This window comes from Providencia sp. PROV268 (assembly GCF_028477805.1).
Lineage (GTDB): Bacteria > Pseudomonadota > Gammaproteobacteria > Enterobacterales > Enterobacteriaceae > Providencia > Providencia stuartii.
Window position 1 is genome coordinate 1 of sequence record NZ_JAMPLW010000015.1, and the last position, 57,671, is coordinate 57,671.

46 protein-coding genes (1 of these 46 running past the window's edge) are annotated in these 57,671 nt (G+C 40.2%); 28 read left to right on the top strand and 18 right to left on the bottom strand.

Annotated features, from left to right (window positions below; genetic code table 11):
* Positions 1–450: 450 nt before the first annotated feature.
* The 4 genes from metA (at position 451) to aceK (ending at position 6,551) form a co-directional block, all read left to right on the top strand.
* On the top strand, positions 451–1,380 hold the full coding sequence (gene metA, locus PR699_RS11940) for a homoserine O-succinyltransferase (RefSeq protein WP_014656942.1): 930 nt from the start codon (positions 451–453) through the stop codon (positions 1,378–1,380).
* Positions 1,381–1,734: 354 nt separating this feature from the next.
* Positions 1,735–3,333, top strand: a complete 1,599-nt coding sequence (aceB, locus tag PR699_RS11945) for a malate synthase A (RefSeq protein ID WP_014656941.1) — start codon at positions 1,735–1,737, stop codon at positions 3,331–3,333.
* 53 nt (positions 3,334–3,386) lie between these two features.
* A complete protein-coding gene (aceA, locus tag PR699_RS11950; RefSeq protein ID WP_004925881.1) occupies positions 3,387–4,694 on the top strand; it encodes an isocitrate lyase in 1,308 nt (435 codons plus the stop codon).
* 105 nt (positions 4,695–4,799) lie between these two features.
* A complete protein-coding gene (gene aceK / locus PR699_RS11955) occupies positions 4,800–6,551 on the top strand; it encodes a bifunctional isocitrate dehydrogenase kinase/phosphatase (protein WP_004925884.1) in 1,752 nt (583 codons plus the stop codon).
* Positions 6,552–6,612: 61 nt separating this feature from the next.
* Here the strand turns inward: aceK and PR699_RS11960 are convergent, their stop codons facing one another.
* Positions 6,613–7,254: a bifunctional 4-hydroxy-2-oxoglutarate aldolase/2-dehydro-3-deoxy-phosphogluconate aldolase gene (locus PR699_RS11960; RefSeq protein WP_004925885.1), complete on the bottom strand. Its 642-nt coding sequence runs from the start codon at positions 7,252–7,254 to the stop codon at positions 6,613–6,615.
* Positions 7,255–7,279: 25 nt separating this feature from the next.
* Positions 7,280–9,130, bottom strand: coding sequence for a phosphogluconate dehydratase (gene edd, locus PR699_RS11965; protein WP_272572903.1), 1,851 nt, complete (start codon positions 9,128–9,130; stop codon positions 7,280–7,282).
* A 303-nt stretch (positions 9,131–9,433) separates the two neighbouring features.
* On the opposite strand from edd, the gene PR699_RS11970 reads away from it, so the two are divergent.
* The 3 genes from PR699_RS11970 to PR699_RS11980 all read left to right on the top strand — a co-directional run bounded on the left by PR699_RS11970 (position 9,434) and on the right by PR699_RS11980 (position 12,771).
* The gene (locus PR699_RS11970; protein ID WP_004925887.1) at positions 9,434–10,222 is read left to right on the top strand and encodes an N-acetylmuramoyl-L-alanine amidase-like domain-containing protein; all 789 of its coding nucleotides are present in this window, start codon (positions 9,434–9,436) and stop codon (positions 10,220–10,222) included.
* Between the two features lie 471 nt (positions 10,223–10,693).
* Positions 10,694–10,969 carry a helix-turn-helix domain-containing protein gene (locus PR699_RS11975; RefSeq protein WP_004925889.1) on the top strand — a complete coding sequence of 92 codons (276 nt, stop codon included), beginning with the start codon at positions 10,694–10,696 and terminating at the stop codon, positions 10,967–10,969.
* A gap of 917 nt (positions 10,970–11,886) precedes the next feature.
* A complete protein-coding gene (locus tag PR699_RS11980) occupies positions 11,887–12,771 on the top strand; it encodes an N-acetylmuramoyl-L-alanine amidase (protein ID WP_014656937.1) in 885 nt (294 codons plus the stop codon).
* An 18-nt stretch (positions 12,772–12,789) separates the two neighbouring features.
* Here PR699_RS11980 and iclR read toward each other — a convergent pair whose 3' ends face one another.
* Entirely contained in the window at positions 12,790–13,620 is an 831-nt protein-coding gene (iclR, locus tag PR699_RS11985; RefSeq protein WP_004925895.1) for a glyoxylate bypass operon transcriptional repressor IclR, read from the bottom strand.
* A 227-nt stretch (positions 13,621–13,847) separates the two neighbouring features.
* Here iclR and metH point away from each other — a divergent pair, with 227 nt between their 5' ends.
* The 4 genes from metH to PR699_RS12005 all read left to right on the top strand — a co-directional run bounded on the left by metH (position 13,848) and on the right by PR699_RS12005 (position 20,398).
* The gene (gene metH, locus PR699_RS11990) at positions 13,848–17,513 is read left to right on the top strand and encodes a methionine synthase (RefSeq protein WP_040133413.1); all 3,666 of its coding nucleotides are present in this window, start codon (positions 13,848–13,850) and stop codon (positions 17,511–17,513) included.
* A 51-nt stretch (positions 17,514–17,564) separates the two neighbouring features.
* Positions 17,565–18,155: a hypothetical protein gene (locus tag PR699_RS11995; protein WP_227698366.1), complete on the top strand. Its 591-nt coding sequence runs from the start codon at positions 17,565–17,567 to the stop codon at positions 18,153–18,155.
* 147 nt (positions 18,156–18,302) lie between these two features.
* Positions 18,303–19,784, top strand: a complete 1,482-nt coding sequence (locus tag PR699_RS12000; RefSeq protein WP_014656934.1) for a tetratricopeptide repeat protein — start codon at positions 18,303–18,305, stop codon at positions 19,782–19,784.
* Positions 19,781–20,398, top strand: a complete 618-nt coding sequence (locus tag PR699_RS12005) for a LysE family translocator (protein ID WP_014656933.1) — start codon at positions 19,781–19,783, stop codon at positions 20,396–20,398. Before PR699_RS12000 ends, PR699_RS12005 begins: the two co-directional genes overlap by 4 nt.
* Positions 20,399–20,451: 53 nt before the next feature.
* Here PR699_RS12005 and lysC read toward each other — a convergent pair whose 3' ends face one another.
* Positions 20,452–21,828: a lysine-sensitive aspartokinase 3 gene (gene lysC, locus PR699_RS12010; RefSeq protein ID WP_004925907.1), complete on the bottom strand. Its 1,377-nt coding sequence runs from the start codon at positions 21,826–21,828 to the stop codon at positions 20,452–20,454.
* 264 nt (positions 21,829–22,092) lie between these two features.
* Here lysC and pgi point away from each other — a divergent pair, with 264 nt between their 5' ends.
* The 3 genes from pgi (at position 22,093) to ubiA (ending at position 25,393) form a co-directional block, all read left to right on the top strand.
* Positions 22,093–23,739 carry a glucose-6-phosphate isomerase gene (gene pgi, locus PR699_RS12015; RefSeq protein WP_014656932.1) on the top strand — a complete coding sequence of 549 codons (1,647 nt, stop codon included), beginning with the start codon at positions 22,093–22,095 and terminating at the stop codon, positions 23,737–23,739.
* A gap of 259 nt (positions 23,740–23,998) precedes the next feature.
* The gene (gene ubiC, locus PR699_RS12020; RefSeq protein WP_004925912.1) at positions 23,999–24,505 is read left to right on the top strand and encodes a chorismate lyase; all 507 of its coding nucleotides are present in this window, start codon (positions 23,999–24,001) and stop codon (positions 24,503–24,505) included.
* A gap of 33 nt (positions 24,506–24,538) precedes the next feature.
* Complete coding sequence (ubiA, locus tag PR699_RS12025) at positions 24,539–25,393, top strand: 4-hydroxybenzoate octaprenyltransferase (RefSeq protein WP_169342289.1); 855 nt, start codon at positions 24,539–24,541, stop codon at positions 25,391–25,393.
* Between the two features lie 143 nt (positions 25,394–25,536).
* On the opposite strand, the gene plsB is transcribed toward ubiA, so the two are convergent.
* On the bottom strand, positions 25,537–28,005 hold the full coding sequence (gene plsB / locus PR699_RS12030; protein WP_014656931.1) for a glycerol-3-phosphate 1-O-acyltransferase PlsB: 2,469 nt from the start codon (positions 28,003–28,005) through the stop codon (positions 25,537–25,539).
* A 126-nt stretch (positions 28,006–28,131) separates the two neighbouring features.
* On the opposite strand from plsB, the gene PR699_RS12035 reads away from it, so the two are divergent.
* Together PR699_RS12035 and lexA are read left to right on the top strand one after the other, a co-directional pair.
* Complete coding sequence (locus PR699_RS12035) at positions 28,132–28,506, top strand: diacylglycerol kinase (RefSeq protein WP_004925918.1); 375 nt, start codon at positions 28,132–28,134, stop codon at positions 28,504–28,506.
* Between the two features lie 136 nt (positions 28,507–28,642).
* A complete protein-coding gene (gene lexA, locus PR699_RS12040; protein WP_004925920.1) occupies positions 28,643–29,266 on the top strand; it encodes a transcriptional repressor LexA in 624 nt (207 codons plus the stop codon).
* 166 nt (positions 29,267–29,432) lie between these two features.
* Here the strand turns inward: lexA and zur are convergent, their stop codons facing one another.
* Complete coding sequence (gene zur / locus PR699_RS12045; RefSeq protein ID WP_004925923.1) at positions 29,433–29,948, bottom strand: zinc uptake transcriptional repressor Zur; 516 nt, start codon at positions 29,946–29,948, stop codon at positions 29,433–29,435.
* A gap of 2,136 nt (positions 29,949–32,084) precedes the next feature.
* Between zur and PR699_RS12050 the strand changes: the two genes are divergently transcribed.
* From PR699_RS12050 to PR699_RS12090, 9 genes are all read left to right on the top strand, one after another.
* The gene (locus tag PR699_RS12050) at positions 32,085–32,642 is read left to right on the top strand and encodes a fimbrial protein (protein ID WP_014656930.1); all 558 of its coding nucleotides are present in this window, start codon (positions 32,085–32,087) and stop codon (positions 32,640–32,642) included.
* 80 nt (positions 32,643–32,722) lie between these two features.
* Positions 32,723–33,469: a molecular chaperone gene (locus PR699_RS12055; protein ID WP_004925930.1), complete on the top strand. Its 747-nt coding sequence runs from the start codon at positions 32,723–32,725 to the stop codon at positions 33,467–33,469.
* Complete coding sequence (locus PR699_RS12060; protein WP_041705099.1) at positions 33,450–34,022, top strand: fimbrial protein; 573 nt, start codon at positions 33,450–33,452, stop codon at positions 34,020–34,022. The genes PR699_RS12055 and PR699_RS12060 overlap by 20 nt, the downstream gene beginning before the upstream one ends.
* 15 nt (positions 34,023–34,037) lie before the next feature.
* Complete coding sequence (locus tag PR699_RS12065) at positions 34,038–34,607, top strand: fimbrial protein (protein ID WP_004925932.1); 570 nt, start codon at positions 34,038–34,040, stop codon at positions 34,605–34,607.
* Positions 34,608–34,660: 53 nt separating this feature from the next.
* Positions 34,661–35,329 (top strand): molecular chaperone, encoded by a 669-nt coding sequence (locus PR699_RS12070; RefSeq protein ID WP_272577845.1) that lies wholly within the window; start codon positions 34,661–34,663, stop codon positions 35,327–35,329.
* Positions 35,330–35,424: 95 nt separating this feature from the next.
* Positions 35,425–37,965, top strand: a complete 2,541-nt coding sequence (locus PR699_RS12075) for a fimbria/pilus outer membrane usher protein (protein ID WP_014656926.1) — start codon at positions 35,425–35,427, stop codon at positions 37,963–37,965.
* A 120-nt stretch (positions 37,966–38,085) separates the two neighbouring features.
* Complete coding sequence (locus tag PR699_RS12080; protein ID WP_014656925.1) at positions 38,086–39,348, top strand: hypothetical protein; 1,263 nt, start codon at positions 38,086–38,088, stop codon at positions 39,346–39,348.
* A 34-nt stretch (positions 39,349–39,382) separates the two neighbouring features.
* Positions 39,383–40,150: a molecular chaperone gene (locus PR699_RS12085; protein ID WP_004926106.1), complete on the top strand. Its 768-nt coding sequence runs from the start codon at positions 39,383–39,385 to the stop codon at positions 40,148–40,150.
* A gap of 75 nt (positions 40,151–40,225) precedes the next feature.
* A complete protein-coding gene (locus tag PR699_RS12090; protein WP_004925938.1) occupies positions 40,226–41,278 on the top strand; it encodes an isoaspartyl peptidase/L-asparaginase family protein in 1,053 nt (350 codons plus the stop codon).
* 69 nt (positions 41,279–41,347) lie between these two features.
* On the opposite strand, the gene PR699_RS12095 is transcribed toward PR699_RS12090, so the two are convergent.
* From PR699_RS12095 to PR699_RS12130, 8 genes are all read right to left on the bottom strand, one after another.
* Positions 41,348–41,827 carry a FidL-like protein gene (locus tag PR699_RS12095; RefSeq protein WP_004925940.1) on the bottom strand — a complete coding sequence of 160 codons (480 nt, stop codon included), beginning with the start codon at positions 41,825–41,827 and terminating at the stop codon, positions 41,348–41,350.
* Entirely contained in the window at positions 41,828–42,817 is a 990-nt protein-coding gene (locus tag PR699_RS12100) for a winged helix-turn-helix domain-containing protein (RefSeq protein WP_014656923.1), read from the bottom strand.
* A 475-nt stretch (positions 42,818–43,292) separates the two neighbouring features.
* Entirely contained in the window at positions 43,293–45,302 is a 2,010-nt protein-coding gene (locus PR699_RS12105; protein ID WP_272572904.1) for a TonB-dependent siderophore receptor, read from the bottom strand.
* A gap of 108 nt (positions 45,303–45,410) precedes the next feature.
* On the bottom strand, positions 45,411–46,256 hold the full coding sequence (gene modD / locus PR699_RS12110) for a ModD protein (protein WP_014656921.1): 846 nt from the start codon (positions 46,254–46,256) through the stop codon (positions 45,411–45,413).
* Positions 46,253–47,071, bottom strand: a complete 819-nt coding sequence (locus tag PR699_RS12115; RefSeq protein ID WP_014656920.1) for a class I SAM-dependent methyltransferase — start codon at positions 47,069–47,071, stop codon at positions 46,253–46,255. The genes modD and PR699_RS12115 overlap by 4 nt, the downstream gene beginning before the upstream one ends.
* Before the next feature lie 10 nt (positions 47,072–47,081).
* A complete protein-coding gene (locus PR699_RS12120; RefSeq protein WP_004925950.1) occupies positions 47,082–47,849 on the bottom strand; it encodes an ABC transporter ATP-binding protein in 768 nt (255 codons plus the stop codon).
* The gene (locus PR699_RS12125; protein ID WP_014656919.1) at positions 47,846–48,850 is read right to left on the bottom strand and encodes an iron ABC transporter permease; all 1,005 of its coding nucleotides are present in this window, start codon (positions 48,848–48,850) and stop codon (positions 47,846–47,848) included. Before PR699_RS12125 ends, PR699_RS12120 begins: the two co-directional genes overlap by 4 nt.
* Positions 48,847–49,872, bottom strand: a complete 1,026-nt coding sequence (locus tag PR699_RS12130; protein ID WP_014656918.1) for an ABC transporter substrate-binding protein — start codon at positions 49,870–49,872, stop codon at positions 48,847–48,849. The genes PR699_RS12125 and PR699_RS12130 overlap by 4 nt, the downstream gene beginning before the upstream one ends.
* Positions 49,873–50,074: 202 nt before the next feature.
* On the opposite strand from PR699_RS12130, the gene gntR reads away from it, so the two are divergent.
* The 3 genes from gntR to gntU all read left to right on the top strand — a co-directional run bounded on the left by gntR (position 50,075) and on the right by gntU (position 53,161).
* The gene (gntR, locus tag PR699_RS12135) at positions 50,075–51,070 is read left to right on the top strand and encodes a gluconate operon transcriptional repressor GntR (protein ID WP_004926113.1); all 996 of its coding nucleotides are present in this window, start codon (positions 50,075–50,077) and stop codon (positions 51,068–51,070) included.
* 193 nt (positions 51,071–51,263) lie between these two features.
* A complete protein-coding gene (gntK, locus tag PR699_RS12140; protein ID WP_004925965.1) occupies positions 51,264–51,806 on the top strand; it encodes a gluconokinase in 543 nt (180 codons plus the stop codon).
* Entirely contained in the window at positions 51,803–53,161 is a 1,359-nt protein-coding gene (gene gntU / locus PR699_RS12145; protein ID WP_004925967.1) for a gluconate transporter, read from the top strand. Before gntK ends, gntU begins: the two co-directional genes overlap by 4 nt.
* A gap of 228 nt (positions 53,162–53,389) precedes the next feature.
* Here the strand turns inward: gntU and PR699_RS12150 are convergent, their stop codons facing one another.
* From PR699_RS12150 to PR699_RS12165, 4 genes are all read right to left on the bottom strand, one after another.
* Positions 53,390–54,622, bottom strand: a complete 1,233-nt coding sequence (locus tag PR699_RS12150) for an SGNH/GDSL hydrolase family protein (protein ID WP_014656917.1) — start codon at positions 54,620–54,622, stop codon at positions 53,390–53,392.
* Positions 54,573–55,760 carry an SGNH family hydrolase gene (locus PR699_RS12155; RefSeq protein ID WP_041705094.1) on the bottom strand — a complete coding sequence of 396 codons (1,188 nt, stop codon included), beginning with the start codon at positions 55,758–55,760 and terminating at the stop codon, positions 54,573–54,575. Before PR699_RS12155 ends, PR699_RS12150 begins: the two co-directional genes overlap by 50 nt.
* Complete coding sequence (locus tag PR699_RS12160) at positions 55,747–57,165, bottom strand: MBOAT family protein (protein ID WP_004925973.1); 1,419 nt, start codon at positions 57,163–57,165, stop codon at positions 55,747–55,749. Before PR699_RS12160 ends, PR699_RS12155 begins: the two co-directional genes overlap by 14 nt.
* Before the next feature lie 260 nt (positions 57,166–57,425).
* A protein-coding gene (locus PR699_RS12165) for a protein bax (RefSeq protein WP_014656915.1) crosses the window boundary here: on the bottom strand, positions 57,426–57,671 show its 3' end. 561 nt of this gene lie beyond the right edge of the window; 246 of the gene's 807 nt are visible here — the last part of the coding sequence; the start codon falls outside the window, past its right edge; the stop codon is at positions 57,426–57,428.

Here is a 57,671-nt window from a genome sequence, read left to right on the forward strand (position 1 = left end):
AGAGATAAAGTTTAATCCCTTATTTAGGGCGGCTTATTTTTTCAAATATGGGTTATTCCAATAGATAGATTAAAGAATTATTAGTAAGAAATTTATCAAAGCCCTTATCTATTTCATACCTTACCTTCCATCACTCCCCTTCTTTTCCCATTTTCTCTATTTTTGGCGGATTCCAGCCAGCATTACTAGTACTTAGTATCTTTATCTCTGTATAGGATATAAATAAAAATTCTAATAAATATTGATGTTTATAATTGAATAGTTTTTATCATAATATAAATAGAATCATATAGTTATAACCATGCTATATATAGCAATCAAATTGTACCAAATCTAATCACTTGAAATAATTTCAATTAGTGTTGAAAGACTCGACAATGATGGCAACTTTGGTTAGATTATTTAGCATTCTAGAAGTCTAAACGTATAAATGTATAAAAGGGGAAGATGATGCCAATTCGTTTACCTGATGAGTTGCCAGCGGTAAATTTCTTACGAGAGGAGAATGTTTTTGTCATGACAACGACAAGAGCAAGCCTTCAGGAGATCCGTCCCTTGAAAGTGTTACTACTCAATTTGATGCCTAAGAAAATTGAAACTGAAAATCAATTTTTACGTTTACTGTCGAACACACCGCTACAAGTTGATATTCAGTTACTGCGAATTGATCAGCGTGAATCTAAAAATACGCCTGCGGAACATCTGAATACCTTTTATTGTGACTTTGAGGATATCCAAGACCAGAATTTTGATGGATTGATTGTGACTGGTGCTCCTTTAGGTTTAGTGGAGTTTTGTGATGTTGCTTATTGGCAGCAAATAGAAAAAGTGATTCATTGGGCGAAAGATCATGTGACCTCGACTCTATTTGTTTGCTGGGCGGTGCAGGCTGCATTGAAAGTGCTTTATGATTTACCTAAATGGACACGGGAAGAAAAGCTATCTGGTATTTATCAGCATGATACGCTTGAGCCTTTTGCCCTATTAACCCGAGGATTTGATGGATCTTTTTATGCGCCTCATTCACGCTATGCTGACTTCCCTGAATCATTGATCCGCAAACATACGGATTTGGATATATTAGCTAGTTCACAAGAAGCGGGGGCTTATCTATTTGCATCTAAAGATAAGCGATTAGTTTTTGTTACAGGTCATCCAGAATACGATGCGGATACCCTCGCTCAAGAATATTGGCGCGATGTTGATGCTGGAATTTCGCCAAATATCCCCTGTAATTATTTTAGGGAAAATAATCCGGAAAAGGATCCCATTATTACTTGGCGTAGTCATGGGCACCTACTTTTCTCAAATTGGTTAAATTATTATGTGTATCAGATCACACCTTTCGATCTTAGTCATATGCAGCCGACGTTAGATTAAAAAACCACCTATCTACTGCCAGATACGCTTATAACAACGTATTCGCCTAGTGTAATGATAAATTACAGCGATTTTATTTAAGTTGAATCCTAATTAAAGAATTTAAGCAGCCCTGATGAGGCTGCTTTTTTTGTTTTTTATTAAATGATTGTTATTTTTACAACACATTGATTTAACTTAACTTTAACATCTTTTGTTGTGAAAAGGGAACCTGCAATCATAATTAGAATCTTGTTAATTTTATTATATATCAATATGTTGTGTTTAAATTAAAATAAAATGGAAACTGTTTTTGATTTATTTTTATTTTGAGTTAGTCTTAATTTATCGGCAGATATGAGAGAGGATCGACCAATGGATCAGCAATTATCAGCATCAACATTAACATTTACTAAGAGTTTTAATCAGCAAGATAGCAAGGTGCTAACGACTGAAGCTATCGCGTTTCTTTCTGATCTGGCAGAAAAGTTTTCCGCTAAAAGAGATGTGCTATTGAAAGAAAGGCAAGTTAGACAACAGAAAATAGATTCTGGCATGTTGCCTGATTTCATTTCAGAAAGTGATTCCATTAAAAAGGCTGATTGGAAAATTCAAAATATCCCTGAGGATTTGCGTGATCGCCGAGTTGAGATCACTGGCCCTGTAGAGCGTAAGATGGTGATCAATGCGCTTAATGCCAATGTTAAAGTTTTTATGGCTGATTTTGAAGATTCACTCTCCCCTTCATGGGATAAATTGATCGATGGGCAAATTAATTTAAGAGATGCGGTTCGAGGCGATATTTCGTATACCAACGAAAATGGAAAGGTTTACCAATTAAAATCTAACCCTGCTGTATTAATCGCGCGTGTTCGTGGTCTGCATTTAGATGAAAAGCATGTTTTGCTCGATGGTAAGCCAATCCCCGGAGGGTTATTCGATTTTGCGCTCTACTTTTTTCATAACTATGAAGCGCTACTAGCAAAAGGAAGTGGCCCTTACTTCTATATACCCAAACTTGAGTCTTGGCAGGAAGCTCAATGGTGGAGTGATGTATTTAGTATGGCCGAAGACTCTGTTGGTTTACCACGAGGAACGATTAAGGCCACTGTACTTATCGAAACACTGCCAGCTGTTTTTCAGATGGATGAAATCTTGTATCACATGCGCCAGCATATCGTTGGTCTAAATTGTGGCCGTTGGGATTATATTTTCAGTTATATCAAAACATTAAAAGAGCACGCAGATAGGGTATTACCTGATCGCCAAGTCGTGACCATGACACAACCTTTTTTAAGTGCTTATTCTCGGTTGCTGATTAAAACTTGCCACCGTCGAGGGGCTTTTGCAATGGGGGGGATGTCTGCCTTTATCCCAAGTAAAGATGCACAAGAGAATAAAGCTATTTTAGAGAAGGTTAAAGCTGATAAGGAATTAGAAGCCCGTAATGGTCATGATGGCTCATGGGTTGCACACCCTGGGTTAGCAGACACCGTCATGGCGGTTTTTAACCAAGCACTGGGCGAACACCAAAACCAATTACACGTATCGCGCGATTCAGACGAAGAAATTACCGCTCAGCAGCTATTGCAGCCTTGTGATGGCGAAAGGACGGAAGCAGGTATGCGAGCGAATATCCGAGTTGCAGTTCAATATATTGAAGCATGGATATCTGGAAATGGTTGTGTACCGATATATGGCTTAATGGAGGATGCTGCAACGGCAGAAATTTCTCGTACCTCTATTTGGCAATGGATCCGCCATGGTAAGTCGCTTTCAAATGGTGAAAAAGTCACAAAAGCCCTCTTTGAAGAAATGTTAGATGAAGAATTACAAGTCATTCAAAAAGAGCTTGGTGATCAGAAGTTCCAAAGTGGTCGTTTCCGTGAGGCCGCTGACTTGATGCGAAGAATAACAACGCAAGATGAACTCATTGAGTTTTTAACAATACCTGGTTACCAATTTATTAATTAAACACGATTAAAGCCGTTCCGATAGGCCCTACTTAAATTATAAGGAATACGAACATGACGATATCACGCGCAGAGCAGATTGCCCAATTAGAGAATGAGTGGAAAAAAGCACGTTGGGAAGGGATCACTCGCCCTTATAGTGCTGAAGAAGTGGTGAAGCTGCGTGGTTCAGTTAACCCAGAACATACTCTAGCGACCAGAGGGGCACAAAGGTTATGGGATCAACTCCATGGCCATTCTAAAAAAGGTTATGTGAATGCCTTAGGTGCCTTAACGGGGGGACAAGCATTACAGCAAGCCAAAGCGGGAATTGAAGCTATTTATCTTTCTGGCTGGCAAGTGGCAGCGGATGCGAACACGGCATCAAGTATGTACCCTGACCAATCGTTATACCCGGTCGATTCGGTTCCTTCGGTCGTGAAAAAGATAAACAACACGTTCCGTCGGGCGGATCAAATTCAATGGGCTAATGGGATTGGGCCAGAAAATAAGGAATACATTGATTTCTTCCTCCCTATCGTTGCTGATGCTGAAGCGGGATTTGGTGGGGTGCTAAATGCCTTTGAACTAATGAAAGGTATGATTGAAGCGGGAGCTGCTGCGGTACATTTTGAAGATCAGCTCGCGGCGGTTAAAAAATGTGGTCATATGGGTGGAAAGGTACTAGTACCAACCCAAGAGGCGATACAAAAGTTAGTTGCGGCTCGTTTAGCAGCAGATGTGTCGGGAGTACCAACGATTTTAATCGCGAGAACGGATGCAGACGCCGCCGATCTTTTAACGTCGGATTGCGACCCGTATGATGCCGAATTTATTACAGGGGAAAGAACCAACGAAGGCTTTTTCCGTACTAAAGCGGGCATTGAGCAAGCCATTAGCCGTGGGCTCGCTTACGCGCCATATGCTGATTTGGTCTGGTGTGAAACATCAAAACCTGATTTAGAGGCGGCTCGCCAATTTGCCGAGGCGATCCACGCGAAATACCCGGGTAAATTACTGGCTTATAATTGCTCACCTTCCTTTAACTGGAAGAGAAATTTGGACGATGCGACGATTGCTCGCTTCCAAGATGAGCTTTCAGCGATGGGTTACCGCTTCCAGTTTATCACATTGGCGGGTATTCATAGCATGTGGTTTAACATGTTTGATTTAGCTCATGCGTATGCACAAGGTGAAGGTATGAAGCACTACGTAGAGAAAGTTCAGGAGCGTGAGTTTGCTGCGATTGATAAGGGTTATACCTTCTCTTCGCATCAGCAGGAGGTGGGAACGGGTTATTTTGATAAGGTAACGACTGTGATCCAAGGTGGAACATCGTCAGTCACTGCGCTGACAGGTTCGACGGAAGAAGAGCAGTTTTAACCAGAAACTTCTTTCATTAAGCCGCGCATATTTTTCTTTTGTTCATATGTATCTGTTTTTTGTTTTACCGGCACTTTCGAGTGCCGTTTTTTGTCAGGAGCTACTATGACACTATCGACTGAACAGATAATTTCTCAAACCATTTTACAAGGTTTTGATGCTCAGTATGGTCGTTTTTTAGAGATTACATCAGGTGCACAGGAACGATTTGAACGGGCAGATTGGCATGCTATTCAAGATGCGATGAAACAAAGAATACAGTTGTATGACCACCATGTAGGGTTAGTCGTGGCTCAGTTACAATTTATGGGTTTGGTTCAGTCATTAACGCCAGAAATGCTTTCGAATATTAAACGGGTATACACGGCATTGTTACCGCATTACCCGCGTTTTGAGATTGCAGAAAGTTTTTTTAATTCGGTGTATTGTCGTTTGTTCCAGCATCGGGAACTGACGCAAGACAACTTATTTATTTTTACCTCTCAGCCAGCTCGGCGTTTTAGTGACCTGCCTAGGCCATTAGCTCGAGAATATCCGGTTAAAGACAGTTTGTTTAATGTACTGGAAGAAGTGCTAAGTGCATTGCCGCTACGTTTGCAGTGGCGCTCTTTAAGTTGGGATGTGCAATGTATTGTTGAGAGCCTAATAGAACGATTCCCTAATATTCGCAATGAAACGGTTACTTTCCAGATTGCGAATGAATTGTTTTATAGAAATAAGGCAGCGTGGCTGGTGGGAAAATTGGTCATTAATAATGAAGTTCACCCCTTTTTATTACCTATTCATCACGACGCTGACCACAAAATTTATGTTGATACCTGTTTAACGGGGTTTGATGAAGCCAGCATCGTCTTTGGTTTTGCTCGCTCTTATTTTATGGTTTATGCCCCATTTCCAGCCGCATTGGTTTTTTGGTTACGGGAAATTTTACCGAGTAAATCTATTGCTGAACTGTATATGGCAATTGGCTGCCAAAAACATGGAAAGACGGAGTACTATCGTGAATATCTGGCTTTTATTAATTTTTCTCGAGAACAGTTCACGATAGCGCCTGGTGTGAAGGGAATGGTAATGTTGGTATTCACTTCGCCTTCTTTTGATCGCGTATTTAAATTGATTAAAGATGAGTTTGCTCCACAAAAAGAGGTCACGAGGGAACGTGTACAGGAGTGCTATCGGCTTGTTAAAGAACACGATAGGGTTGGGCGAATGGCGGATACCCAAGAATTTGAAAACTTTATTATTGAAAAGCGTTATATCAGTGATGAACTGATGGCGGAATTACTTAAGGAAGCCCCTTCCCTGATAGAAGATTTAGGCGACAAAATATTGATCCGTCATTTGTATATGGAACGGAAGATGACGCCATTAAATATTTATATGGATGAGGCTGACGAAGCGCAATTACATCATGTGATTGATGAGTATGGTCAGGCGATAAAACAGCTAGCGGCAGCAAATATTTTTCCAGGCGATATGTTATTTAAAAATTTTGGTGTGACACGTCATGGCCGCGTTGTTTTTTATGACTATGATGAAATTTGCTATATGACCGAAGTAAATTTTAGGAAGATCCCTGAACCTATGTACCCAGAGCAAGAACTTTCGGGGGAGCCTTGGTACAGCGTGGGAGAGCAGGATGTTTTTCCAGAGGAGTTTGCGTTATTTTTATGCCAAGACCCTAAAATACGCGGTTATTTACAGAAGCGGCATGCCAACTTATTTACGGCAGAATATTGGCAAGGCTTACAAAATAGGATCCGCAGCGGCTATATCGAGGACGTCTATGCTTATCGAGAAGATTTGCGCTTTAGTTTACGTTTTGGACAGGAGCCAATGCAGCGACTTAGTGGCTGAGTTAAGCAAATAGAGCCACAGTATTGGGATACTCTGGCTCATATTGATATATCAAATTTAATTATTGCTGAGCGCCTTTAATCGCTTCTTCTGCCAATTGAGTGATTCGTTGATAATCACCGGCTTCAAGGGCATCTTCTGGCACTAACCATGAACCACCGATACACAATACACTTTTCAAGGCAAGGTAATCGCGGTAGTTAGCTGGCGATATTCCACCCGTTGGACAAAATTTAACTTGTGAGAAGGGGCCAGCAATTGCTTTTAATGCTTTTACACCGCCATTGGCTTCGGCAGGGAAGAACTTAAACTCTTTTAAGCCATAATTCATACCGAGCATTAATTCTGAAACGGTTGATATACCTGGAATTAGAGGGATACAACCTTTTGTTGCTGCACTGAGTAACTCTTCGGTAAGACCTGGGCTAATAGCGAATTGGGCGCCAGCCTCAGTGACGGCAGTGAGTTGTTGAGCATTAATCACAGTGCCTGCTCCGATCATCGCCTCGGGCACTTCATTGGCAATAAGACGAATTGCATCAATGGCACACTCAGTACGCAGTGTCACTTCAAGTACTCTAATTCCCCCTTTTACCAGTGCTTTTGCGAGAGGAACCGCCTGTTCAAGTTTATTGATCACAATGACGGGAACGACAGGGCCTGCATTGAGTACATCTGCAGCAGCTAATTTCCAATTATGCATAATCTTTTCCTATTCACTGAAGGAGTTAAAAATCGAGACTACAAGCCCCTTCTTCGGCACCCGAGAAGTGGTTTCTTAATGCACTAAAGAGCTCTCGACCACAGCCTGAACGTTGGGCACTTAAATCTGGTTGATAAGCCTGACGAGCGGCGAGTGTTGGTTCATCGACTCGCAGAGTCAATTCACCCGTTACACCATTCACACGAACGATATCGCCATTTTCCACCTTAGCCAGTAAACCGCCATTATGTGCTTCCGGGGTGACATGGATGGCCGAAGGAACCTTACCTGATGCGCCGGATAATCGACCGTCTGTTACTAGTGCAACTTTATAACCTCTATCCATAAGAACCCCTAATGGAGGCATGAGTTTATGGAGTTCAGGCATACCATTTGCAGATGGGCCTTGGAAACGGACAACAATGACGCAATCACGATCTAATTCCCCAGACTCAAACAGCGGCAAAATATCGTGTTGGTTATTGAAGACGACAGCAGGAGCTTCAATGATTTGATTCGCTTCCGGTATTGCGGAGGTTTTCATGACGGCGCGTCCTAAATTCCCTGATAAAACTTTTGTACCACCATGATGGGAAAATGGCTGATTAATATCTGCGATGACGTTCAAGTCAAAAGAGGTATCGGGGCCGTCACGCCACGCTAAATGACCGTTGTCTAGCCAAGGCTCCATGGTATAGCGCGAGAGGCCATCACCAGCAACAGTATGAACGTCGTGATGGAGTAATCCTTTGGATAAGAGCTGGCGGATAAGGAGAGGTACTCCGCCTGCGGCTTGAAATTGATTTATATCTGCTTGACCGTTGGGGTAAATGCGGCAGATTAATGGGATCACTGCTGATAGCTCAGAGAAATCATCCCAATTAATGATGATCCCTGCTGCTCGTGCAATAGCCACTAGGTGCATAGTTAAATTAGTTGAACCGCCAGTTGCAAGTAAGGCGATAATACCATTCACAATGACCTTTTCGTCAATTAATTGGCCTATTGGCAGGTAATTACCTGATTGTTCGGTTAAACGAGTAATTTGGCGTGCTGCTGCCTCGGTTAAGGCGTCGCGTAAGGGGGTATCTGGCTGAACAAAAGAGGCCCCCGGTAAATGTAGACCCATAACCTCCATGACCATTTGGTTAGAGTTTGCGGTACCGTAAAAGGTACAGGTGCCAATACCATGATAAGAGGCAGCTTCAGCTTCTAATAGCGCGTTTCTATCTACTTTGCCTTCGACATATAGCTGGCGGATGCGGACTTTTTCTTTATTTGGTAACCCTGTTGTCATTGGGCCGGCAGGAACAAAAATAGCGGGAAGGTGACCAAAGGACAAGGCACCAATCATGAGGCCGGGCACAATTTTATCGCAGATCCCAAGGTATAACGCGCCGTCAAACATATTATGTGAAAGGCCAATTGCGGTAGACATTGCAATCACATCACGGCTTAGCAGAGACAATTCCATGCCATCTTGCCCTTGAGTTACACCATCACACATTGCAGGCACGCCGGCGGCAACTTGCCCAATAGCACCCGATTCGAGTAACGCTTTTTTCAGACGCTCAGGGTAATGGTCATAGGGGCGGTGAGCTGACAGCATATCATTATAAGAGTTAATGATCGCAATATCAGAGCGTGTCATGCTTTTGAGGATCTTTTTATCTTCAGGTTGGCAGGCTGCAAATCCATGAGCGAGGTTACCACAAGCAAGTTCTGCACGATGAACGGTTGTACTACGTGCTTGCTCAATTTTGTGTAGGTAATGCTCTCTTGTTTTTTTTGAGCGAGCGATAATACGTTTGGTGATCCGCATTATTTCAGGATGAACGGAGGAATAACCGTTCTCTATCTTATTGGAATTGCTCATAATTACTAACCTCATCACAGAGACTTTTTATCTACCAACACGCATTTATCAAATAAGGGCGCTGAAGAGACTTTATTTGTTTAGCGATATGTTACCGGTAACATTGTTAATTGAAATGCATAGAGTTGCAATGGATCGTGGACAGATTTCGAAGTATCTGTGATCTGAATCAAGATTGCTTGACTTGTTGATTGAGGGAAAATTGTGCTGTTTTCGATTAATAGGCTGAATTTTGTGAATGATTTGTGGTCTAGTAATAGGCTTACACATTGATTGAGAAAGAAGGTCTATAGTCGGGGATTCATGCTAAAACGGTTTATTGCAGTGGCATTACTGTTCACATCGTCTTTAACATATGCAGAGACGGTATTGGAATCAGGCTCGCTATCAATACTCAATGATATTCAGCAACGTACAAAAGGACTGAATGAAGAGCAGCGGGTTAAAGTGATAACGGAAACATTGCTAGGCACGCCTTATAACAGTCACACGTTGAACGCTTCTTTTTCGGCGAAAGAAACGTTGGTTATAAATTTAAAATCAATGGATTGCATGACTTTTATTGAATATACAGAAGCATTTAAAAGATCAGAGAATTATGATGATTTTATTCATAATCTAAAAAATATCCGTTATACGCAAGATAATATCTCCTATGTGAATCGACGGCATTTTTTCACCGATTGGTTGTATCAAAACGACGGTATGGTGTTTGATATCACCCAAACCATCAGCCCTAACGCAGTTCAGGTGTATAAAAATCTTAATTTAAAAAGTCATGGGCAGCGCTTTATTCAAGGTCTACCGGTAACGAAACGCGTAGTCAGCTATATACCGACAGAGTATATCGATGAGGCTGTGTTGGATGCGCTACAGACAGGGGATTATATTGGGATTTATGCTAATCGGGCTGGGCTAGATGTAAGTCACGTTGGGATTGCTATTCGTCAGGGCGGTAAAATTTATTTTAGAAATGCTTCCTCATTAAAACTTAATTTGCAAGTTATGGATATAGAGTTAATGCGCTATTTGCGTGGTAAGGCTGGGATCATTGTCGTCAGATCCACAGTAGACTCATCGACCGGATATTAGGGGATTACTTCAAGTTCTGATATCGCCATTAGTTAAATTTACAGCTTTAAATATATCTTTATGGAGCTGACTTTATTCAATTTGAATTGGATTTAATTTAATATTTAATTCATAAATTATGATCTACCTCATATTATGGATTGTTGTTACTCATTTTTCAGGAATTCTAAATATTGTTTAAAGTGTCTAACTATTTCTAGAGTTATTTAAAGTGTAAATAGTTATTAAAATATTAAGTATAAATAATTAACTATAAAACTAATTGTAGGCGTGATAAAAATAAAAAAATGATTAAAAAGCAATGAATTGCTTTTTTAAAAAAGGAATAAATTTGTTTAATAAAATGAATGATAACTATTAACTATCAATATGTTAAATTTTGATTGCTGATAACTATTTTTAAAGAGGGGGGGAAATTCTATAATAGTTGGGCTAATAAAATAATATTATTTCCTTTTCTAGGAGAGGGATATGGCGATAAAAAAAAGAGAAGATGTGTATGCTTTATTAGGTCACCATTTGCGTCAAGCAAGAATGAAAAGAGGATTATCTGGTCACGAATTAGCAAATATTATTAATTTAAGTCAGCAACAAATCTCGCGTTATGAGCGTGGCGTAAATAAATTGAGTTTAGATAAACTTATTGAAATTATTGTATTTTTAGATATCGATGTTAAAGATATTGTGAGGATTATTACGACAGAAGTTGAACATGAGAAGCGAACTTTCTATACATCAATAGAATAGGAAATTTATTTGAGATTAGGAGGTCTGACGAGATTCTCTAATTTATTAGAGGAATTTTTAGGCTGTTCTGATAAAGACTAAAACTTTGTTAATAATTTTAATCTAATATAGTCAATGTGACTAGTTATCAACGCGTAATATGTGTTCGAGCACCTCTATGGGTAACTGGTATTAAATTATCGGTTACCCACTCAAACTGTAAAATATACTAATATAATTGGTGAATATATCACTCAAGGTATGCTTATTTACCTTAGTCATCCATGACTCTTTCGTTATACATCGGATAAATAATCGCGATTGAAGGTCAACTTATATCTGAACTATCAAGACTAGATAAATAAACATGTGGTTTATACTTAATAAAGTATTCCGATTGATTATTTTTTATCAGATTAATTATAAACTATTCTAAAATTAATCATCTATCATATCAATTTTTGATAATTTAATTTTAAAGAAACCAGACCGTTTTCGTATTTTTACCCTTTTATTAGGTTTTGGTTTTAACTATTAACCAAATAAAGGCTATATTTGATTAAAGTAAAATAGTAACTAGATTGATAATGGTAACCTAAACCAATGAATTAAACTTATGCTAAATTCTTTTGAAACAAATTAGAGATAAAATAATCAACCCATTTAAGGTAAGGATGCCGTGCAGGCTATAAAGCATTTTCCGTGTATATGATAGCCTGAATCGAACGGTTAAAATGCTCAAAATAACGGTTACGCATTTTGGCTTAAGCATGGGTAAAAAAGGTATTTCAATCGTTTTTTTTAATATGGATAATGCCCTATTTTTCTTGGCGATTTAGCTTAGATAATCGTCTATTTTTATTTTGTGTATTCTTTGTAAACAAATAAATAGGTAGAATGCCTGTCAATTTAACATAGGGGCTATAAGGACAGATTGAATGATCCGTTATTTATTAATTCTAATGGTTTTTATTATTTCAGGTTGTTCAACGCTGTCACCACGGCAGGGATACTATGTTGATAATCGCTATCCGTCACGCAATACGAGTGAAAGGGTCCAATATGTGGTTTTGCACTATACAGTGTCTGATGACAATCAATCTATCTATCTGCTCACTAAAGGTAATGTGAGCTCCCATTATCTGATCCCAAGTACTCCCTCACAGGAAAATAATAAGCCCGTGGTATTACAGCTAGTGCCGGAATCGCTAAAGGCATGGCATGCTGGTGATAGTCATTGGCTAAATAGCAGTAATTTGAATGATACTTCAATTGGTATTGAAATTGTGAATTCAGGTTTTTCCACGGATCAGAATGGCCGTAAAATATGGGCTCCTTTTAATCAGTCGCAAATTTTAGCTTTAATCCCGTTAGTGAAAGATATTATGCAGCGTTATAATATCCCTGCGCAAAATATCATCGGGCATAGTGATATTGCGCCATTACGCAAAGAGGACCCCGGTAGAGCCTTTCCATGGGAAGAATTGGCGAAACAAGGCATTGGCGCATGGCCTGATGCTGCGACAGTAAAAGGTTATTTGTCGAATAGAGGGAAAGACGAGCCGAGTAATGTGCTATTGTTACAGAAGGCGCTAAGGTTTTATGGCTATGCGGAAATTCCGCTATCAGGGGAGCTGGATGGGCAGACGCAACAGATCATTAGCGCATTCCAAATGCATTTCCGTCCACGGAACATTGATGGAAAAGCCGATGCTGAAACTGAGGCAATTGCGTTAGCGCTTATTGAAAAGTACCGTGATATGCCACGTTTCTTATCTACAAATTCATTTACGCATCCACAGGTTCAGCATATAACTAATTAATAACATTATTTTTATAGGTTAGCGGATCGCGCCATATTCACGACTGATCTCTTTGGCGGCTTTGATCACCATAGCGCCGAGTTCAGTCACCCGATCGTCGGTGATCCGTGAAAGTGGCCCTGAAATAGAGATGGCAGCAAACGCCTCTTTGTGTTCATCATAAATACATGCGCCAATGCACCTGAGTCCTAAAGCGTGCTCCTCATCATCATAAGAGAACCCTTGTTTTTTCGCTTGTTGCAGGTTTTCTTTAAGGGCAGATGGCGTCGTTAAAGTATAAGGTGTATAGGCGTGAAGCCCTTTTTTACTCAATAGTGGAATGAGTTGTTCTTCCGGTAAGTTGGCGATAAATGCTTTACCTGCACCGGAAGCATGCAGAGGAAGTTTCCCACCGATAGGGGCAGACATGCGCATTAAAGCATTACATTGCACTTGGTCGACAATGACTGCGTCGAATTCACTATGGTCAAGAATGGCAAGGTTGACGGTCTCACCGGACTCTTCCATTAAACGACGTAAAATAGGGTGAACTAAGGCCAGTAGGTTACGACTTTCAAGGAAGCTGCTCCCAATAATAAACGCATTAGAAGCAATCACCCATAAGCCGAGATCGCCAGTCTGACGGACAAAACCGTGTTGTTCGAGTGTCATGAGCAAACGGTGGGTTGTGGAGTTAGGTAGACCCGCTTGTAGAGCAAGGTCGGTCAACGCAATCCCTCCCGTTGATTCAGAAATATATTCCAAAAGGGTTAGCCCACGACTTAATGACTGGACTTGACCTGCCGCAGGTGCTCCACTTGCCGGCCCCTTTGCCTTTTTTATTTTTTTACTGATTGATGCAGTCGCCATTAAGTCTCTCCTGACTGGAATGAATTTTTGTTTCTATTATGGATGATTTCACCTCAAAATACTCATCGGATCAGTGAAAAATTAGATCTTATGCAACCTGAGAAACTCTCATCATGAGGTGGAATTCTCAACGTAAAAATTATGATAGGATGAATGTGGCACTAATTTAACTTATGACTTTGGTTGTTGTTTTTTAGGAGGCAGGGAAAGTGGTTTATAAAATCAGTATGTTAGAACAAGAATTACAAAAAAGGATCTTAGTACTGGATGGCGCAATGGGGACGATGATCCAGCGCCATAAGCTAACCGAAGAACAATTCCGTGGTGAACGCTTTGCGGATTGGCCTTGTGACCTCAAAGGAAACAACGACCTCCTTGTTTTGACTCAGCCTGAAATTATCCGCGATATTCATGATCAATACTTTGCGGCTGGGGCAGATATTGTTGAGACAAACACATTTAACTCAACAACGATTGCGATGGCAGACTACAAAATGGAATCGTTGTCTGCCGAAATAAATGAAGCCGCTGCACGTATCGCCCGTGAATGTGCCGATGAGTGGACACGTAAAACACCGGAACAGCCACGCTATGTTGCTGGTGTGTTGGGACCGACTAACCGCACAGCCTCGATCTCCCCTGATGTTAACGACCCCGCATTTCGGAATATCAATTTTGATCAATTAGTTGAAGCCTATCGTGAATCAACGCGCGCCTTGATCAAAGGGGGTGTCGATCTGATCATGATCGAAACAATTTTTGATACGTTAAATGCAAAAGCGGCGATCTTTGCGGTTGAAACAGAATTTGAAGCCTTGGGAGTGACTCTGCCGGTTATGATTTCGGGAACGATCACCGACGCGTCTGGGCGTACCCTATCGGGGCAAACTACCGAAGCTTTCTATAACTCATTGCGTCATGCTAGACCTTTATCCTTTGGTCTCAACTGTGCTTTAGGGCCAAATGAATTGCGCCAATATGTGTCTGAACTATCGCGTATTGCGGAGTGCTATGTCAGTGCACACCCTAACGCAGGCTTACCCAATGCTTTTGGCGAATATGATCTCGATGCACAAAATATGGCGGAACAAATTCGTGAATGGGCACAAGCAGGCTTTTTGAATATTGTCGGGGGATGTTGTGGTACGACACCGTTGCACATCAAAAAAATTGTTGAAGCCGTTAAAGGAATTGCGCCGCGCGCCTTACCAAAGTTACCTGTAGAGTGCCGTTTATCAGGGCTAGAACCACTCAATATTGGCAAAGACTCGTTATTTGTTAACGTCGGCGAACGTACGAATGTGACGGGATCGGCGAAGTTTAAACGTCTTATTAAGGAAGGAAACTACCAAGAGGCATTAGATATTGCTCGCCAGCAAGTGGAAAACGGCGCACAGATTATCGATATCAACATGGATGAAGGGATGTTGGATTCGGAAGCGGCGATGGTGCGTTTTCTTAATTTAATTGCTGGCGAACCTGATATTGCCCGTGTTCCCATTATGATCGACTCTTCAAAATGGGATGTTATCGAAAAAGGGCTGAAATGCATTCAAGGCAAAGGCATTGTGAATTCAATTTCGATGAAGGAGGGGGAAAGTGCCTTTATCGAACATGCCAAATTGGTGCGTAAATATGGTGCCGCAGTCATTGTGATGGCATTTGATGAGGTAGGCCAAGCTGATACCCGCGAACGAAAAATCGAAATTTGTCGTCGTGCCTATCACGTATTGACTGACACGGTTGGTTTCCCTCCAGAAGATATTATTTTTGATCCAAATATTTTTGCCGTCGCGACAGGTATTGAAGAACATAATAATTATGCTGTCGATTTTATTGAAGTTTGTCAGGATATTAAGCAGCAGCTTCCACATGCGATGATCTCTGGTGGTGTCTCTAACGTGTCGTTTTCATTCAGAGGCAATGATCCCGTTCGTGAAGCGATCCATGCAGTGTTCCTCTATTATGCTATCCGTAATGGCATGGATATGGGGATCGTCAATGCGGGGCAGTTAGCTATCTATGATGATCTGCCTAAAGAGTTAAAAGATGCGGTCGAAGATGTGATCTTAAACCGCCGTGAGGATAGCACTGAACGCCTGTTGGAATTAGCGGAAAAATATCGTGCATCAGGCAGTGAGGAGCAGCAAGTTCAACAGGCTGAATGGCGCTCTTGGGCTGTCGAAAAGCGTTTAGAATATGCGTTAGTTAAAGGGATCACCGAATTTATCATCCCAGATACGGAGGAGGCGCGCCAACTCGCAGCAAGCCCTATTGAAGTGATTGAAGGGCCATTGATGAATGGGATGAATGTCGTGGGTGACTTGTTTGGTGAAGGGAAAATGTTTTTACCACAGGTTGTTAAATCCGCTCGAGTGATGAAACAAGCAGTTGCCTACTTAGAACCTTATATTCAGGCACTTAAACAATCAGGTAGCAGCGCGGGTAAAATTTTATTAGCGACCGTTAAAGGTGATGTTCACGATATAGGTAAAAATATTGTCGGCGTCGTTTTACAGTGTAATAACTATGAGATTGTTGACTTGGGCGTGATGGTACCTTGTGAAACCATCTTAAAAACAGCCCGTGAGCAGAATGTTGATGTTATTGGCCTTTCTGGGTTAATTACGCCTTCGTTGGATGAGATGGTCCATGTGGCTAAAGAGATGGAGCGCCAAGGCTTTACAATCCCTTTGATGATTGGGGGAGCGACAACATCAAAAGCTCACACGGCAGTAAAAATAGAACCCAATTACAGCCACTCAGTGACATATGTACAAAATGCATCGCGCACTGTAGGCGTGGTTTCCGCGCTACTTTCCGCAACACAAAAAGCGGAGTTCGTTGCTCGAACTCGCCGTGAATATGAAATCGTTCGTGAGCAACATGGACGTAAAAAACCCAAAACCCCACCAGTCTCCCTTGAAGTTGCTCGCGCTAACTCAGTGAAAATTGATTGGCAAAATTACCAGCCTCCAGTGCCACGTTTCCTTGGTGTGAAAGAGGTCAAAGCATCGATTGAGACATTACGTCATTATATTGATTGGACGCCTTTCTTTATGACATGGTCGCTCGCGGGGAAATATCCACGCATCCTAGAAGATGAGGTGGTCGGTGAAGAGGCGCGTAAATTACTAAAAGACGCGAACAACATGCTAGATCAACTCGCGAAGGATAATGCCCTGACGCCAAGAGGCATATTTGGTCTATTTCCTGCAAACAGTGTAGGGGATGATATTGAAATATATCGTTCCTCGGCTCGTGATAGTGCAGATGTTATCGCTCTCAACCTACGTCAACAAACAGAGAAGAAAGAGTTTCCTAACTACTGTTTATCTGACTTTGTCGCCCCTAAAGCCAGTGGAAAAGCGGATTATATTGGTGCTTTTGCGGTTACGGGGGGGTTAGAAGAAGATGCCCTTGCAGATGGATATGAACAGCAACATGATGACTATAATAAAATTATGTTGAAGGCGTTAGCTGATAGGCTTGCGGAGGCATTTGCGGAATACTTGCACCAGCAGGTGAGAAAAGAGTATTGGGGTTATGCCCCTGACGAGGATTTGCCGAATGATGAGCTGATCCGTGAAAAATATCAGGGGATCCGACCGGCGCCGGGGTATCCAGCTTGCCCTGAACATACCGAAAAAGCCAAAATTTGGCAGTTATTAGATGTGGAAAATCAAATCGGTATGCAATTAACCAGTTCTTATGCAATGTGGCCTGGAGCGTCGGTTTCAGGTTGGTATTTCAGCCACCCTGAAAGTAAATATTTTGCCGTCGCTCAGGTGCAGCGGGATCAGGTCGAGGACTATGCAAAACGTAAGGGAATGTCAGTCAGTGAACTTGAAAGATGGCTCGCACCAAATTTAGGCTATGATCCAGAGGATTGAATTTCCGGAGGATCGGCACCATCTTATCAGTAAGACACTTAAAGAGGCTGAATGATGAGCTACGAATTTATTATTGAAGATAGGCTGCCGAACACGGCAGTTTATCCTTATAAAATCCAAAACAGTGCGGCACCTGAGACATTTTTCATGAGTGAAGATCTGGTGAGCGCCATGATGAGTATTTTGCAAATCATGGATAAGCTTGATACCGATGAGATGTTAGATGACCACTGTTTCAATCAAATTTGGCTAAAAAGTGAATTGACACCGGCTCGTGCGGAGGAGATTTATCTTTATTTAGAAGATGCACAAATGGTTGAGCCTGTTCCTTCACAAGAAGAAATTGACGCATTCCACCAAGCACAACGCGATGAAGATAAATTATTATCGAAAGAAAGCCCGAAAGAGGGAATGATCCCTGTGCATAAGTTTGCCACCAATGACGGTTGGTTGGTCACCATGAAAGAGTGTGGTTGGATAGCTGAAGTTTTCTCCCCTGAATTAATCGGGGAAAACCAATTTGTTGTGTCACAAATAGCGAACCTATGTAAGGTCAGCCATGAAATGCTGGAATCCATGCTAGTGGAATGGGGGAAATTTAATTTATTCGCGAGCAAACATGGCGGTTATCGAGTCAACTAATCCCCTTTAGGTGGTGAACGGTTTTTCACCACCTAAAATATGCCTAAATATTCTATTATTCGTTGCTGATTTTAGGAGCTGAACGCTTATGCTTTTCCATGAGGAGTGTTATGTTATAAGCATAATGCTGGCGAATGGATTGATTGAATGAATTTACGACCCTTAATATTTTTGCTTTGTTTAGGCAGTGCTGCTTTTGTGCAGGCTAATTCCAAGGAAACATTATCGGTACAAGGAAAACAGCAACCGCCAGCTTCTCTTGCCACACCCCCTGAAAACCTTCCTGTCGAGTTTACTCATAAATTAAAAGAAGCTGAGTCTGGTGATATTGATGCCATGCTCAGTATTGGCCTTGTTTATATGGATGGTACTGATTATTTATCTCCTGATGCAGATAAGGCTTTCATTTGGTTTAAAAAAGTCTCTGATCGCGGCAGTGCCGATGGTGACTATTATTTAGGGCTTTTAGCACAACAGCAGCAAAAATATGCAGAGGCAGTGCGCTGGTATCGGAAAGGGGCAGAAAAGGGTGACCCTGATTGCCAATATAGTTTAGGTTTTTTGTATGAGCGCGGCTTAGGCTTGGAGCAAGATTATAAACAAGCTAAAGCATGGTATACGAAGTCCGCCGAACAAGGGGGCGCGTATAGCCAATTGGCGTTAGGCATGTTTTATTACGATGGCTTAGACGGTGAGGTTGATTATCAAAAAGCCAAAATGTGGTATGAAAAGAGTGCACAGCAGGGAGTGGCTGCGGCAGTCAATAACTTAGCTGTCTTATATGAAAAGGGTGAAGGCGTTCAGCAGGACGAGGAAAAAGCCATTGATTTGTATCGACAAGCAGCAAATATGGGTTCAGCAATTGCCCAAATGAATATGGGGGATCTCTATTATGAAGGCCACCGTTTGATTGAAAAGAACCCGTATCAAGCGATGTATTGGTATAAGCGTGCTGCATCACAGGGGTATACAGATGCACTGTTTGTGATGGGGCGGGGCTATGAAGAGGGGGATGGTGTAGGCAAAGATCTTGGCAGTGCCTTTGAGTGGTATTTGCTAGGCGCCAATAATGGTTCTGTTCCTGCTGCAATGAAAGTCGCGGAGTTTTACGAAAAAGGGTTAGGCGGTGTCAAAGCCAATCATGGAAAAGCCATTGAATGGTATATGAGCATGGCCGAGGATGATATTGTCGAAGCACAAACAAAACTCGCTGAATTGTATATTGCAGGGCAACTCCCTGAGATAGATATTCAAAAAGTGGTGAGTTGGCTACAAGCCTCAGAGCAGGATGATATCCAATCAAAAAATCAATTGGCCATTTTTTACTTAACGGGAAATGGGGTAAAACAAGATGCGCGAAGAGCGCGGGAATTATGGCAACAATCCGCGTTTCAAGGCCTCAGCGATGCACAAAATAACCTTGCCGTCATGTATGCCAAGGGGCTTGGTGGCGATAAAAATATCTTTCGAGCCATCATGTGGTTTGAGCGGGCGAGTCAGCAGGATGATACAACAGCACAAAAAAATTTAAGGTTGTTAAAAGAGAATGCAGCGGTGACAGCAGCGATGTTGGAGTACACGGCAAATGTACAAAAGGCGATGGCTAAGATAAAGGGGGGTGATGAATGATAGCTGAATTGATGGTCGCATATGTACTCGCGGCAACATTGCTAACAATAACACCGGGTGTTGATACCGCACTAATTTTAAGAACATCAACGGTTCAGGGAACACGAACGGCCTTTGCCGCCGCGGCAGGAATTGGGTTAGGGTGTTTGGCGTGGGGAGCTATGGTAGCCTTTGGTTTAGGCGCACTGATTGCCGCCTCTGAACTCGCTTACTCTATTTTAAAATGGTGTGGTGCTGCCTATTTGTGTTGGCTTGGTGTTCAAATGCTATTGAAACCGAGAAACCATTTTTCAGGTAATAACGCGACATCCACCAAGCAACAAAATTGGTTTATGCGAGGCTTTTTGGGCAATTTACTTAACCCAAAAGTAGGTATTTTCTATGTCTCATTTTTACCGCAATTTATCCCTGCCGGAAAAGATGTGGTGATGTGGACATTTTTGCTGGTGGGGATCCATGTCATTTTAGGGATTATTTGGAGTGGCTTGTTGATTGGTGCTACCCGCCCCCTATCGACATTATTTAAAAAACCGGCGGTAATTCGCTGGATGGACAGAACAACAGGGCTAATTTTTATTATGTTCGCGGCTAAATTAGCTTTCTCTCGCCGATAAAGTCAAAGGTGCCCTTTATCTAAGAGCGCCTGTCTTCTCAGTAAAGTGAGCCGTTATTCAAATAGATTTGAATGCAGAGTGCGCACTATCTCTTCCGCGTCATTACCTGGTACCAGTAGGCAGATATTATGGCTGCTGGCACCGTAGCTGATCATTCGGATATTGAAGGATTCTAGCGCCCCAAAAATTTGTTTGCCGAGGCCATTTACTTGCGACAGTTCGTTACCAATGATGGCCACTAGCGCTAAGTTTTCTTCTACTTCTACGCGGCATAGCGCTGATAGCTCTGTCATCAGTGCGTTGGTGAGTAAGCTACCATTTGTACCTGTAGAGCCAGTGGTGTCTAATGTGAGGGCTACGCTCACCTCGGATGTGGTGATCAAGTCAACGGAAATATTGTGACGTAATAAAATCGTGAATATTTCAGCTAAGAAGCCTCGAGCATGCAGCATTTTTAGGCTATGTAACGTGAGCAGTGTTTGTTTACGGCGCAGTGCTAACGCTCTAAATTGAGGGGCATTCGCGGTTTTATCACACACTAAGGTTCCGCCAGCTTGTGGCTCTTTACTGGAGCCAACAAAAACAGGGATCCCAGCACGTACCGCAGGTAATAGCGTTGCTGGATGCAATATTTTAGCGCCAAACGTTGCCATTTCCGCGGCTTCGTCAAAAGCAATTTCATCGATACGCTGTGCTGCGGGTACGACGCGTGGATCTGTCGTGTAAATACCAGGAACGTCTGTCCAGATATCAACACGTGCTAAATTGAGAACTTCAGCCAATAATGCCGCGGTATAATCGCTACCGCCACGGCCAAGTGTTGTCGTGCGTCCTTTGCTATCTTGCCCAATAAAACCTTGTGTAATGACTAAAGAACCCTGTAGGCGAGGGAGCAAGTGTTGTTGGGCCGACTCTTTTAATTGCAAAAGGTCGGGTTCAGCGCGACCAAAGTTTGCATTTGTTTTCATTACTTTGCGTACATCAAACCATTGTGAGTTAGCCCCACGCTGGCGGAGGACTTCAACAAACAGCAAAGTCGACATAAGTTCACCGTGACTCACCATTTCATCGGTGAGCGCATCGGAAGTTGCCAGAGAAGCGGAATCTGCCAAATGAGCAATATTATCTAATAAACGATTAATCTCTTCGCGAATTACTTCCGCATGTTGTAAATGATCAATAATCGCATATTGGATCTCTTTAACTTTTTGCAGTAGCTGATTACGTTTGTCGGCATCGCAACCTTCGGCAAGCTCTATCAACAAATTAGTGATACCCGCAGAAGCAGAAAGTACCACTACGCGGACATTATTGTTCGAAAGAACAACGTCTGCACTTTTGTTCATGGCTTCAAAATTAGCGACACTTGTCCCCCCAAATTTGGCGATAACGTACGGATTATTTTCTGGCAAAGAGGCTACTGCATTCATGGTATCAATCCCTTTTGGCAATCTATTTTTTATATAGAAATATCGGGTTAGGCCGATGCCGTCAATGAAGAATCGATGCAAATCAGTAATTCTAATGATGACTAATTTATTATCGCTTTTCCCGATGGCTGTAATAAGCTCTGGAAAAATTGCAAAAAATTGCCCAATATCATAAGGATTGCAAGAACGCAGGAAAGTGATAGGTCAAGATGACTCGGCGAGTTACAATTATTTTTATTTCAAATATTTTGGAGAGTGTTATCCATGAATAGTATTAATCCAAGCCAAACGGCAGCATGGCGGGCGCTAGAGCAACATTTTGCGCAAATGAAAGATACCCATATGCGCGACCTGTTCAAACAAGACAATGATCGCTTTACCAAATTTTCCGCGACATTTGACGACCAAATTTTGGTGGACTACTCCAAAAACCGAATTACTCAAGAAACATTGGATAAATTATTCGCATTAGCTGAAGAGACTCAGTTAAAAAGCGCAATGAATAGTATGTTCAGTGGTGAAAAAATTAACCGTACCGAAGATCGTGCTGTATTGCATATCGCACTACGTAACCGTGACAATACACCGATTTATGTTGATGGCAAAGATGTGATGCCAGATGTCAACGCGGTCTTAGAAAAGATGCATCAATTTAGTGAGCGCATTATTAATGGCGAGTGGAAAGGGTATACTGGCAAGGCTATCACGGATGTGGTGAATATCGGTATCGGTGGCTCAGATCTTGGTCCATTTATGGTCACCGAAGCGCTACGCCCTTATAAAAATCACTTAAATATGCACTTTGTTTCTAACGTTGATGGCACGCAGATAGCGGAAACGTTGAAAGTTTTAAATCCAGAAACAACTCTGTTTTTAATCGCATCAAAAACCTTCACGACGCAAGAAACCATGACGAATGCGCATTCAGCGCGTGATTGGTTGCTCGCACAAGCGAAAGATGAACAGCATATCGCAAAACATTTCGTGGCACTGTCAACCAATAGTGAGCAAGTCGCGAAGTTCGGTATTGATACGGCAAATATGTTTGAGTTTTGGGATTGGGTTGGTGGCCGTTATTCATTATGGTCAGCGATTGGCCTATCCATTATCTTGTCTGTGGGTTATGACAATTTTGTTCAGCTCCTCGAAGGGGCTCATGCAATGGATAAGCACTTTACCCAAACGGCTTTTGAAAAGAATATTCCTGTTCTCCTTGGCTTAATTGGCATTTGGTATAACAACTTTTTTGAGTCGGAAACTGAAGCGATTCTGCCATATGATCAATATATGCACCGTTTTGCCGCTTATTTCCAACAAGGAAATATGGAGTCAAATGGTAAGTATATTGACCGTAATGGCAACAAAGTTTCTTATCAAACGGGGCCAATTATTTGGGGTGAACCGGGCACAAACGGCCAACATGCCTTTTATCAATTGATCCATCAAGGAACTAAAATGATCCCTTGTGATTTTATTGCGCCAGCAGTAACGCATAATCCACTCGGTGATCATCACGATAAATTACTGTCGAATTTCTTTGCTCAAACGGAAGCGTTGGCATTTGGTAAGACGCGTGAAGTTGTTGATGCGGAATTTGTGGCTCAAGGTAAAAACCCTGCGGATATGGAGTATGTTGCTCCTTATAAAGTGTTTGAAGGTAACCGCCCAACAAACTCAATCTTGCTTAAAGAGATCACACCTTATTCATTAGGTGCACTCATTGCGATGTATGAACATAAGATCTTCACGCAAGGGGCAATTCTGAATATTTTCACCTTTGACCAATGGGGTGTAGAGCTTGGGAAGCAATTGGCGAGCCGAATTTTGCCTGAGTTAGAAAGTAAAGACGAAATCAGCAGCCATGATAGCTCAACTAATGGGCTAATTAATCGTTATAAAGCTTGGCGTTGATAAGCGTCATAGCTACCTTTCACAGCCTGCCATAATGGCAGGCTGTCGCTATTTAATCATTTCTACTTGATCATTTTGTGTGTATGACTCATTAGCGTTAAAAATTATTTTAAGAAAATTTTACAATTCATGTGGGATTTGTGATTTTTTAACTAATTTGTTAGCTAACTTTAACCTTATCGCAAGGCAACGTGATATCCTTCATGCTAAGAACCAATATGATACAAAACCACACAGTATAGTGGTGGAATGATGAGTAATGGATGAAACGCTTTTTATCTCTCACCCGATAACATGGCTATCAGAAGATGATGACCTTGTTCCTGAAAATGTTTTAGATTGGCTACATGAACTAGGGTCGATGACAAAACGCTTAGAGCAGCATTGCCAACGTGTCACGGTTGTTCCTTATACGCAACGTTATGTGACTCAAGAGGCATTGAGCGAAGAAGAAGCGGCGTGTTTACCTGTCAGTGAATATTATTGGTTACGTGAAGTCATTATGTATGGTGATAATATTCCATGGTTACTTGGACGAACGTTAATTCCACAGGAGACATTGACTGGTGAAGACCGGAAACTTATTGATATCGGTGCTGTACCGTTAGGGCGTTATCTCTTTAGCCATGATAATCTTTCCCGTGATTATATTCATATAGGGCAGCAAAATTTGCGATGGATCCGCCGCTCTCTATTAAGATTATCTGAAAAACCTTTATTATTAACCGAACTGTTTTTACCTGAATCACCTGCATATAAAAGATAAAAAATAAAAGGAGCACAACAAATGGAGGGAAGTATGGCGCTAAGTAAATGGCATGCCTACAGCCGTTTGATGCGTATTGATAGGCCGATAGGGTCGCTATTATTGTTATGGCCAACCTATTGGGCGTTGTGGATTGCCGCTCAAAGTATACCGAGTTTACATATTCTTATTGTCTTTACGGCGGGCGTTTTCTTGATGCGTGCAGCCGGATGCGTGATTAACGATTTCGCAGACCGTCACTTTGATGGCCATGTTGAGCGAACGAAACACCGCCCATTACCCAGTGGTGATGTGACAGAAAAAGAAGCAAAAATTTTATTCGCTAGCCTCGTTGGTCTCTCATTTTTATTGGTACTGACGCTAAATTCAATGACTATCTGGCTATCTGTTGCCGGATTAGCTTTGGCGTGGATTTATCCTTTTGTTAAGCGAGTCAGCCACTTACCTCAAGTTGTTTTAGGTGCCGCATTTGGTTGGTCTATCCCGATGGGCTTCTCTGCTGTCAGTGAATCGTTACCATTGGTGTGCTGGGTACTGTTTTTGGTCAATATCTTGTGGTCCGTGATTTATGATACCCAGTATGCGATGGTTGACCGCAATGATGATTTAAAAATCGGCGTTAAATCAACAGCGATACTGTTTGGCCAATATGACAAGCTGATTATTGGTATTTTACAGATCGTGATGATTGTTTTATTGGTGTTAGTGGGTTCATTGGCTGATTTAGGAGCGGTGTACTATATCGCACTATCACTATCGGCATTGCTGTTTATTTACCAACAAAAATTAATGGTAGATAGGGAACGAGCACCGTGTTTTAAAGCCTTTTTAAATAATAACTATGTTGGATTGATCTTATTTATTGGGATTTTCTTAAGTTACTTGTAAACCATTTGTGGAATAGTAAAGGGGTAATGTGAAGCACATTACCCCTTTTACGTACTGACGACCCTACGTTTTTAACGTGGGATTTTGTTTATAAGGGGGAACATGAATTGCATTCCCCCTTTTGGTTTCTTTAGACTTAAAAGTTAGTCTTCTTTTGATTTTTCTGTCTCAGTAGCGCGCTCCTCTGGTTGACTCACGCTCTCGATAGTCAAACGAATTTCTGGCGACATTAAACGCGAAATAACCGCATAGAGTTTTTTCGCATTGGCCGTGAAAATGTCGTTTTCATCATTATCAATGTAGCCTTCTTCCCGTAGCGTTTCGACTAAGATTGAAAAGACCGCTTTATCGAAGAATTCAGGAGCGTTAATACCGTGCAGCACAGAAAGACGTTGAGCTAGCATGCGGCTCTCTTTTTCTAATGTATTACGGCTAATTTCTGGACTCGCATTGAGTAAAGAAAGCGTAATCGCATAGCGCTGTAAGGTTTCGCGAACACCTGCTGCGAGCAACTGTAATGGGCGTATACGACGTGGATTAAGAATGACAATATCGTCTTCTTTTAAGCACACTAATTTCTGGTTATTTAGCTCATCAATTAAGGTATCAACGACGTCAACCAAAGAGCCACTATCAAAACGCATAAACAGTTCAGCTTTGAGGAAGGGGTAAATTTGCCCTACTTGATAGTGGATATCTTGGCGGCTAATACTTTCATGATGGAGCACAATGCTCGAGATCAGTGATGGCAACACCAATAAGTGATGAATGTTATTACGATAATAGGTCATGAGAACGGCATTCTCACGAGGAAGAATGATAATGTCTCCCATACTATCTTTTTCGACTTCAAACTTATCCATCTGCAAAGCATGTTCTAACAATTGCTCCGCTGTTTTATTTGGTGTTGTTGCATCAGCCGTATAAGGAACATTACGCAATAACTGTAGGTAACAATCGACTTGCTCAATAAGTTGCTCACGCGTTAATGAACGTTGGCGCGACGCAAGTAATGCCGTTGAGCACAGGTTGATAGCGTTAGCTGCCGCAGCATTATTAATATTGACCATAATGTGATCTGCTAGCCCACTGACGATTGGGTTTAACCAACTCGGGCGCTGAGGTTCGATAGGGTCAATCGAGTCGCGCCAATCAGGTACACGTTTTGTGAGATATTGAGAGAGTGAAATAGGCTGACCAAAATTCACATAGCCTTGGCCTAAGTTACGTAATTTACGTAGGCCGCGAACCATCGAAAAGAAGCCTTCTTTCTCTTTTTCAGCACCACGTAGCTCTTTGGCATAGGTTCCCACTTCCAGAACATTTTCATAGCCAATATAAACGGGCACGATCGTAATAGGACGAGAGTCGCCACGTAGCATCGCTTGTAGCGTCATCGACAAGGTACCTGTTTTTGGCTGAAGTAAACGGCCTGTACGGGAGCGGCCACCTTCAACAAAATATTCAATAGAGTAACCCCGCGCAAATAATTCACTGAGGTACTCACGGAATACGGTTGAATAGAGTTTATTACCTTTAAAGGTTCGACGAATAAAGAAAGCGCCGAGGTGACGGAAAATAGGCCCCGCTGGCCAGAAATTCAAGTTGATACCTGCCGCGATATGAGGAGGAACTAAGCCTTGATGATATAAAACGTATGACAGCAGCAAGTAATCCATGTGGCTGCGATGAGAAGGCACATAAACGATTTCATGACCATCTTGCGCCAATTGGCGAACCCGCTCGGCATGCTGAACGTTGATCCCTTGATATAAGCGGTTCCAAGTCCAACTTAACACTCGGTCAGTAAGACGTATCGCTTCATAAGAGAAGTTAGCGGCAATTTCTTCCATCATATTGACGGCATTTTGCTGAGCTTTCTTCAGTGGAATTTTTTTGCTACGGGCTTCGTCTTCAACCGCCTTTTCAATGGCTTTTGAGGTCAGCAGCTTATTGAATAGCTCTTGGCGAACAGGCAATTTAGGGCCAACAGCAGCAAGGCGTTGGCGTGAATAGTGAATACGCGCGACCCGTGCAAGTTTATTCGCAATAATAGTATCTGTGCCATGTTCTTGCGCCATCAAGCCCATCGACACTGGAGGGGAAAAGCGAACAAAGCTATCTCGCCCAAGCCAGATTATGGCAAAGAACTTTTGAATACCGTTAAGTAAACGCAATGGCGGCGCCGGTGTATGCCCTTCACGCCCAGGAGAGCGACCGAACATGACAGAAGCCGGTAGCATTTGGATATCAAGATTCGGATTACTACGATGCAAATCTAAGTAGGCATGGAATACCTTCACCGATTCTTTACGTGGATTAGGAGAATAATAACGAAATACTCTAGGGCCATCATCAATAAAGACGTAAGCCGGTAATTTAGTGCCATTAATGTCATTATCGACCAAAGGATCAGGTAGGCCGATAGATAAGCATTGGTGACGTAATGTTAAAAGGTCAGATTTAGAATGATATGGCAGCACATATAATGTGGGCCGACTGGTGTCCAATTCAAGTTCTGAAATAGGGTCCGTTGGAACGAGTTTGCTCTTTACCAGTAATTTAAGTGGTAAATTCAACGTGTTGTAATATATTTTACGCCATAGTGACATAAATGATTATAGCCTCTTGTTAACAATGCTTCGCAAGCATACCAGAAATCAACTGGCAAATCTGTTACTGACAATTAACTTTGACCGCAAAAAATGATTATTGTTTTGTAATTTTGAGGAATAAATATGGCAAACCAAACTAAGGGATTTACGCGTGTAATTAAGGCTGCGGGTTACTCCCTTAAAGGGTTGAAAGCAGCTTGGGTCAATGAGGCTGCATTTCGGCAAGAATCCGTTGCGGCAATACTTGCTGTCATTATCGCGTTATGGCTGGATGTTAGCTATATCGACCGATTATTATTGATTAGCTCTGTTGTACTGGTCGCTATCGTAGAATTAATTAACAGTGCAATAGAGGCGGTCGTGGATCGTGTAGGAAGTGAATATCATGAGTTGTCTGGACGAGCGAAAGATATTGGCTCGGCGGCTGTGTTTATCACGATTGGGTTAGCTTTAGTTATTTGGGCGACGATATTGTGGCAGCATTATTTCGTTGGCTAGTCAGAAATTATCGAAAACAGAGCGATTATCGGTGAGATTACTGGCAAATATGGCATTCGAGTGATTTAAGTGTTTCAAATCTTCATTTACCTGTATATACTCACAGTCTGACTGTATAAACAAACAGGGGAACGAAATGAAAGCACTGACCGCTAGACAACAGCAAGTTTATGATCTGGTGCGCGATCACATTTCTCAGACGGGTATGCCACCTACACGTGCTGAAATAGCAGCAAGCCTTGGTTTTCGTTCGCCTAATGCGGCAGAAGAGCATCTTAAGGCCTTAGCTCGTAAAGGGGTGATAGAGATTGTTTCAGGGGCTTCTCGTGGTATCCGTTTACTGCTTGAAGAAGAAAATGATCCTGAAATTCAGGGGCTACCTTTAATTGGGCGTGTCGCTGCCGGCGAACCTTTATTAGCGCAAGAGCATATTGAAAGTCATTATCAGGTTGATCCTGAGCTATTCAAACCACATGCTGACTTTTTATTGCGTGTTAATGGGATGTCGATGAAAGATATCGGGATTATGGATGGTGACCTGTTAGCTGTTCATAAAACACAAGATGTCCGTAATGGGCAAGTGGTTGTGGCGCGTATTGAAGATGAGGTTACGGTAAAACGCTTTAAGCAACAAGGTAACCGCGTTGAGTTAATCGCCGAAAACCCAGAGTTTGCACCTATTATTGTCGATTTACGTCAACAAAATTTCACTATTGAAGGATTAGCGGTAGGTGTGATTCGCAATGGTGATTGGTGTTAATATTGGTCTTATAACCACCCTTCAAAATATTGCTGGCAGATTTTACTGTTTTCTAATATCAACCTAGGTTTGTCACTAGGTTATTAAATTAGATAAAAAGTCTGCCACTCTATTTAAGTGCTCCCTCAGCAAGTACCTACTATCAGCAGTAATTCTACGCCACTTCTTATTTCTTCTTTGTGATAACGGGTTGCTCATGGTTGTGTTCACAATGTTCATGATCCTGGCAAGTGCTGAGTTCGTAACATTCATGACATAATCCATGATTTTCTACCACTGTGTGTCTCAGGTGAAATTGGTGGCTGTTTGCAAGAGACATAATTGCTGTTTCAATTGTTGTGCAATCACTCTCTGTGACACTTCCGCAATGATCACAAATCAACATTACTGAGATATGACTCGGGTTATCGAAATGGTGACAGATAACATAACTATTTGTTGATTCTATTTTATGAATAAACCCTTGCTCTATTAAGAACTCTAAGCCTCTATAAATCGTTGGTGGTTTTGCTTGAGGCTCTACCTCTCTTAATAAATCTAATAAGTCATAAGCACTGATTGCGCCATGTTGCTGTGCAATCAGGCGTAAAACAGTTTCTCTTTGCGGTGTGAGCCGAACGCCTCTTGATTGGCAAATTTTTTCGGCCATCACTAGCAGTTTATCTTCACTCATTTTTTTCATGGTAATTGACCTTACATCAAAACTGAAAATTGCTGTTGTAAACAAGTTTACCATAACTTCATTGCAGATAGAGATGGAAATAAGAAGAGAGCAAAAGGGCTAACATAGAGAAAAATAGTTATTTATCAAAAACAAGAATGAAAATTTTAATCCGCAATATCGGACAAAAATAGAGTCATATTACATTTTAAATGTATCGCTTGAGGTTAATTGTCATAACACAGTTTGGGCGTTTTTCTTAACCGTCAGTAATTGTGAGGCTTTAGGCTAGGCTTTTCTGTTAGACCGATGTTTATCGGTAAACGGCACAAAACTGCCGATTTTGGGATGCTATAACCGTCTACGGTCATTAACCTTATAAAATTAAGGTGTAAAATTTAAAATTATGCATTTTGTTTTTTGTATCTCAATAGCGGTTAAATATTCTATTTAAGATGTCTTATTTAATTAAAATAAAGCGATAATTTGTGACTTAAGGTACTTTGTAAGTATTTTTTCGTCAATAGAAGCAACAATCACTAGGCTATTATGGGGAGTGTCTTTTTATGAATAGTTAAAAGGTCGTCTGCAATATCAATAAACTTCATTAGTGGATAATTAATTTGTAATAAAAAATTAGTAGAGGCATAAATAGAGTAGTATTTACTTAGTTATATATTCTAATGTATTTATTTAGCGAATATTGTTTCACTGCCCGCGACCCACATAATCAAAAATAAATCTTGAGTTTCATATCACTTTATTTTTCTAGTTATAAACTCATACCGCGAGAAGTCTTTGAAATACTTCTATCTCTTCTTTATAGATGAATATCTTTATATTCTCTCACTTCACCCTTAGATAAAGGAATATCATCGTTCACTGCTAAGCGACTGCATATGAGGCATGTTTCCCCTATCTATATAGGAGAACAGCGTTGATATGTTTAGGATTATCATGGTTTTTTAAAGGTAACGATTAGAGATAGAACATTGCTATTGAAAAATTATTCTCTTGAGTGGAGATACATCTTTGTATCTAAGTAAAGTAATGCCGTAAGTTTAATTAAAAAATAGCCACTTGGTGAAATTCTAAATAAAACCAAAGGGTAATCATTACACTCAAAGCGGATGACATGAAAAGTAAAGAACTGTTACATTTGGGGTGAATGTCAATTAAGACTTATCTTACAACAATTCAACCACATAGATTAATTATCTTCTTTTGTGTGTAAATTGGTGTTAAGTATTGTTAGATTATAAAATATAGAATTTTATTTCAGCATATTCCTTTTTTATAGTTTTATATGTAATGAAATTATTTCAAACAAATGGATACAAATGTAAATTTTTATAAATTATTTACCTTTTATAAATATAAATTAATCCAATTTTGATGGCTAAAAATATGATTTTTTAGCTTTTGTGGTTGTTTGTGCTTTTGTCTTGGTGTTTGTAAATATTATATTTTGTTTGTAATGCTTTTTTGTTGTGTTTTTGACAAAAGATATTGTTGCGGTAATATTGGAACCAGTTGATGAGGATGTTTGGAAATATTCTTCATATTGAAAAAGATAATTATGCTACTACGTTTTGCTTTTAGAGAAAACGCAATTAGATAAAGATTTTGATATCTTCCAAATATAAGAAAACTCCTAACATTAAATATGTTCCTGATGTTGGCTATTATCTTTGTCTAGTTAATAGTTAATGAAATGACTAATTAACTAGGTTGAAAATTTTATCCATATAGCTATTTCTATATTGGCCGTCACTTTCCTTTATAGGAATAGTATTTTTATTTTTTACTATAGGCGGTGCTCAGGAGTCTATTACTGGATAGCTGAAAGCTAACAATAAGTTAAATTCAAGAGTCACTAGAACCGTAAAAATACGACTACTTAATATGTGTTTTTGAGTATGTAAGTAGAAAGGGTAGTGCCTTTTTTAGAGTCAATTTTTTTGACTTGCCTTTAAAAAGGGGATTAAAAGGATTTTTTTAACCCTAATGGTGTTAGCTAAATAGGCTAATGCTGATTATTCAAGTTTATATTCAAAATTTTAGGACTGGATTTACAAGGATGTAACGAATTTAAATTTGAACATTAAATAACAATGTCTTTCACTACTACATGTTATAAATACAGAGGTATTTAAAATGTTATTCAACAAGAAACTAGTAACAATCGCAGTATTAGCAAGTTCAATGGTAGCTGGTTCAGCATTAGCTGCTGATGAAGTAGGTAAAAAAAGCACTGAAGTACGTTTCAAAGCTCAATTACGTGCGGCTTCTTGTGATGTAGCTTCAACTGCGGAAGGTTCTGTAATTGATTGGGGTACTTTTACTCTTGACCAAACTAATGGTAAGAATGTTAAAGACCAATTAGGTTCAGATAAAAACTTCAACCTGATCCTGACTAACTGTTCTAAAGCAGCAGCAGAAGATGCAGCTATTTTCGTTCATGCAGAAGGTAAAGAATCTCCACTATTCCCAGAGTATTTTGCAAACACAGGTGCTAAATCTTTAGCAGTTGCATTATCTTCAGGTGGTAAAGATATCAAACCAAACGTAGACACAGAGCTGAAATTCTCTAACGCTGTAGATGTTAACGGTAGCACTACAATTCCTGTATTGGCTAAACTTTTACTGACTCAAGTAGGTGTTGCTCCTGATACATTAAACGTACCAGTTACTTTCTCTGTATCTTATAACTAATACTGATAAAGTTTAGATAATGGCATAAGAGGCTATTTACAGCCTCTTATTATTGAAGATGGAAAATGTAGGTTTAGATAATGCAAACAATAAAACTAAAACAAAGAAATTTGAATTTTTCGATAGATAATCTGCGATTGTTAATTTTACTGTTTGTTTTTATTTTACCATTTATTTCCGCGCAGTCATTTGCGAATGGTGGAGTAGGGTTAAATGCTACAAGATTAGTCTATTCTCAAGGAGAGGAAAGCATTTCTATTAGTGCAAGAAATAATACGAGTATTAACTATCTTGCTAAATTTGCTATAACCCAAGAGAACGGTGGTAAAAATGTTCCTTTCGCAATTTATCCACCTTTAGTTAAAGTTGATAGTAAAAAAAGCCAAGATATTAGAATATTTATACAGCCTCATAGCCTACCAGTAGATAGAGAAACAGTTTTTTACTTTACAGGCACTATGATCCCCTCAACTAATGGACCAGCAACAGGTGCGGGTATCAATATTGGCTATAATAATATTATAAAATTATTCTATCGTCCTAATAATTTACCTATATCAATAGAAGATGCATATAAGAAGTTAGTGATCAAATCCTCTCCATCAGGTGTAGTAGTTGAAAATAACTCTCCTTACTACATAAATCTAAATAGATTAGTGGTTGGTGGAAAAAAGGTCAGTTTAAGCCTACAGAAAAAGAATACCATGATTGCGCCATATAGTTCTTATAGCTATACAGTCGGTGGAGGTTTGAATAATAAGCAAGCTACATGGGTTGTAATTAATGATCTAGGTGGCGAGGAGAAATATGATGGCCAAATACTTTAAATACATCAAACTTGGTTGCCTAACGTTACCGTTTTTATTAGGTTTTAATAGTGTTGCAAATGCAGTTAAATTTGAAGTTAAAGGTAATATCATTAAAGGCTCTTGTAAAGTTGTCTCTCCTACATTAGATGTTACTTTTAATTTACCGATACAGACCAATACAATAAAAGAAGCTGTTACAGATAAAACGCATGTGAAGCAATTTTTATTTGGTTATGAATGTGATAGCTTTGATTTTTCTAATGGAAATGCGGGTGTACCATATCTGATGAAAATAACTTCGGGCAGTGGTACTGAAGTTAATAGCATGAATAAAATCTATCCTACTAATAATATAACAAATGCAGCGTTTGTATTATGGTCTTGTAAAGACGATGAGTCCAGTTGCAAAATAGTTGAACTTTCAAAATCAGAACATGTACCTTTTACTATAAAAGGGAATGGTAAAGCAGAAAATTTATTCGAAGTTAGTGTGGTTAAATTAGATGGTGAAAGTTCTTTAAAACCTGGAGAGTTGCTTTCCTCTATAGATATTACGTTAGAGCAACCATAATAAGGAATTATTATAATGAATTTTAAGAGAAATAATCTTATATTTGCGGTTACTTTAGGCGTGTGTATGTTATTTGGAAATGCAAATGCAAAGGATAAAGAAGGGGTAGACATAGAATTTAATGTGACTGTACCTAAAAATACATGTGATATCCTTATTGAAGGTACTTCACAGAATGTCATTGATTTTGGTTCAATCGCTTTGGCAAGATTAAAGTCTGATTCCGCTGAGGGAAAAGTTAAATTACCTTTTTCGATTAAATTAGCGGAGTGTAAAAATAATGACTTTGCTAATAATTATATTACTTTAGATGGTAACTATGTTGTTGAAAATAATGGATTCTTAGATGATCCTGGTGAGAGAACTTTTGCTATAAGAATCAGTGATAAAGAAACAGCTACGCAAGCTGATGATGTCTTTTTTGATAAAAATAAAAACAAAATTTGGACCAATATTCAAGAAAATGTCATGGAAAAACAGTTTTATGCCTATTTAATGTGCAAGAATGGGGTTAAAGACTGTGCATCTGACGCAAACATTGGTCAATTCAAGTCAACGTTCACGTTAACTTATATGGTTGACTAACTAAATTGGTTTTTCTAATGTTTAAAAAAATACTGTTCTTGATAGCATTACTGATGACATCCAGCGTATTCGCGAATGGAATATCTCTAAATAAAAGTAGAATTATTTTTTCACATAAGGATGTGAGTCAAGATATTCAACTTATAAATGACTCGAATCATCCACTCATTGTTCAAACAACAATGTTGGGCGAGGATAAAAAATCTCAGAATAATAATTTTATTGTTTTACCTCCTTTATTTAGAGTCGAAGCTAATAGTGGATACTCAGTAAGAATTAGACCCAATGACTACTCTAATCTACCTAAAGATAGAGAGTCGCTCTTTTACTTTAAGGCAAGAGCTATACCGCCAACATCAAAAAATAATGAACAAGAAAATAAGCTGAGTGTTGTATTTGTAACGGCGATTGTTATCAAGGCTTTTTATCGGCCGGAAGGTATATCCGCCCCTAAAACCTCGGATTATGAAAAAATTACTATCAATAAAAGTAATGGTAAATGGGTTATTGATAATCCTACTCCATTTAATATGACTATTGTCGATTTTACTTACAATGGTAATGAGTTAAAAGAAACAATACTAATTCCACCCTTCAATAAATATGTTTTAGATAAAATAAAATTTAATGGCGAGAAAATGAGCGGTGGATGGCGTTTTATGAACGATTATGGTTCTGCTACTGATGTATATCACTATAAATACGGATCTGTTGATAATTAATAAATTTTAAAGGTGCTTTAGCTTTATATATCTAAGAGTTTCTAAATTATTAACGATTAACTTTGGGAATATAAAGGCAAATAAAGGTCAGTGAAATGGAAATGAAATTATTCAAAATAAGTATGTTATCGTCACTAATTTTTTTGTCTCTATATTCCTATGGTGACGATTATTTTGATCCAACAATGTTAGAAAGTCAGTTGGGGGTTGACGCATCTCAGATTGACTTATCTAAATTTACTGCAACGAATAGTGTGCCTCCTGGTGAGTATTTGATCACTGTTGAAGTAAACCGTAATATTCTGGGTAGTAAAAAAGTTAATTTTAAATTAAACCCTCAAGGTGAGGTTGTTCCCGAGTTTACTCCAAAACTTTTGGAGGACTGGGGCGTGGCTACTAAAACTTTACCGAGTTTCAATGGCGTTAATCCGGATACCTCTATTTTAGACCTTTCTAAATATATTCCAGATGCTACGGTGACACCTAACATCCAAAACCTAAGATTAACGTTAACTATTCCTCAAATAGCTATGGATAACAAGGTACAAGGTTATATCGATCCTAGCTTATTAGATGATGGTGTTCCTGCATTATTTTTTAATTATTTTGTCAGTGGTAACAAAAGCAGAAATGACGCAAATGAAATAATTAAAAATGAAAATATGTTTGCGAACATCCGTGCAGGGTTAAATGCAGGACCTTGGAGGTTAAGATCAAATTTAGCATATAGTAAGTCTAAGGGAGAAAAAGACCAAACGAATTTCTCTAATACTTATGTTATGCGTGCACTACATTCTATCAAATCCACTTTTTCTGTCGGGGAAATCAGCTCAGGAAGTGATGTTTTTGATGCCGTTCCATTGAAAGGGATGAAAATTGCATCTGATGAGCAAATGTTACCTAGTAGTATGAGAGGTTTTGCACCTGAAGTTAGAGGTATCGCGCAGTCAAATGCAATGGTCACTATCCGCCAGAATGGTTATATTGTTTATCAAACTTATGTTTCCCCTGGTCCGTTTGTCATCAAAGATATTTACGCTACAGGAAACGCGGGTGACTTAGATGTCACCATTAAAGAGGAGAATGGTACTGAGAAAACATCAACAGTTGCCTTCTCATCTTTACCTGTGATGCTTCGTCCTGATGGTTATAAATATGAGGCCGTTGTAGGTCGTTATGATGGTGGATATACCAAAACCTCTAGAGAATCTGATTTCTTTTTAGGGTCATTTATTTACGGATTACCTACAAATAGCACACTATACGGTGGGCTATTGATGGCTAAAGACTATTTTTCTGCTGCGGCAGGTCTTGGAATATCTTTGGGAACATTTGGGGCGTTATCTGCAGATATCACCCATGCGACAGCAAATATGGATGGTAATCTTGGTGATCGTTCAGGGCAGTCATTCAGAATAAGATATTCAAAAAGTATGGCATCGACAGGGACATCTGTTGACTTGACAGCTTTACGTTATTCAACTCGTTCGTATTTTAGTTTTGCTGATTTTAATAACTATGACCATAAGCTAAAAGATAATGTGGCACCGTGGTTAAATCAACGTCAACGTAGTAGCTTCACGACGGCACTAAGACAGTCGTTAGGGGAGTACGGAAGTGTTTATATCTCCGGTAGTATTTATGACTATTGGGAAATAGATAGGAAAGTGAAACAATTATCCATAGGATATAATGGTTCATTTAAAAAAGTTAACTACTCAGTAAACTACAGCATTGACCGTATTAAAGATAAAGAAAGTTGGCCTGAGAACAGACAAATATCTATCAACGTAGATATTCCATTTAGTATATTCTCTAATAATGAATTAATAGAGAATATGTATAGTACATATTCTTACAGTCAAGATAATGATGGTTATATTAACCAACAGGTAGGGATCAGTGGTACTTCCAGAGATGGTAGTTTCTCTTATGGAATTTCTCAAGCATATGGAAATAAAGGAGTTGGTGGAAGCGGTACGCTAAGCTCTAGTTACTCTGCGCCTAATTTTGGCATATCTGCGGGTTATAATTACTCAAAAAATAACCAGTCTGTGAATGGTAGCTTGTCCGGTGGAATGTTATTACACGAAGGCGGAGTGCTGTTTAGCCGTACAATTGGTGATAGTGGTATTATTATTGAGGCTCCAGAAGCAAAAGGAACAAAAACGAATAACCAAAATACCGTTGTTAACGGGCAAGGTTATGCGTTATATCCATATGCAACACCTTATAGCTCTAATATTGTGACCCTAGATGTGAATACTTTACCTGATGATGTCATGCTGAAGGAGACAACCAAGACTATTTATCCATCGGCAGGGGCTTTTGTTAAGGCTAAATTCGATACAAAAGTGGGTTATCAGGTGCTCTTTAATATACGTATGGCAAATGGAAGTGCAGTACCTTTTGGAGCCATCGCTACATTAGTAGAAAGTAACGTGGTAGAAGAAAATACAGGTATTGTAGGTGATAATAATAAGCTATTTATGAGTGGATTACCTAATTCAGGTACATTAAATATTAGCTGGGGAAGTGGTCAAGAACAACATTGTGTATTGAAATTCACCGGCCTAGATAAAGTTATCACAACAAGTACGCAGCCTGTTCGTACTCTTGCTGCAGAATGCCGCTAGCTTGTTATTAATACACTAAAAAGCAAATCATTTATTTTATTGATAGCGTTCAAAATGAACATGAGATGAATTAGCGCATTATAAATGATTGACTGTATATTTGTTAAGGTAGGTTCAGTTATGAGTAAAAGTATTTCTAAATGTTTGAAAGCGATTTCTTTATCAGCTATGTCGATAGGGATGCTTTTTTCTAATGCGCATGCTGAAGGTCCAATGCAGGCAGGTCAAATGATTGTACAGCTCTATGGTATGATTGACCTAGATGATGAGGTTCCTGAGGGGACACCTCATCTGCTTGATGCAAGGATGATGGGGGCGACATCGATTACGATGGGGCCTCCAGAGTATGGTATTTATACTCAACGTCCTGAATATTACCCGAACACCACTTCAACGCTTAACAATAGAGAATGGGATGATGAGTTCGCAATAGTCGGTATCTCTGACTATTCAGGTCGTTGCAGAGCAGAGACCTTTAATGCATCAGAACATACGGTATTAGGTCAGGGTAAAAAATTTGCTTTTAAAATGAAACACACAGACGCTTCTGGTTTATTCGCGTGGGTTGTTCCTAGCTTTAAAGTTGATATCAATTTAAACTTACCTAACGGCACTCAAGGGTTAAAGACATCATATTCGGGTGTTCTTGGTGAACCGATAGCAAATCTTAAGTCTATTGATCCAAAAAAAACCCAAGGTTTAAATTTATGTTATATTCCACCAGGTAAAATAACTATAGGCTATGGTGGAACCAAACATGTTCAGTTTTCTATTGCTAAGCCTTTAGAAGTCTATTTAAATGGAAAAGCGGTTCCTGGTGACTTTATAATGGATAATAGTGCCTTTAGACTTGTAAGCTTAGGAGGACATAAAGGTTTTAGAGCTGATGGGGAGATAAAGGTTCGCTTTATTACCAATGTTAAAATAGCCCGAGTTTGTCGTATAAGTGCAGCAAGTGGTACTGTATTCCACGAAACTTTTGGCCGTGCTGATTCAATCCCACTAGAATCGCGGTTAACATTTAACTGTAGCGGGCAAGGGAATCCGTTATATATGTCTGCAATTCCGAGAATGGGTGAAGCCAAAGGTGACAATTTAACGAAGCTGGAATTAGAACAAATTGATTCAGGTGAGAAGAGTACAGTAAAACCTTGGGTTATAGGGGCACCATATTTTGATGGTGGTAATATCCCTGCGCTGAGTTGCGACGCAACGAATCAATCAAATTTAATTAAGTTTGATAATTCAGATATTCCACTAAACAAAAATGCGCAAGCTGAAAATGATAACTTAAACATACGTTGGTTAATGTGTAAGAATCGTGATGTAAAACCTGGTAAGTATAAAGGAAGAGTTGAATTGCTAGTGTATACTAAGGTTTGATCAATATTAAGCATTAATAGTTTAAGAGAGTAATATGAGACAGCTAGGCAAGATAATATTTATTTTAGGTGCTCTATTCTTTTTGTCGATGACATCTGCATATAGTAACATTCCGGATAGTATTAGCTTTCAGTTAATACGGAGTACTTATGTTGAAGGTAATAAAAGTATCTCTATTTCTTTACGGAATAAAGAGAGTCTCCCTTATCTGATCCAAGGCTCTATGGAAGCATTAGATACTAATACGGGCATTACTTTATTGAATAGTAATACTGAAGAAATCCCTTTCATTATTACGCCACCATTACACAAATTAGAGGGTAAAACTCGCTATTATTGGCGAGTTATCTTTGCTGGTGATGTGTCAAAAATGCCCAAAGACAGAGAGTCTGTATATATCGCTAAATTTAGAGCAATACCAACCTCTGAAGTACCAAAGGAGGGTGATAATGTCGAGCATAATTCTGAGTTATCAGTAGTACGCGTGATGAATTTTAAAGTATATTACCGACCAAAACAGCTTGAATATTATAGAATTAAAGAAGAGTTGGATAAATTACAATTTAGGGTGGAGAATAATGAACTTATTGTTACAAATAATTCACCTATATATATGACTTTCGAAGATATTTCAGTGAATTCTATTGAGATTGATAGAAATGAAACATTTAAACCATTGATTCCTAAAGGAGAGCAAAGGTTTAAACTGAAAAATAAATCTGTTCCTAGTGGCGCGAAAGTAACTTGGAGAGTGCTGGACGAGTTTTCTATGCCTTTAGAACAGCGTACAACAACGTTATAAACGACTCATCTTAGTTATTTCCGGTCTAAAACTCAGAAAGAGTAATATTTGGTAATTAGTTTACACGGTTTTCGAATGAAAAAAATATTCTATATACATAAAATACTAGCGCTTTTTCTGAGTTTTTTTATTTTATTATTCCCATTTTCTTTTGCAATGTCTCAACAAAATAATAATTTTAGGTTGTTAATTCATGGAGGAGCTGGTGATATAACAGAAAAATCACTTATACCTCAATTACAGAAAGAACATGAATTAAAGTTGAAAGAAGCTTTGCAAGCAGGGTATGAAATTTTATCAAAAGGTGGAGACAGTATTGAGGCTGTACAGGCCGCTGTGATCATCATGGAGGATTCTCCATTATATAACGCGGGTAAAGGCGCATCTTTAACTACGGATAATAAAGTAGAACTGGATGCTTCCATTATGGATGGACGTGACCATACCGCGGGGGCCGTCGTTGGGGTTTCTAACATTAAAAATCCAATTATAGCGGCTTATAAAGTTATGACCAAAAGCCCTTATGTTATGATGGGTGGTACCGGTGCAGAACAATTTGCAAAAGCTGAGGGGTTGGAACTCGTTGATCCTTCTTATTTTATTATTGAATCTAGACTTGAACAGCTAAAAAAAGTCAAAGAAATTAGCCATAAAATTGATCAAGAAAAAGGGCTAAATGCTGCCTTATTTGAAGATCCTCTGCTTTATGATTATAAATATGGCACGGTAGGTGCAGTAGCTGTAGATAGCCGTGGAAATGTTGCTGCGGCAACCTCTACAGGTGGCAGCACCAATAAGCATTACGGTCGTATTGGGGATTCGCCTATTATTGGGGCAGGAACATATGCTGATAATAATACAGTTGCAATTTCTACCACGGGGTTAGGTGAAGTTTTTATTCGTGGAGTGGCCGCTTATGATGTTGTGGCACAAATAAAATACAGTAATACACCGTTAGCAGAAGCGGTGATGAATACTTTAAACTCTGTGAAAAATATGGGTGGTACGGGTGGTATTATTGCGATAGATAGCAAAGGTAATTTTGTTATGCAATTCAATACGAAGGGAATGTTTCGTGGAACGATCGGTCAGGATGGCATTCCACAAGTAGCCATATTTGGGCCTTAGTTATTAACCCTTTTGAGTGTTTTTCTGAAATTTTCACGGCTGAGCCTACTTTTTCTAAGTAGGCTTTTTCTATTTATCAGCATGGCAAGTAAATGATGAGTAGGCTTCATCTTTGATAATGTAAATATTATCATCCATTTTAGTTAAATTAATATAATAGTGTATTTTTTCTTCTTCAAGCTGAATAAAGTTTGCAAACAGCTTTTGAGGAACGTTATCCGAACTTGTGATCGATAACGATTTAAACCGTATCGAATAATGGTTATTTTTATCAATCGCGTGGTAGCTAAAATAGAGCGCTCTATCAAGGCGATAAAAAATATTATTCTCCTTGATATAACCATACATATTCATTCTTCCGGTGTTATCATCTGCGACGAGTACACTGGTTTTTGACTTCAGCATAATCCCATCATCGGTACCGTTATCTTTTATCCATAAAATATCAGAGTTACAAATATTCACATCATTATCTTTATTATAGATAAATGTTGTTGTTGCCACAGCCGAAATAAAAACAAATAAAAACAATAAAATATATTTTTTCATTTAAATTCTCTGATCATTGATTGATACACAGTCATATTGAGCCTTTTTTTCCTTACAAATACTAAGGGATATATTTTTATCAATAGACTGAATACTATTCGGCTCTGAAAGTAAGATAACACGTTTAGGCTCTTGACAATTTACATTATATTTATCAAGTTTTTTATTCACAAAATCGATGCTATCTTTTGTTGAGCTTTCAATGAGATTAATAGGTATTTGTATCAAACATTTGTCTCGCTCACTGACTGTCATGTAGCTATTTACTTCCATGCTTGCATTAGAATTAGTGGTGTAATAGAAAACAAAAATGAACAAAAATAATGACATTGCAATCAAAGCGAACAAAATAGGGTTATTTTTAAATTTACCCTTATTCTGTATTTTGAGCAGTTGTGGCTCTTCTTGTACGGTTGATGATAATTCTGATATCGAATTATCTTGTCGTGGTTGATGAAGATGCTCTTCTATAATTGATTTCTGATCAACAAATTGAGTTGTTGCTTCCTCAGCATTTTTTTCACTATATTGTGAAGAATACGTAACGGAATGTTCATAGTCATCTAAACCTAAAGTAACATCACTGCTATTTAGTACGACTATCTCTTCTTCTGGCAAATATGGCGTATCGTTTTCATCAGTGATGGTTTCTAAGGCGTCACAATCAAAACGAAACCCTTTTTTAGGAACGGTAACAATAGATTTTGGGTCGATACCGATCAACTCAAATTTCTTTCTTATTTCACTAATATAAGTATTTAAGTTATTGTTTGAACCTACTAAGCCATACTCTTCCCAAACTTTTATCAGTAGCTCTTCTCTTGTAGCAATTTTGGATTTTTGGTTAAGTATGATGATTTCATTCAATAGTCGTGATGCAGGCTTTGATAACTCAACGAACTTATCAACTTCATTCTTTATAAAAATGAAGTTCTTACCTGTCTCAAAAATAAATTTATTATTTATGAGATAGTCTTTGCTATTTTTCATGAACACGGTTGCTCTCTCTAATTTCTAATCCTAAGACGGCGAAATCATGATAAAAACTGAATAATTTTCTAAAATCTAAAAGTATTAGTAAAAGTATATTTTTATGAATATTTATAATTCCTATAGTCTAAATACGGAATCAATTAACTTCAAGTATTGCGCTATGAGACTTTGATGAGTTTAGACTTAAATATATAGATATAGCTGATAAAACAGAGTTGTGTAATGTATAATTATGTAAAGTTAGAATTATATATCTGTATATAGCATTAAATATGTGTAAAAAACCATATATCACTAAAATATAGGTTTGGCTATGATAATGGGCTTAAGAGATTAAATATTATTAAGACGAATCCTAAGTACAAGCACCTATATTATTAAATTTTATTTGAAAATAGTGATTTAATATAAGTCTTATTATCTATTTAATTATTAGGTAAGAGATGAACCTCTTACCTAAATTAATTGATGGTTAATAGTTATATTCAAATCCCAACCAGTAATTACGACCCTCTTCAATATATCCAGAGGTATATTGATATGACTTATCAAATAAATTATTCACTGACGAATTTATAGAAATTCCATGACCTAGATCATAATTAAAGCGAATGTCCGTTTTTGCAAAACCCCTAACTTTCTCATTACTATCAATATAATTAAATGCCCAACTTCTTGCTTCTTCTGTTACTGTAATGCTAAATGGTTCATTAGGCATAAACTTAATCCAAACGAACGCTTTATGTGTTGGTAATTCTGCAACATGTTTTGCGCTATCGTGTTTTGGGTCAGCATGAATATAACTATAACTTAAACCCGCAGCCATCCAGTCAGTAATTTGGCCATGACTGCCTAAATCAATCCCAGCATAATTAACCTTACCGCTATTACGGTTTTGATAAACGTCGCTGCCCGCGGCGGGGTCATAATGTATGTAGTGTGCCATGATGGCATCAGAGACATGATTATAATAAGCGCTAGCATTGTAGGACCAATCGGCGGTGATGTAGCCTTTATAAGTGAGATCAAATGTTAAAGCACGCTCTGCATCAAGATGCGGGTTGATGATAAAACTATCATTGTTTTTCATCTTATTTTTAGTGTAGCGCTCTTTTTGGGTTGGGAAACGGCTTCTATCTGACACTGAAAATTGTACCGTATCATTGTTTGCTCGATGATAACGGGCCATAAGTTCCCAATTGAAGGCACGTTGGCGGTTATCTTCATAGCTTTCAATCCCAGTAACGACATTTTGTTTATTGTATAAATAACGCTTCCCATCATCACTATTGCGCCAGTCGTAGCCAAGCCCACCAATGATATCAAGCTGATCGGTTGCAACCCATTGGTATTCAGTGGCGATTGACCAAGTTTGATCTTTATAACGATCATAAGGAACGATTTTATTACTACGTGCGCGGTGGATATCTTCTTTCCAGTGGGCAGCGAACGACAGCATGTCTATTTCACGAAGGGTAAAATCGATACGCATATCGGCACCATTACTGTAATCGTCATAGTGGCTGTAATTGTATTTGCCTGCTCGATAATCCTGAACTGATTTGTATTGATGGAGCGTATTTTTGAATTTGTCGTGATAGAGCCGACTTTGCAGCGCAATATCATTGGTAACTTGGGTCGTACCATTAAAGTAAATACTCTCTTTGTTATACTCTGGCCACTGCCAAATTTGCTGTTTTTTATTATCAGCACTGGGGGCGCTATTTTTATCGCCATCTTGTTTTAAATAAGTGACCACATACTCATCAGCGTCGCGTGGCGTCCAGCCCATCTTTAACATTAAACGCTTATCGTCTGTGGCTGAATTAGTTCGACGACCGTGGCTACCGGCTAATGGGTTATTATCAGCCGAATCAGGCAACCCCATAAAACGCTGTTTGTATTGACTACCACTGAGCTGAATAAAGCCAAGATCGTTACGACCGCCTAAACGAGCGCTGATATTGCGCGCATTATCAGCGCCGCGAGCAAAGCCTTGATTTAGATTGATATTGGCCTCTAAAGGTTTTTTAGGTGTGGCGGTCGTTAAGTTTATGGCGCCACCCATCAAGTTGGGGCCTTGTAACAATGACGTATAGCCTGTCGACAACTCAACACTAGCGAGTTCGCTGGTCATAAAACGCCCAAGATCTAATGTTCCATCATAAGGAACATAAGTTGGGATACCATCAAAAAACACAGGTACTTGGCGACTATCAAAACCACGGACATTCACTTGAGTTTCATTACGATTACCTGATTTTTGGATCACTACACCAGGCATTGTACTAAGCGCTTGAGCAACATTTGTTTTATTCAGCTGCTTCATTTGCGCTTGAGTCATGATGTTTTCATCGGCTGCAAGTGGTGTACTCCAAACACTCATCACATCACGATTAGCTAATTTTTCAGAGGTGGCTGCAAAGCTGTGTGTAGTAAATAGTGCCATCCCAACTAAATAAGTGATCTGTTTTATTTTCATCATAAAATTCCAATTTGCCTAAATCGATATGTTGTTTTTTATATAACGATGTGCGTCGTTTATTGAGAAAACGAACCCTTTGCAACATAGGGTTCGTTTAAATTAGGTCTATCCTGTGAAAATGTTTACTTTGATATCTCTGGGGGGAGCGTAATAAGGAGCCGATGTGACAAACAATCTAATACCTGTTTGCGCATACGCTTCTATTGTTTGTAAGTTGATCCCTCCAGCCGCAGATAGCCGACATAAACGATTTTGTGTTTGTATTTGTTGATGCAATTGGCGGATTTGTGCTGGGCTGAATTTATCTAATTGAACAATATCGGCGCCAGCCTCAATGGCGAGTGTCGCTTGTTGTCTATTATCTGCCTCAACAATAATCTGTTTTTCAGGGGCGGCTTCCCTAAGTGTATGAATATGCGAGTGCCAATCATCGGGGTCGGCAAGACAACGACGATGGTTGGTGAACAATAGAATGCTTTCCGCACTCCCTGCTCGGTGAATAATAGCGCCGCCAGCAATAATAGCGGTCAATGCAAGTAACTTTGTTCCCGGCACCGTTTTTCTTGTACAGGCAAGTTGGGCATCAGGTTGATAACGCTTTAAGAGACTGACCATTTGGTGGGTGTAGTGACTAACACCGCAGCACCATTCAAGGACGTTTTGTACGGCTTTCCATGCTTGATGAAGGGCTTCTACTGTTCCAGAGGCTTTTATTAAGCAGCTATTTTCTGGAACCACGTCGCCATCACGATAATTAGCTTGAAAATCAATACCGAGTTTATTTAGCATGCGTGAGGCAACATCAATACCACTGATACACCCACCCTGTTTCGAAACCAATGTCATTGTGCCTGCTTGAGTATGTAGGCCTAAAGAGCGTGTTGTTAAATCGCCATATTGAATATCATCAAGAAGTAGCTGGTCGATAAAACTATCGGGTAAATAAATCATAATGTTAGACTCATTTCATCAACAACATCCCATGACACCATGGCCCAGTTGCGCGCAGGATAGGGAATGCGCTTTCCTGACGCGAGTTGCAGGTCGTAATATTGGTGTAATTTTGCAATCTCTTCATCAGAGAGATTTTTGAGTGACCAATTGACGCTTTCGACAAAATCTTCAACCTGTTCAAATCCGCCTTTATCTGGGCTGTTAATAAAATCGACTCGCGCATTTATTCCCATTTGATGCAAAATATTCACCGCATAGATGTAAGTCGGTAAGCGAACGACTTCCCGACCAATAAATTGGATGATATTTTCATCAATAAAGGTTGGGTTTACAGTATGCGTGGTGTAAACACGTAAGTTTGCTTGGCGATTGAGCTTCAATAAGGCTGTTTTAAGGTCATCGACTAAAGTGGACCGTGAAGCGACGGCGATATCGACTTTAGGCAATTGCGCCCAGTTATCTTCCCATGCTAATTGTTCAAATTGAACATTATTGATATCCATTGCTTTCGCACGCTCTTGGGCAGCATCAAGCATACCTTGGCTGTAATCAATACCAATGACGGTGGTGAAATGCTTTGCCAGTGCCAAACAGACAGAGCCCGGCCCACATCCGACATCCAATAAGGTTTTTGCACCAGTAAAATCCATGAGTTCACGAAAACGAATTAAGTAGGGATCTTGTGGGTTTGCACAGGTTTGTGCCATTTTTTGCGCTTTTTTATCCCAATGCTCAGGCTCTTTGCGTGAACGCTGGGCTTGTTGCATATGTTGTTGGTACATCTGAGCAAAATCTAATTGGTCAATAAGCATAACTTTCACCTTAGCGAGTAAAATGAGCTGGAAGCTGAAAATGAGCGGCAATACTCTCTTCATCAATAGAATAGAGTCTTGCTAGGTTGGTAAGTGTTAACATACTTTCGGCAGAGCCTTGTCTTACGCCAGCATGTTTATCCAGTAAGATAACATTATCTGCAATGGCGGCAGCATGTTGTGGGTGATGAGTCGACATGAGAACAGTGATCCCATCTGCTTTTAATTGTTCAATTTGCTTCAATAAACGGATCTGGTTACCAAAGTCTAAACTCGCGGCGGGCTCATCCATAATTAACATGATTGGTTTTTGGATTAAGGCTCGGGCTATCAATACTAACTGTTTTTCTCCCCCACTGAGGGTGCTGTATAAACGCGAGGCAAGATGCTCAATCCCCAGCTTTTTTAGTTGTTCTAGCCCGAGTACGCGTTCTTTGGCGCCGGGAACAGAAAAGAGTGAGAGGTGAGGCGTCAGCCCCATCATGACCATATCTATGGCAGTAAAGGTGAACGGGGTATCATGAGCTTGAGGTACGTAAGCAATTACTTTCGCTATATCAGCCGGTTTATAAGAGGTGAGTGACTTTTCTTTTAATAAAATGTGACCTTCAAGAGCAGGAAGAAGCCCTAATAAAGTTTTCATTAGCGTTGTTTTGCCGCACCCATTCGCACCGAGAAGACAGGTCATCGCGCCAGCTTGTAACGCGAAATTAATTTTTGTCATAATGGCTTGATGATGATAGCCAATCGCCACATTTTCCAGTCTGATTAGGTTCATTTGGCACTCCGTGTTTGTAAAAGGATTGCCAAAAAGAAAGGGGCACCGACCGCTGAAGTTAATATGCCGAGTGGAAGCTCAATGGAAGCAATAGTGCGAGCGAGTGTATCGGTAATGAGTAACATAATGGCTCCAATAGCCATTGAGGCAGGGAGTTGATAGCGGAAGTTAGCGCCCACTATCATTCGGGTGATATGCGGAACGATTAAGCCAATCCAACCGATGATCCCTGCAATGGATACCGCACTGGCGGTAATCAATGTTGCTGAAATAATAAATATTGTTCGCATTAAGCTGACATTGATACCCAAACTTTTCGCTTCTTCATCAGAGAGACTCAGTAAATTCATGCGCCAGCGCAACAGTAACAGTGGCATAATGCCAACCAACATAATGGGCAACACAGACAGTAGGTCGCTTTGGGTGATGGATGAAAGCCCGCCTAATAGCCAGAAGGTGATAGAAGGCAATTGGGTATAAGGGTCTGCAAGAATTTTTATTAAAGAGATGGCTGCACCACATAAGGCGCTGATCGCAACACCAACTAAGACGAGAGATAAAATGGGGTCATGCTGGCGCGCCATTCGGGCAATTAGGCACACTAAAGATACTGCCAATAGCCCACCAACAAAGGCGGCTAGTTGAATGTAGAGCAGCGATTGACCTAAAAATATACCAATAACAGCACCTACCCCAGCCCCCGCTGAAACCCCAAGTATATCGGGTGATACTAATGGATTTCGAAACATTCCCTGATAAGCCGCTCCTGCAATCGCCAGTCCTCCTCCAATCACCATCGCGGCGAGTGTGCGAGGAAAACGTATTTGCCAAAAAACAGTGGCATTGCGTGGGTCATCGGCGAGAGTTTGTGAGGTAAATTCAGACACAACTAAATCAATGAGCTGATTAAGCGTAAGTGAATACTTACCACTAATTAATGCAATGATCAGGGCGCCGATAAAAACGATAACAAGAAGTAACGGTTTGATTGTGCGACTCATGATAATTCCATCAATCTATCAATTTGCGTATCAGTCACCGATGAGTGATAAAACAGATGGAAAAATTGTTTGATGTCATCGCGTATGGTGGATTCGATTTGTTGATCAAAATGGCTTTGTAACCGGCGCATGCCTAAGAGGCGGTTAATTCCTGGGGGGCCATCAAGCCAACCAAATGGCATTCCTCCAAAGGTCAGTAATTGGTTAGTGGCAACCGCCGTTAACCCTTTCCATAACGCGGATTGGCGAATAAATTCCTCGGCTTCTTGATATTGAGTAATAATAATATCGGGGTTCCAATCATACAGTTGTTCCATTGAAACCTCTGTTAACCCCCTAAAATTAGGAATATCGGCGACATTACGGAAACCTAATATTTCTATGGCTTCAGTATGAATAGAGCCTCGGGTGCCTGTTTGTAAACCTTTGGCGCCTCTAGCTAGGTAGAAACTGGGGGCATTCGCATGGTGTTGTATGGCGAATTGTTTCGCGTCTTGCAAATAGTGTTTGGCAAGTGTGCTGAGCGTTTGAGCTTGCTGCGGTACATTTAAGGTCTCACCGAGTTGAAGTAATTGCTGTGCTGAATCTTGTAGCCCTCCGGCTATCAGTAAATAAGCAATGCCTGTTTGTTTGGCAAGTTTCGCCGCCTGAGAGCGATAAGTGTCATCAATATTTCCAGTATCAATTATTAACTGTGGGTTATAATCGAGCAGCTTTTCCAAAGATAGCGTACTTCCTCGACCTGCTAGGCGACCATAAATAGGCAAATCTCGCCATTGTTGAGCAAATAGTTCGTCATGCTCTTTTTGCAAATGAATGGATGAGAATCCAACCATTTTTTCAGGGGCTAAAGCAAATAGCAGTAAATCTGCAGGTGGACCAGAACTCATTACACGCTGGATTTTGTTTGGTTGTGGTAATACACCAAACAACGCTTGTTCAATGCGCCCATAAGCAGGCAAATAAGCGAGTGCCGCTAACGCCGCGCAGGATTGAATAAAGAGTCTACGATTGATTCCCATAGTGCTAAAAAGAAATTTCGTTATATTTATTGATATATAGCGCGGAAGTTAACGGAGTCATACTAAGGAGTCAATAACAAAAGAGACATTAGTCGGAAAACTCCGCTATTCTGTGATGTAAATCAGTAACAAACATTGCTATCCATACAAAGATCGCTGAACATAGTCACTCGCACTTGCGTAAGTTAGAAACACGGAATATATGAAGAAAAAAAGACCCTCACTACAGGATGTTGCCGACAGAGTCGGTGTCACGAAAATGACAGTTAGTCGCTTTTTGCGAAACCCAGAGCAGGTTTCTGAAGTGTTACGCGGTAAAATTGCTCAAGCGGTGGAAGCGTTAGGGTATATTCCCAATAAGGCCCCTGATTTGCTGTCTAATGCAACCAGCCATGCGATTGGTGTTCTGTTACCGTCGCTGACCAACCAAGTTTTTGCTGAAGTGATCCGCGGTATTGAAACAGTGACTGACCATTATGGTTATCAAACCATGCTAGCACACTATGGTTACCTTCCTGAAAAAGAAGAGGAGCGCTTAACTTTTCTACTTTCTTACAATATTGACGGTGTGATCTTAGCAGAGCGTACCCATACTGATCGTACGCTTAGAATGTTGAAGACCGCGGGGATCCCTGTGGTTGAGATCATGGATAGCGTCTCTCCGTGTTTAGATGTTGCTGTCGGTATTGATAACTTTGAAGCCTCACGGCAGATGACAGCAGCTATGTTAGCGCGTGGCTGCCAACATGTGGTGTATCTTGGCGCTCGATATGATGAACGGACCTTTATTCGGCTACAAGGCTATGAGCAAGCGATGCGTGATGCGGGGTTGGAGCCTCGTAATGTGATGACGCAAGCAAGCTCTTCTTATTCATTAGGCGCTCAGTTACTTCATGAGTGCAAAGAAAAATACCCCGAGGCAGATGGTTTATTTTGTACCAACGACGACCTTGCCATCGGTGCTATTTTTGAGTGCCAGCGTCTTGGCATTAAAGTTCCTGAAGATTTGGCAATATCAGGGTTTCACGGTCATGATGTTGGGCAAGTCATGACGCCGAAATTAGCCAGTGTTTTAACCCCTCGGGATAGTATGGGGCGTAAGGCCGCCGAAGTACTGCTTGCGCGCATTAATGGTAAAAAGTTACCACAAACGTTATTTGATGTTGGTTTTGAGTTACTGCCCGGTGAAAGTATTTGAAATTAAAAAGTGATGCAGCATATTAGTGAGAGAGGCATCACAGATCTCTTTATTTCCCTATCAAGATAATTGCTAAAAATAGCCGCACTGCTGATAATGTTACTGGTAACTGTTACCGGTAACAATTCGGTTTCTATCATCGGTAAACAAAAAATAAGCGTACCTTTTTTATTTAACACCTGAGGAGTTTCCCATGAGTGATACCCAAGCACAAAATTATACATTTGTTTTTATGGGGGTATCGGGTAGCGGTAAATCGGCTGTCGCAAGCGGTGTCGCTCAAAAAACAAATGCGGCTTTTTTAGATGGTGATTTTCTGCATCCGAGAGCAAATATTCAAAAAATGGCTTTGGGCCACGCACTGAATGATGAAGATCGCCAACCTTGGCTTGCAGCATTAAATGATGCCATTTTTGCAATGCAGCGAACCAACCCTATTTCTTTGGTTGTATGCTCTGCATTGAAAAAAAGTTATCGCGATAAGTTAAGAGAAGGTAATAAGAATCTCTATTTTATCTACCTGAAAGGGGATGCTGAGCTCATTGAAAATCGCCTCAAAGCACGTAAAGGGCACTTCTTTAAGCCTGAAATGTTGGTATCACAATTTCAGGCACTGCAAGAGCCTACATCAGAAGAACAGGATGTTCATGTTGTCGATATTCGCCCATCACTTGATGAAGTGATTGAAAATACACGTACGGCTATTCATCAAATTGTTTCTGGAGGCAATTCATGAACACCCCAGTTGAAGCATTAAGCACACTGACACTCGTTCTGACTGCGGTCGGCTCTGTGGTTTTATTACTGTTTCTTGTCATGTACGCCCGTTTACATGCTTTTGTTGCATTGATGATTGTCTCTATCGGCGCTGGATTATTTTCAGGTATGCCAGTGCAAGACATCACAGAAACGATGCAAAAAGGGATGGCAGGAACACTCGGTTTCTTGGCTATCGTTGTCGCACTTGGCGCCATGTTTGGGAAAATTTTACACGAAACAGGCGCGCTCGATCAGGTTGCGACAAAACTACTCCAATTATTTGGGGAGAAAAGAGCGCATTATGCTGTAGGGATCGCCGGTTTAATCTGTGCATTACCACTATTTTTTGATGTTGCGATCGTGCTGTTGATTGGGGTGGTATTCGCTGTAGCAAACCGCACAGGTCATAATGTTGTTCGCATGGCTATTCCGTTGTTTGCAGGGGTAGCAGCTGCGGCTGCGTTCTTACTCCCAGGGCCTACACCAATGTTGGTCGCTTCACAAATGGGCGCCGACTATGGCTGGATGATCTTAATTGGTCTGTGTGCGGCAATACCCGGTATGTTATTGGCAGGCCCACTCTTTGGCAGTTTTATTAGTAAACACGTCAGTATTGATATCCCAGCGGATTACCAAGCACCAACGATGGATCACGGCAAAATGCCAAGTTTCGGGTTTAGCCTATCTTTAGTCTTGTTCCCATTGGTATTAGTAGGCCTGAAAACCATCGGAACACACTTGGTTGAAAAAGGCTCTACGCTTGAGCATTGGCTTGAGTTTATTGGTCATCCATTTACGGCTTTATTATTAGCGTGTCTGCTAGCTGTTTACGGTTTAGGTTTCCGCTATGGCATGAATAAAGAAAAAGTCATGGAGGTTTGCTCTGCGGCAATCCAACCTGCGGGGATCATTTTATTGGTAACGGGTGCTGGTGGTGTCTTTAAGCAAGTACTTGTTGACTCCGGTGTTGGCCCTGCATTAGGTGATTCATTAATCGGTGCAGGCTTGCCTATTGCCGTTGCGTGTTTTGTCCTTGCTGGCGCTGTCCGTGTGATCCAAGGCTCGGCAACGGTAGCCTGTTTAACAACGGTTGGGTTAGTCTTGCCTGTAGTTGGTGAGTTAGGTTATTCAGGGGCACAATTGGCGGCATTAGCGACTTGTATTTCTGGTGGCTCACTCATTTTAAGCCATGTGAATGACTCCGGTTTCTGGTTGTTTGGTAAGTTTACGGGGGCAACGGAAGCTCAGACATTGAAAACGTGGACCATTATGGAAACTATCCTCGGTACTACAGGGGCAATAGTCGGTATGATCTTCTTCGCTTTCTTGTAATTTAACGACTCCCCGAAAGCCAATCGCGTTCGGGGAGGAGTGAGTAAAATAGGGCAATTCCAAAGAGATTCATTAAGCGAATTTTGTATGACCACTCGATAGGAGATCCGTACCATACGAGCATTGTTGTTTATAGGGGCGATGGTAATAAGAGTGGCAGATAATGAGATGAATGTCTTTGCTGCTAAAAAGAATGGCGAGAGCGTATCTCGCCATTTGCTTTTTAGATTAGTTTAATAACTGGCTAAGCTGTTGATAAAAGCCTTGCGCACTTCTTTTATAGCCTTCGGCAGATAAGTGAACATTATCAGGTCGTGCGAGATCCTGTGCGGCCCATGAACGAATCGAGCAAGGCCCACCCATAAAATCCTGCCAATCCCAGAATAGGGTATTTTCTTGTGCTGCTATCGCTTTTTGGATCTTGATAACATTCTTTAAATGCACAGGCATTTTGGCATCGCAGCTTGTGGCATCGTTAAATTTAATCGAGTCATTAGGGCCGACTAAAACGATGACACTTTTTGGCATATATTGGCGGATTTGACGAATTTTCTCACGCAAGCTTTGCTGGTACGCAATTAAATCTAACTTGTCGTTGAATGCTTCGTTAGTGCCATAAGCTAAGATCACCATATCGGGTGACATCTGTGCCAATGTTTCAACCCATTGTGGCTGCCATTTATCAATCATATTGATTGTCGCGCCATTAATGCCGATCGCCGATAACATAACGCCCGGACGATTTGAGCGCAACAGCCACCCTCCTAGCTTGAGGTTATTGTCATTACTTACAGTAACTTCAGCCGGTAACTGAGTATTCACAGGAGAAGAGAAGCGCCAATAATTGCCTGTTGCGGGTAATGCAACGGGTGATGAAGCCGCAGGGGAGACACTCATCTGACTGCCCGCTGTGTTTTGGTAAAGAGCTTGCAGTTGATAAACCCCATTTGCCGCTTGCAATGGCATCAGTTGTACAGTGCTCGCCGATGTCATTGGTAACGCGATAAGCCCACCAAGAGGGTAATCGAAACGCTCATCCTTACGGCTACTAAACAGTTCCCATTGCTGTTTATCGCTTCTACGGTTAATTGTCGCAGTGCGCTGCCCCGGAATGGAAATCGCAGGTACAAAACCTGGCCCCGCATCACCATAGCGTTGTTGGAACAATGTTCTTAAATTACCGCTAAAGAAATCGGCAGCAGTATGAGAATCCCCAATTTGAACAATATGGACCTGTTGATGACCTTGCTTTAGTTTGCTCGCAAAGTGGCTGAGGTTTGGCTCAGCGTTATTGATGAGCTGCCCACGTACATTCACATTTGTGAGTGTACCACCTCGTGTTGAACCTTGACTCGTCCGCTCGGCATCTTGTTGACAGGACAACAAGCTTAGCGACAGCAAAGCGATGACGCTAGCTGCCGCTAACTTGGATTTGGCTTGACGCAGTTTGTTCTGCTTCATGAGGTATCTCTTTTTCCTCTTCAAAATGAATTAATGAAAATACTTTTTCAGCTATCGCTTGTTGCCCTTTGGGGCTGAAATGGATCCCATCACCACTTCTGAGCTTAATTTTGCTGCTATCGTCGCCGAAATAATCGGAGTAAGTGAGGTCTTTGTATTTAAAGACATCATTCACGGAAAAATAAATTTCACCACTGTTTTCGACTTCGGATTGATAGAGACTCCTTAGGAACCTCATACCTTCTGATAGAGTAGATTTGCGCATATTGGGAGGGCCAACCCAGATAACATCGACATTATGTTGGCGCGCAGTCGTTAATATATCATTAATGCGAGAACGATACACCTGCTCCCATATTTCGCTTTTAAACTTCACATATTTATAGCCCGTATCTGGTGGCATATCCCATGGGTCATTAGGGCCAAGGAAAACCACCAGCACTTTAATTTTAGGGTTATCATTCAACGCTTTAGAAATGGTTTGCGGCCAATTAAAAAAGCGTGGATAAGCAAGCCCCGTGCTTTGCTTACTCAGGTTAATGCTATCGATATTATAGTGTTTCAATAGCATATTCTTCACATGTGGTGCGACACCTTGCATCATCGAATCACCCGCAAACAGAACCTGATCACCTTTCTCTAATTTCGCCACCGTTTTAGGCTCAATAGGCCCGGTATGAGCGACTTTTACTGGACCGAGTTTGTTGCCCTTTAATGTCGCCCGCGCTTGTTGGCGTTTGAGTAATTCAGGGAAGGTGACAGAGAGAGATTCTGCCGGATAGAGATAGCCATTAATAAAATGTAGCCCAACTTGATAGCCTTCAGGAAAGGTGCGTTTGCTATTTTCATTTGCGATGGCAAGTGCTTCTGCGTCTTTAGTATCTTGAGCATGTTGCCCTGACACATGATAGAGGAAAGTACTACCCGCAGCGAGTGAACCCTCATTTAAATAAGCACCATAATCCCAAACAGGGTTTCCAGACAGAGACGCCCAAGGGGGATCGCGGTGATATTTTTGCTGCCAAAAACGCTCTAATGAACCTTGATTGAGCCAAATTAATAATAGCCCTACGACCAAAACAATAAAAAAGACTTGTCCGGTTTTTATTAGATTTCTTTTAAACTCAGAAGTTAGCATAAATAAATCCCGGCATTCCTGAAGGTGAAAGCATAAACATAACAGTCAAAATAAGCGCGAGTGGAATAGGGTAATAGTACCAAGCTATATTTTGGTACTTTTTCGCAATATAGTGATATGACTGTACAAAATAAGGGTACAACAGCAATAATGCCCAAAATGCGATTAATAGGCCGAGGTTGGAGCCTATCGATGCAATAAATCCAGGCGCCCCAAACTGTGAGATCATCATGAGTGCGTCATCAAAGGTTTGGCTGCGGAAGAATATCCAAGCAAAGCAGACAAAATGGAATGTCACAATGCGCGATATAAGTGTGGTCGCGGTGTGATTAAATCGATTATTGGCCCAACCTAATTTTTCCATCCATAGATTCTTAAGGTTGAGTAAGACAATCCCTAGGCCATGAATGGCTCCCCAAATAACAAAGGTCATTGCCGCACCGTGCCATAATCCAGAAATCACCATTGCCAAAAAGACATTCGTATTCATCCGACTAAAGCCTTTTCGGTTGCCTCCTAGTGGGATATAGATATAGTCACGGATAAATGTCGAGAGGCTAATGTGCCAACGCGCCCAAAATTCCTTTAAGTTGGCCGCCATATAAGGCGCATTAAAGTTAACAGGAACTCGAAAACCTAAGAGTAAGGCAATACCAGTTACTAAGTTGGTATAACCTGAGAAGTTAAAATAAATATTCCATGCATAGGCATAGGTTGCGACGAGTATTTCCCCTGCACTGAAGCCTGCTGGCGCATCAAAGACAGGGTTCACAAAGTTTTCCGATAAATAGGCACTAAATAGAAACAGTTTAACCAGCGCTAATGAAATAAGTAGGATTGCTTTTCGCGCATCCAGTATTTCGCGGCTTTCTGCTTGAATTTGTGGAATAAAATTCTTTGCTCGGTTAATTGGACCAGCGACAATACTCGGAAAAAAGCTAAGGTATAGCACGACATCGAAGAAATCGGCTTTGGGGATCTCTTTGCGGCAAACTGAAAGTGTATAGCTGACGGAATGGAAAGCATAAAAAGAGAGTCCAAGCGGCGCTAATAATTCAATAATAGGTAAACCTACATTAAGCCCCAATTTATCGAAGGTTTGCTGGAGTGTTTCTTGAAAAAATGAGTAGTATTTAAATGCAGTAAAGCAACTGATTATTCCTATCGCGAGTAATGTAAATACCCATTTATTGGAAAGCCAATTTGAAACCCAATTAGTAAGAAAATAAATAAATAAGGTATAGCCGAATAAGATATAAGCAAAATCGGGATTAAAGGAATAAACAAAAAAATAACTTGCGGTTATTAGTAGCCCATTTTGAAGCTTCGCACTAGGCTGGCAGCTCCAGTAAATAAGGAAAAATACCAAAAAAGAGCCAAGAAACTCGAATGAGAAAAAATTCATATAAGACTCAGATTGTTAATTATTGTTGCATACTCGTCATACATCAAGTTAGCTGCGCTACCGACTACATTTATTCACACGTGCCACAAAATAGGGGATCTACTTAGTGTGTGTTTCTGTATCGCTTAACGGCATCTCGAATTATTTGAAGTATAAATGTGTATTCACATCATATTAATAATCGGCCTGGTTGCAATAAGAAAAAATCCACTTTATAAAAAAGTGGATTTTAGATGAGTACTTGTACCTGGTGATACAAATTAAATTCGAGTCGATGCCGTTTTTTGAGCTTGTGTAATCAGTTCTTCATTGCTCACGTACATCTCTTGCAAATAACGGTTATAAGAGGAACCTAGTTGTGAATACCCTTTCATATCATTGATAAGCTTGGTTGTATCTAGCTCATCTTTTGATAAACGTTGTTTTGCTCTAGACGATCGTAGTGACTCGTAGGCATTGTGAGTATTCATATTCTTCATATAGGCAGACACGGTCTCTTCAACAGA

Coding starts and splice junctions, on each gene's coding strand:
- PR699_RS12080 (WP_014656925.1), top strand. CDS start 38,086: ATGAGTAAAAGTATTTCTAAATGTTTGAAAGCGATTTCTTTATCAGCT.
- PR699_RS12050 (WP_014656930.1), top strand. CDS start 32,085: ATGTTATTCAACAAGAAACTAGTAACAATCGCAGTATTAGCAAGTTCA.
- PR699_RS12095 (WP_004925940.1), bottom strand. CDS start 41,827: ATGAAAAAATATATTTTATTGTTTTTATTTGTTTTTATTTCGGCTGTG.
- aceB (WP_014656941.1), top strand. CDS start 1,735: ATGGATCAGCAATTATCAGCATCAACATTAACATTTACTAAGAGTTTT.
- PR699_RS11980 (WP_014656937.1), top strand. CDS start 11,887: ATGATCCGTTATTTATTAATTCTAATGGTTTTTATTATTTCAGGTTGT.
- gntR (WP_004926113.1), top strand. CDS start 50,075: ATGAAGAAAAAAAGACCCTCACTACAGGATGTTGCCGACAGAGTCGGT.
- iclR (WP_004925895.1), bottom strand. CDS start 13,620: ATGGCGACTGCATCAATCAGTAAAAAAATAAAAAAGGCAAAGGGGCCG.
- PR699_RS12125 (WP_014656919.1), bottom strand. CDS start 48,850: ATGAGTCGCACAATCAAACCGTTACTTCTTGTTATCGTTTTTATCGGC.
- PR699_RS12000 (WP_014656934.1), top strand. CDS start 18,303: ATGAATTTACGACCCTTAATATTTTTGCTTTGTTTAGGCAGTGCTGCT.
- PR699_RS12130 (WP_014656918.1), bottom strand. CDS start 49,872: ATGGGAATCAATCGTAGACTCTTTATTCAATCCTGCGCGGCGTTAGCG.
- PR699_RS12100 (WP_014656923.1), bottom strand. CDS start 42,817: ATGAAAAATAGCAAAGACTATCTCATAAATAATAAATTTATTTTTGAG.
- PR699_RS11960 (WP_004925885.1), bottom strand. CDS start 7,254: ATGCATAATTGGAAATTAGCTGCTGCAGATGTACTCAATGCAGGCCCT.
- ubiC (WP_004925912.1), top strand. CDS start 23,999: ATGGATGAAACGCTTTTTATCTCTCACCCGATAACATGGCTATCAGAA.
- PR699_RS12065 (WP_004925932.1), top strand. CDS start 34,038: ATGAATTTTAAGAGAAATAATCTTATATTTGCGGTTACTTTAGGCGTG.
- PR699_RS12115 (WP_014656920.1), bottom strand. CDS start 47,071: ATGCTTATTGACCAATTAGATTTTGCTCAGATGTACCAACAACATATG.
- lexA (WP_004925920.1), top strand. CDS start 28,643: ATGAAAGCACTGACCGCTAGACAACAGCAAGTTTATGATCTGGTGCGC.
- PR699_RS12155 (WP_041705094.1), bottom strand. CDS start 55,760: ATGCTAACTTCTGAGTTTAAAAGAAATCTAATAAAAACCGGACAAGTC.
- zur (WP_004925923.1), bottom strand. CDS start 29,948: ATGAAAAAAATGAGTGAAGATAAACTGCTAGTGATGGCCGAAAAAATT.
- ubiA (WP_169342289.1), top strand. CDS start 24,539: ATGGCGCTAAGTAAATGGCATGCCTACAGCCGTTTGATGCGTATTGAT.
- PR699_RS12070 (WP_272577845.1), top strand. CDS start 34,661: ATGACATCCAGCGTATTCGCGAATGGAATATCTCTAAATAAAAGTAGA.
- edd (WP_272572903.1), bottom strand. CDS start 9,130: ATGAGCAATTCCAATAAGATAGAGAACGGTTATTCCTCCGTTCATCCT.
- PR699_RS12090 (WP_004925938.1), top strand. CDS start 40,226: ATGAAAAAAATATTCTATATACATAAAATACTAGCGCTTTTTCTGAGT.
- PR699_RS12160 (WP_004925973.1), bottom strand. CDS start 57,165: ATGAATTTTTTCTCATTCGAGTTTCTTGGCTCTTTTTTGGTATTTTTC.
- gntK (WP_004925965.1), top strand. CDS start 51,264: ATGAGTGATACCCAAGCACAAAATTATACATTTGTTTTTATGGGGGTA.
- PR699_RS12085 (WP_004926106.1), top strand. CDS start 39,383: ATGAGACAGCTAGGCAAGATAATATTTATTTTAGGTGCTCTATTCTTT.
- gntU (WP_004925967.1), top strand. CDS start 51,803: ATGAACACCCCAGTTGAAGCATTAAGCACACTGACACTCGTTCTGACT.
- PR699_RS11970 (WP_004925887.1), top strand. CDS start 9,434: ATGCTAAAACGGTTTATTGCAGTGGCATTACTGTTCACATCGTCTTTA.
- metA (WP_014656942.1), top strand. CDS start 451: ATGCCAATTCGTTTACCTGATGAGTTGCCAGCGGTAAATTTCTTACGA.
- aceA (WP_004925881.1), top strand. CDS start 3,387: ATGACGATATCACGCGCAGAGCAGATTGCCCAATTAGAGAATGAGTGG.
- PR699_RS11995 (WP_227698366.1), top strand. CDS start 17,565: ATGATGAGCTACGAATTTATTATTGAAGATAGGCTGCCGAACACGGCA.
- aceK (WP_004925884.1), top strand. CDS start 4,800: ATGACACTATCGACTGAACAGATAATTTCTCAAACCATTTTACAAGGT.
- plsB (WP_014656931.1), bottom strand. CDS start 28,005: ATGTCACTATGGCGTAAAATATATTACAACACGTTGAATTTACCACTT.
- PR699_RS12060 (WP_041705099.1), top strand. CDS start 33,450: ATGATGGCCAAATACTTTAAATACATCAAACTTGGTTGCCTAACGTTA.
- modD (WP_014656921.1), bottom strand. CDS start 46,256: ATGATTTATTTACCCGATAGTTTTATCGACCAGCTACTTCTTGATGAT.
- PR699_RS12120 (WP_004925950.1), bottom strand. CDS start 47,849: ATGAACCTAATCAGACTGGAAAATGTGGCGATTGGCTATCATCATCAA.
- PR699_RS12005 (WP_014656933.1), top strand. CDS start 19,781: ATGATAGCTGAATTGATGGTCGCATATGTACTCGCGGCAACATTGCTA.
- metH (WP_040133413.1), top strand. CDS start 13,848: ATGTTAGAACAAGAATTACAAAAAAGGATCTTAGTACTGGATGGCGCA.
- PR699_RS12150 (WP_014656917.1), bottom strand. CDS start 54,622: ATGAAGCAGAACAAACTGCGTCAAGCCAAATCCAAGTTAGCGGCAGCT.
- lysC (WP_004925907.1), bottom strand. CDS start 21,828: ATGAATGCAGTAGCCTCTTTGCCAGAAAATAATCCGTACGTTATCGCC.
- PR699_RS12035 (WP_004925918.1), top strand. CDS start 28,132: ATGGCAAACCAAACTAAGGGATTTACGCGTGTAATTAAGGCTGCGGGT.
- PR699_RS11975 (WP_004925889.1), top strand. CDS start 10,694: ATGGCGATAAAAAAAAGAGAAGATGTGTATGCTTTATTAGGTCACCAT.
- PR699_RS12075 (WP_014656926.1), top strand. CDS start 35,425: ATGGAAATGAAATTATTCAAAATAAGTATGTTATCGTCACTAATTTTT.
- PR699_RS12105 (WP_272572904.1), bottom strand. CDS start 45,302: ATGAAAATAAAACAGATCACTTATTTAGTTGGGATGGCACTATTTACT.
- PR699_RS12055 (WP_004925930.1), top strand. CDS start 32,723: ATGCAAACAATAAAACTAAAACAAAGAAATTTGAATTTTTCGATAGAT.
- pgi (WP_014656932.1), top strand. CDS start 22,093: ATGAATAGTATTAATCCAAGCCAAACGGCAGCATGGCGGGCGCTAGAG.